Source organism: Shewanella alkalitolerans (genome assembly GCF_019457575.1).
GTDB lineage: Bacteria > Pseudomonadota > Gammaproteobacteria > Enterobacterales > Shewanellaceae > Shewanella > Shewanella loihica.
Window position 1 is genome coordinate 3,914,429 of the sequence record NZ_CP080422.1, and the last position, 57,066, is coordinate 3,971,494.

Genomic DNA, 57,066 nt, shown 5'->3' on the forward strand with positions numbered 1-57,066 from the left:
CCACCCTGGAACAGGAAGGCAGCCAGGTCACGGGTTCGCAGATCCGCTACAACATAGAGCAGCAACAGCTGATCGCCGAGAGCACAGGCAAAGACAGAGTGATCACCATCATTCAGCCTGAGAACTATCAGGAACAGATCCAGCCAGAGCAGAAGCCCGAGAAGAAACCAGAACAGGAAAAACAATGACAGACCTGATCTTGAAGGCGGAGAACCTCGCCAAGAGCTATAAGAGTCGTGCCGTTGTCCAAGACGTGAGCCTCACGGTAAAGACCGGGCAGATCGTCGGCCTGCTGGGGCCAAACGGCGCCGGCAAGACCACCACCTTTTACATGGTCGTCGGCCTGGTACAGAGCGACAAGGGCCGCATCTTTATCGACGATGACGACCTGACGCTAGACCCAATGCACCTACGCGCCCGCAAAGGCATAGGCTACCTGCCGCAGGAAGCCAGTATCTTCCGTAAGCTCTCGGTGCGGGACAACATCATGGCCGTGCTCCAGACCCGCAGCGATCTTAATAACGATGGCCGCGAAGAGGAGCTGGAACACCTGCTGGAAGAGTTTCACATCACCCATATCCGTGACAGCCACGGCATGGCGCTCTCGGGCGGTGAACGTCGCCGGGTGGAGATCGCCAGGGCGCTTGCCGCCAACCCTAAGTTTATTCTTCTCGACGAGCCGTTCGCCGGGGTCGATCCCATCTCGGTTATCGACATCAAGAAGATCATCGAGCAGCTTAAGAATCGCGGCCTGGGGGTGTTGATCACCGACCACAACGTGCGCGAAACATTAGACGTCTGCGAGAAAGCCTATATCGTCAGCCATGGTAATCTGATCGCCGAGGGCACACCCGCCGAAATCTTAGACAACCAGCAAGTACGAGCAGTGTACTTAGGTGAACAATTCAAGCTATAGTTAATCTTATAATGGGGCCACAGAGGAAAAACCATGCGTTAATTGTGGCTTTAGGCACTATCCGATATATTTGTCCGGCACATATAGCCAGAGCTTTCTCATTTTATAATTAGAAACAAGGGAATAGCAGTACGATGAAAGCGTCACTTCAGCTCAAAATGGGTCAGCATCTCACCATGACGCCCCAGCTACAACAGGCCATACGTCTGTTGCAGTTGTCGTCATTAGAGTTGCAGCAGGAGATCCAGCAGGCATTAGAATCCAACCCGCTACTGGAGTTGGATGAAGAGCAGGAGAGCGCCAGCATCGAGCTGCAAGACGATAGCGTCAGCGACAGCTTCGACAACAAGTACGACGACAAGATAGAGCTGGATTCGAGCCAGGATAATTCAGGGGTCGAGACCTCAGACGCCCTGACTCAAGACTCAATGCCAGACGAGCTGCCGGTGGATACCACCTGGGATGAGGTCTACACCGCCTCACCAAACTCAAGCTCGGGCGCCATGCGCGACGACGACATGCCTTTTCAGGGCGAGACCAGCGAAGGTCTATACGAACACCTGGAATGGCAGAAGAACCTGACCCCTTTTTCCGATAACGACCTGGCCATCGCCACCGCCATCATCGACGCCATCGACGAGCGCGGTTACCTGACCCAGACCTGCGAAGATATTCTCGAGGCCATGGGCGACCCAGAGATCGAACTCGACGAGGTCGAGGCGGTACTCAAACGGGTACAACACTTCGACCCCATTGGTGTGGCGGCCCGCGACCTCAGCGAATGTCTGACGATCCAGCTGGCCCAGTACAGCGACGATACACCGCACATAGCCAACGCCCGCATGCTGATCAAAGAACACCTGGATCTCATCGCCGGACGCGACTTCCGTCTGCTGATGCGCAAGACCAAGCTCAAGGAAGATGAACTGAGGGATGCCATCGCCCTGATCCAGACCCTGAATCCCCGTCCAGGCCTCGCCATCACCGCCAGCCGCGACGAGTACGTGATCCCGGATGTGACCGTCACCAAGAAGAAGGGACGCTGGGTAGTCGAGCTTAACCCAGACAGCATGCCCAAGATCAACGTCAACCAGCAGTATGCCGCCATGGCCCGCAGCACTAAGAGTCAAGCGGATGGCCAGTTTATTCGCGGCCACCTGCAGGAAGCCAAATGGTTCCTCAAGAGCCTTGAGAGTCGCAACGAGACCCTGCTCAAGGTGACCAACTGTATCGTCGACTTCCAGCAAGGCTTCTTCGAATTTGGCGAAGAGGCGATGAAGCCCATGGTACTGAACGACATCGCCGAGGCGGTGGAGATGCATGAATCCACCATCTCACGTGTGACCACGCAAAAATATATGCATACCCCGAGAGGGATCTTCGAGCTCAAATACTTCTTCTCCAGTCACGTCGGTACCGACGATGGCGGAGAGTGCTCTTCAACAGCAATACGTGCCTTCATTAAGAAGCTGGTTGCTGCGGAAAACCAGAAAAAGCCATTGAGCGACAGCAAGATGGCTCAACTCTTGGCCGAACAGGGGATTAAGGTGGCTAGACGCACCATTGCCAAGTATCGCGAGGCAATGCTTATACCGCCCTCGAATCAGCGCAAGAGCTTATAAAACAAACCTGGAAACTGGAGGACTATCTTTATGCAAATAAACCTGACTGGGCACCATATCGAGATCACCCAATCTCTACGAAGCTACATCGAAGAGAAATTCACAAAGCTTGAACGTCATTTCGATCAGATCAATAATGTGCACGTTGTATTAAATGTCGAAAAGTTGCAACAGAAGGTTGAGGCAAAGTTACATCTCCGTGGCGGAGAAGTGTTCGCAACATCCGAACATGCGGACATGTATGCCGCGATAGACTCCCTGATTGACAAACTCGATCGTCAGGTCATTAAACACAAAGAGAAGCTTACTAAACATTAACGATGGAACTGAGTACCATCCTGCGGCCGGAGTGCACCACCTGCGCCACTCCGGGCAGTAAGAAAAAGGTACTGGAGCTTATCAGCGACTTAGCCGCTGTCCAGTACCCCACCCTCTCCTCTCAAGAAATATTTGAAAGCCTTCTGGCTCGAGAGAAAATGGGCAGCACAGGTATAGGCAATGGTATCGCGATTCCTCACGGACGGCTGACTAACATAGATCAACCCGTGGCCGTACTGGTGAAATGTGCTGAACCAATTGCATTCGATGCCATTGACAATCAGCCCGTCGATATCCTTTTTGCGTTATTGGTGCCCGCAGATCAATGCGAGCAACATCTTAGCACCCTGGCCGCTATGGCCGAGAAGCTCAATGATAAGGCGATCATGAAGCAGCTAAGAAAGACCCAAGATGAATCCGAACTCTATCAGGTGATCACCCAATGAAATTGGTTTTGGTATCCGGACGCTCAGGATCGGGAAAATCCGTCGCACTCAGGGTCCTAGAAGATCTAGGCTACTACTGTGTCGACAATCTGCCCTTGCAGATGATGGAGTCCCTGCTGGAGCAGCTCAAGGGGCGCAGCGATCTCGTGGCCATCAGCGTCGATGTGCGCAACATGCCCAGCGAAGAGATCCAGCTGGAAAAGCAGCTGGCCAAGCTCCCCAAAGATACCGAAATCTTAAGTTTCTTCCTGAACTCAAGCGACAATGTACTGCTCAAGCGCTACAGCGAGACCCGCAGGCTACATCCGCTGTCGCGCTCTAAGGTCTCCCTCAAGGAGGCAATTCAGCTCGAGGGCAAGCTGCTCGACCCCATAGCTAAACTGGTGGATCACTATATCGACACCTCTAACCTCAACATCTATGAGTTGAGCGACAAGGTGCGCGAGATCCTGCTGGGCACGGTCGACAAGGAGCTGGTGATCAACTTCGAGTCCTTCGGCTTTAAATATGGCATGCCGACCGAAGCCGACTTCATGTTTGACGTGCGCTTCCTACCCAATCCCCACTGGGAAACTGAGCTGAGGCCACTGACTGGCCTGGATGAGCCAGTGCAGCAGTTTCTGAGCCAGCAACCCCTGGTCAACAAGTTCATCTGGCAGATCGAAAACCTGCTGGAAACCTGGTTGCCTCACCTGGAGCGCAACAACCGCAGCTACCTCACCATAGCCATCGGCTGCACCGGCGGCCAGCACAGATCTGTCTATGTGACCGACCAGCTCGCCAAGCTGTTCAACAAGGGCAAGCATAAGGTTCAGGCGCGCCACCGAGAGCTAAAGCATGACTAAGTTGGCTCGCGAGCTGACCATCTGCAACAAGTTGGGCCTGCACGCCAGAGCGGCGACCAAGCTGGCGGTGCTCGCCGCTAAGTTCGACGCCGAGGTCACTCTGATCCAGGGCGATAAACAGGCCTCCGCCGCCAGCGTACTCGGCCTCCTGATGCTCGAAACCGGCATGGGTAAAACCATCACCATCACCAGCGAAGGCAAAGATGCCCTGGCGGCCCTGGATGCCATCAGCGCCCTTATTGACGCCAAATTCGATGAGGCCGTATAATCGGCTCGCTTTGCGGTGCCCGCTTAATTTCGTCCTATACTTATCATAGACTTACAAGCCTACCACCCAAGCCGTTCAATCAACTGCCAAAGGAGGAGCTATGCCGATCGAAGTGTTAGATAGTGAAACCACAGATCAACGCCTTAATCAGCTCACTCAAGCCTTAGGCAGCGGCATGTTTGTCCATGTGCGCAGCATGCTGCACGACATGGCCGCCTCTGATATCGCCTTCATCCTGGAATCCTCTCCGCCGCGCACCCGTCAGGTGCTCTGGCAGCTAATCGATCAGCAGCACACGGGGGAGATCCTCGACGAACTGGGCGAAGAGCTCAAAGATACCCTGATCACCCAGATGAGCCCCGAGCGCGTCGCCAAGGCGGCCGAAGGCATGGACACGGACGATCTGGCCTACATACTGCGTAGTCTGCCCGACAGCGTCTTCAATCAGGTGTTGCAGTCGATGACGGCGCAAGACAGAGCCAGGGTGGAGCAAGCCCTTTCCTACCCGGAAGACACTGCCGGCAGTATCATGAACACGGATACTGTCACCGTGCGCCCCGATGTCACCATAGACGTGATCCTGCGTTACCTGAGGATCCGCGGCGAGCTGCCCGATGCCACCGATACCCTCTATGTGGTGGATAAGCGCGACAGCCTGCTGGGCGGTGTGCGCATTACCGACCTGCTGACCTGCGACCCCAATGCCTCGGTGCGGGAGATCATGAACGACGATCTCGAAGGGATCCCCGTGGGTATGGATGACGGCGAAGTCGCCCAGCTGTTCGAGCGTCACGACTGGGTCTCGGCCCCCGTGGTCGAAGAGGAGACCAACCGTCTGCTGGGGCGTATCACCATCGATGATATCGTCGACGTGATCCGTGAAGATGCCGAACACTCCATGATGGGGATGGCGGGGATGGACGACGACACAGATACCTTCGGCCCAGTGGTCAAGAGTACCCTGAGGCGCTCCCTCTGGCTGACCATCAACCTGTTTGCCGCCCTGCTGGCCGCCTCGGTCAGCAACATGTTCGAGAACACCCTGGAGCAGTTTGCCACCATCGCCATCTTGATGACCATAGTCCCCAGCATGGGTGGCGTCGCCGGCAACCAGACCCTGGCGCTGGTGATCCGCGGTATCGCCCTGGGGCAGATAGGCCAGAGTAACTCCCGCTGGCTGATCGGTAAGGAACTGGCCATCGGCTTTCTCAACGGCCTGCTCTGGTCCATGCTGGTATTTGCCGCCGTCTGGCTGTGGAAGGGCGACATTGCCCTGGGCGGACTGATCGGCGGCGCCATGCTGATCAACATGACGGTGGCCGGTCTGGCCGGCGCCTGTATCCCACTGCTGCTGAAGAAATTCAATGTCGATCCCGCACTGGCCGGTGGCATGGTGCTGACCACGGTCACTGATGTGATCGGCCTGTTCGCCTTCCTCGGCCTGGCGACCCTGTTCCTGCTGCATTGACACCTAGGCGCATCTCAAAGCTCAATCGGATGCGCTTGAATTTCAATGTTATCGACATCTTTTTCACGCTAGGATAGGTAGAGTCATCCGGCCAGAGAACTGTCATGCAAAATACTCAAATACTCATCATAGAAGATAATGCCGATGTCGCCGGTGTCCTGGGGGACTATCTCGAATCCCAAGGAGCTCAGGTGGATTATGCCAGCAATGGCGAGCTCGGCCTGCGCCTCGCCACCGAAGGGCACTTCGACGCCATAGTGCTGGATCTCATGCTGCCCAAGATGGACGGCTACGCCGTGGCCAAGGCCCTACGTCAGCAGGGCTCCAGCGTGCCCATATTGATGCTGACGGCGCTGGACGACAAACAAGATCTGCTGCAAGGCTTTCATAGTGGCGCCGACGACTATCTGACCAAACCCTTCGATCTCGATGAGCTACATGTACGCCTGCTGGCGTTGATTAAGCGTCAGCTCGGGCGCGTCGCCCAGGGCTGTCAGCAGTGCGGGCCGCTCACCCTCAACATCGCCGAGCACACCGCCTATCGTGATGGCAAGAAGCTACAGCTGACCCCAAGCTGCTATCAGATCCTCCACCTGCTGATCTCCCGCGCGCCTAACGTGGTAAAACGTGAGGAGATAGTGCAGCACCTGTGGGGGGAAGAACCGCCCAACAGCGACATCTTGCGCAGCCATATGTACCAGCTGAGAAATCAGGTGGATAAACCCTTCGACACCCCCATCATACTCACCGTGCCTAAGATAGGCTTTCGGTTAGACGTGAATCAATAGAGGCCCCACAGGTGCAAAAAACCGCCAAGAGTCTGACTCGCAAGCTAAGTTTCTACTTCGGGGGGATCGCCCTCTTGGTGGCCGCCATCCTCTACCTGCTCAGTATATTTATCCTCTACTGGGTCGAAGATGAGCTCAACCGCCGCAGTCTGGAGCAGATAGCGCCTAGTGCTAAGGCGGCATTCGAGCAGGGCGCCGAGTCGCCGCTGGTGTTGAGCACCACTATCGTCGCCTATAACGATGCAGCCAGCTTACCCGATGAATATCAAGGCATTGTCGATCTGCCCGTCGGTTTTCTCGATGAACTGCACGATACCTTCAAGGAGGATATCTTCATCTTTCGCGGCCAATATGGCGAAGGCGAGGCGACACATCCCCTGATTCTGGTGATGAATGCCGAGCAGGTAGAGCTGAGCCGTAACGAATGGAACAATATCAGCCTGGTGATCCTGGCCGTCACCCTGATGTTGTTTGCCCTGTTCGGCTTTGCCATCACATTGCTCACCCGCAGGCTTATCGCGCCCATTCGCGCCATCAGCGAGCAGCTCGAGGACTCGGAGGGCGACCAGAGTTTTCGCGTCTCCAAGGATGCCACCCAGGAATTTCATGCCCTCACCGCCAGCCTCAACCATTATCAGCAGCAGATCGCCCAGCTGATCCGCCGGGAACAAGCCTTCTCCCGCTACGCCAGCCATGAACTGAGAACTCCGCTGACCATTATTCAAGGCGCCAGCCGTCTGCTGGAACAGGAGGGCAAGCCAGAGTTTATGCAACGACAGCGAAGCCGTATCGCCAAGGCCGCAAGCAATATGCAGCACATCATAGACGCGCTGCTGAGCCTGGTGAAACAGGAGAAGGGGCTGAGTTCACCCGACCTCAGGCCGCTACAGGAGAAAGAGCTAAAGCAGATCCTTGCCGAGGTCGAACCGCTGGCGAGCCAGAAACAGATCCAATTAGGCCTCACCCTAGATGCCACGCCGCAGATAGCCCCCAGCGAGGCGGTACTGCGCATGTTACTGATCAACTTGCTCAATAACGCCATCAACGCCAGCGACAGCGGCTGTATCGCCATCAGCGTCGACGATGAGGGGATCTCGGTGAAAGATCAGGGCCGCGGCATGAGCAGCAGCGACACTCGCCCCCAGGGCCATGGCTTAGGGCTGGAGATAGTCGAGGCCCTGTGTCAGCGTTATCAGTGGCGTTTTAGCCTCAGCAATTGCGACAAGGGCTGCATCGCCAGGTTGCACTTTCCTGCATCAACCCATGCCTCCTGATGGTGCAAGATAGGCGCTGAGCCGAGTAATCGCTCACTCAAGACCCAGTTTTTCGCCTGTCATCTAATTGGCATAAGTTTCGCTTATCCTAGCGCGGTCACGCACTAGGAGGCTTTCCCTTGTTTTCACTCAAGACACAATGGCACACCAATGACACTGACGCCTTTTGGCAACCTCAATTCGACGGAGAACCAAGCCATGAAGAAGTGCCTTACCCGCACCCTCTAGGCGGTCATCCACAGCGGGGCGCGATAGATGCGCGGCTAAATGCGCTAGGTCGGGAAGAGATAGGCCAGAGCCAGCAGCTCAGCCTAAATCGGGAAATCATGACACTGGTCGCCGAACAGGCCAGGTTATCGCTCAACTAGGCTATCAAGCTCAACAAAATTGTTAAGCTCGGCCACCGGCGAATCAATAGCGCGGCGAAAAGGCGCTAGGATAGTAAGCCGCTAACGAGAACGCGGCGTAATATTGGAGAGACTATCGAAGAATCTCTGCCTCTGCTTCTCGGCATCGAAGCGGCGCACCATCTGCCACTCCTGATACAGGGCAATTGCAAACCCTATGACCACCACCAACAAGCATCCGGCTCCCAGGTAGGTGATGATATTTACTGCGACATCTGCTCCTGCAGAACTGCTGGCGCTGCCAAAACCTATCATACACAACCCTTACACTTAGTCTCTGAGTGACCAGGAGTCACCTTCGACCTCAGGGTAGCGATGAAAAATTAAACAAAACTTAAGCCAATTAGCCCCCTCGAGAGGGATTTGTGTTAGTGAGAGCTAACTCACTGAAGCAGAGCGGGTTATTACCATCTAATCGAGCGCGGCTTAATTGCGACAAAGTGTATCACCAGGTCCGAGCCACCTTGCCACGACCGACACAACTGGCAAAACAGCCAAGGGCTATTGGGTCATGATCACCAAAAACTGGCTCTGCAGCTCGGCCTTATCCTGCCTGCCATACTTGATAAGCAGATCCGCCTTACCGTCTAAATTAAGATCTTCGCTGCTGAGCATGTCGCCATCGATAGGCAGGGTGAGCTTGAGGCTTTCCTTACGATCGAAGGGCTTGCCCTTGGCACTACCCAGAAACAGATCAAGCTCTGTGTCGCCGTCGGACAGCAGTAGATCCTGACGCTTGTCGCCATCGATATCCGCGAGCTTTACCACCGGCGCACCGCTCTGGCCCGAGGTCAGGCTGAAACTCAGCTCCACCGACTTGCTCATGTTCGGTTTGGCGGCGAAACGCCGCTTATCGTCCATGGTAAACAGGTGCACGTCCTGATCTATACTGCCCGACACCAGGGCGCCGATGATCTGCGACAGGCCGATATCGAACCCGGACACCAACACCTCGCTGCGACCATCTAGGTCGATATCCACCAGCTCGAAGCCCGTCAGGGTACCATCGCCGCGGATCACGCTCTGGGGCTGCTTGCCAAAGCTCACACCCTTGTCACCCTTCACCCCTAGATAGATCTCATAGTCGTTAACCCTATCCAGCACCCCTGAGCTCTTGGTGTAGCGCACCACCATATCCACAAGGCCGTCGCCATCGATATCCTGCAGCGCCTCGACCTTGCGATAGACGAGATCGCTCTGATCCAGCGCCTCGCCATAGGCATCACGTCTGTCCCACCAATCCAGGCCGCTGATCGCCTGACTCACGGGCTGGAATCTGGGGTAGCTCTCGAACTTGCCATCCTGATGTTGGGCATAGATCTCAAGCTCCCCCTCGCCCACCTTGATGATGTCGTCGCGACCATCGAAATTCATATCGGCAACATAGAGCTTGGTCTCGCTGTAGCGTGCACCATCGCGATAGAGCAGCACCTTGGGCTGGATCGCCAGGGTCTGGGCCTGCCAGCCATCCTCCTGACTGAGGAAGAGCTGTGTCTGCTCAAACTGGCCCACGATAAAGTCGTCACGGCCATCGCCGTTGAGATCCCGCACAAACTCGCCGCGGGCAATAAACTCGATGCGCGGCTTCACCACCAGCGGCGCCACATCAAGCAGCTCGCGAAGCGCCAGCCCTTGGTCGCTGACCGTCAACACAGAGAGATGAGCGCGCGACATGAAGTAGACGGACTGCAGTGAATCGGCCTGCTGTGGCTTGCCCTGCTTTGGCTTAGCGCTGACATCGTATCGATAGAGATCGCCAGGCAGAGGCATCTTATGCAGCAGCCGATACTGGCTGCTTTCGCCATCTAAGCCATAGATGGCGAGCCATTTGGTCTGACGGTCATCGACGCCGATTGCCAGCAGCTCCTTGTTGGCATCGCCGACTAAGTTGAGGCTCTCCAGCGGATGGGTGAGCTTAAAACCTGTATCTATGGTTTGAGAGACGAAGGCCAGTGGCGCCTTATCGGCTAAGACCTGCATGGAGCAGAGCAGAGTCAGGCTGGCGGTGAGCCAGGGGGCGAGGGCACGAATTGCCGGTATTTTCACAGATCATTTCCCTATGTGAAGCGAGTTGGGTTCTAATCTATCGATTCCCGGCGAAAAATAAAGTTCAGTTAATGACTTGTTACAAACAAAAAAGTGCTCGAGGTAGCCCGCAAGTTTAATCGGATCTCACCTAACGATTCCGACTTACTCTTCCTGTCCCGGCTTATTCTTGATTTCCCGGCTGAGTCTTCCAGGCACGGGTCATCTCCCGGCGACCCAGGGCCCCCGGATGAGGCTTCACCTTAAAACCTGCGGCCTTCAGATTACGCTTGAACTGGCCGTTGGCACAGTAGCTCACCAGCATGCCGCCCGGCATCATCATAGGAAAGAGGCGATCGAAGTTATCCAGGGTCCAGAGCTCGGGCTGCTTACTTGGCGCAAAGCCGTCGTAGAACACCAGGTTGATGGAATTATCCGGCAATTCCAGGCTATCCCAAGTACCGTGGATCTTATGCAGCACGAAGCCGGGAAACAGGGTGACATCTTCGCCCCAGGGCGCGCTATGCAGGCGATCGAACAGCTCGTGCAGCGCAGGCTCCAGATGCTCCTTGTAGTTCAGCTGAGCGATCACCTCGCTAGGAACGGGATAGGCCTCTACCGTCACGAAACGGATCGGCCTTGTGAGCCTATCCGGCTTGCCATCGCTGCCCAGCACCCGCTTGAGTGTCAGCATGGCGTTCATGCCCGAGCCAAACCCCAACTCGAGAATATTCACCTGCTCGAAGCTGGGGTCCAGATCGGCAAGGCCCGACTGGATATAGACATGTTCAGACTCGCTAATGGCGCCGTTATGGGCATGATAACTGTCGTCAAACAGGCTGCTCATCAGGGTGTGGGAACCATCCTTGGTCATCTGTACATGGATCTTGTTCATTCTCGGCTCATCAACGATATTTGCTGGGGCCAGATTGTACCTTAGACCCAGCCCCGACATGCAAGTCTTTCCCATACCACCTGACCAGGCTCCCACTAAAAACAAAAAGCACCGCGAGTGATCAAGCTCACAGCCAAGAAGCCATAGGAATGGGAAAATCCGCCCCACTTTCAGTCATCTAGATGAAGCTGGGTATTTTACCCACGTGACTTGGCATCTCACTTGCCAATGCGTCGACAGCTAGTGCCTCACCAGCTAGCGCTTTTCGAGATCAGGCCAAGGGGCAGGCCCAAGAGCCTGAGTATCGGACGAGAGAGCGATGACAAGGCAGTGCCCAGCACACAACCCAATACAAACATAAGCAAATAATACTTACGAGCCCCTATGCCCAGCCACACCCTAGTTAGCGCCAAAGGTAACGCCCTGGCGATCGTCTCCTTTCTGCTATGGGGGCTTCTGCCCCTCTACTATCAGTTTCTGCCGGGCGCGGATATCACTGAGATGCTGGCGATTCGCCTGCTCTGCTCTGTGCCTTTCATGCTGCTGGTCTTTCTACTGCTTGGCAAACCTCTGCCCCGTTTGACACTGCTTAAGGCCAATCTTCCCTCGGTCGCCCTGTGCGCGCTAGCTTCGCTTATCATGTGCGTCTCCTGGTACAGTTTTACCTGGGCACTGACCCATGGTCAGGTGTTGGCGGCGAGCCTGGGCTTCTTCATCAACCCGCTGTTTGCTATCGGATTGGGGGTGCTGTTTCTAAAAGACAGGCTGACTGTCGCCCAGAAATGGGCTGTACTGCTCGGCACTCTGGGCATTGGCTACATGGTGATGGCCTATGGTCAGCTCCCCTGGCTGGCACTGTTGATGGGCAGCTTCTTCGCCCTCTATGGCCTGTGTAAGAAGTTTATCCGCTTCGACTCGCTTACCTCTGTCACCATAGAGGCGGCGCTGCTCACCCCGATCGCCGCCGGCTATCTGTTCTGGCTCAGCGCCACCGGCCAGAGCGAGGCACTTTCGAGCGGCACGGGCACACTACTGCTTTACATGGGGTCGGCGCCCGTAACTCTGCTACCGCTGATCTTCTTCGCCCTGGCGATTCGTCACACCAGCCTCTCCATGGTCGGCCTGCTGCAGTACATAGAACCCACCATGCACTTCTTGCTGGCGATCTTCCTGTTTAACGAGACGTTCGATAGCGTCAAGGCGGTGAGCTTCGCCCTCATCTGGGTTGGGCTACTCCTCTGCTCGCTGGAGGCCCTGCCCGGTCTGTGGCGCAGTCTCGCCACCCGGCGACAACTGCACCACCCCAGCTAGGATCTCTGCCACCACGCGGCGACTGAAGATCATCGACAGATGTAGCGGTCGCCAGATCACCCGATTGTTGGCCCCCGGCCAATGGGAGCTGCGACTCGGCACTATGGTGAAATCGATGGGCGTGCGAAACGAGTAGAGGGCAATCCCCTCCAGGCGTTCCTGGCAAGCGGCGAGCTGAGACAACAACTGACTCTTTGGCCTCAGCTCACGCATCGCCCGCGACGGATAGGGCAGCCAGGCGAGATAGCTGCCATGATGGGGAGAGGAAATAGAAAACAGCGCCTTGGTGCGTTTTTCGCCCCCCAGATGCTGTAGGTAGTAACGGGCAACTATGCCGCCCATGCTAAAACCGATGAGGCAGATGGTCTCATCCTCGGCCAGGGCTGCCTCGATATGGCTTTGCAGCTGTTTCGCCGCAAAGGCTATCCCACGCCTGCCATCGAAGGGGGCCAGGGTTGGTGTCAGGCACTCATAGCCCTGACGCTCAAACTGACGCCGCATCCATCCCATCACCTGGCCGGTGTTAAAGATCCCATGGACTAACACGAGTTTCATCCCTTCGCCCTCTCGCTAACGTCTGAGTTAATCGCCCCCAAGGGGCAAATATTTGCTATGATCCGCGCTCACTCCAGCATACCACCGATTAGGGATCATAAGATCATGTCGAACGCCGACCTGCTGCGCCAGGCGATCAGCCAAAGAACCGAGCTACTCGCCGCGGCACAAGCCGCCAACACCAACTGTTTTCGCGTGTTTCACGGCACGGTCGAGGGGATAGACGGCCTCACCATAGATCGCTATGGCGACGCCTGGCTGATCCAATCGTTTCACCAGAGTCTGACGCAAGAGGAGCTGGAATGCCTCGGCCAAGAGCTCAAGCAGACTCAAGATCTCCCCGTCATCTACAATGATAGATCCAATAAAAACTCTCGAATTCTCAACCCACTGACGCCTGAACTCGACGCCTTCGCCAGCGCCGAGCAGGAGATGACGGAAAATGGCATCCGCTTCATCAGCAAGTTACGCCACGAAGGGCAAGATCCCCTGCTGTTTCTCGACATGCGTGTCGGCCGGGAATATGTGAAGGCCAACAGCCAAGGCAAGTCCGTGCTGAACCTGTTTTCCTACACCTGCGGCATAGGCACGGCCGCCGCAGTCGGCGGTGCAAAATCTGTCACCAACGTCGACTTCTCCTCCTTTGCCTTGGCCGCTGGCCGCCGCAACGCCGAACTCAATGGGGTGAGCGGCAGGTGTGAGTTTATTCAGAGCGATGCCTTTCCCGCCATGCGCCAATTGGCGGGCATGAAGGTGGGCGGACGCCGCAACCAGAAACTCCCCAGCTACCCTAAACTGGCGCCGCGTCAGTTCGATCTGGTGTTTCTCGATCCGCCGCGTTTCGCCAAGAGCCCCTTCGGCACTGTGGATCTGATCAACGATTATCAGAGCCTATTCAAACCCGCCATGCTAGCCACCAAGGTGGGCGGCACCATAGTCTGCTGCAACAACGTCGCCAAAGTAGAGCGTCAGGTTTGGCTCGACGCCTTGATTCGCTGCGTCGAGAAGCAGGGACGGCAGGTCGCCAGCTTCGAGTGGATCCATTGCCACCAGGACTTCCCCTCCTTCGACGGCAATCATCCGCTTAAGATAGTGGCGCTCACCTTGGCAGATCAGTAACTGAATCGCTGCAAACTGGTCATGGTTAGCCTAGCCAGTTTAGAAAAGACAGGATGAAAGTGGTAAAAATTTGGCCGTTAACTTAAAAATTTACGGCCTTTAGCTACATAATGGCAACAAACAACAAGCTGGCAACATAAAAACTATCAATTAACGCCGGATATCTGCCACAAAAAGTTTCAAACCGGCCTCAAACCAGGCTTAACTGCAAGAGTCCATCAACAAGAACGGCTGTGTATTATTTATTCACATAATGGCTTTTCAGAGCAAAATTAGCACTATTAGTGCGAATTTTATATCAAAAAATCATCAGTTATCAAAATTCACTTTACTTAACGCCTCGCTGGCACTACATTTCGCTTCCCGCTAAACAGTGAATAAATGGCAGTCCAATACACACTCACTTCCAAGATGCCATTTACCCGACTTAATTTGGAGATTATTGGTGTTAGACGTCGCCGATAACTGTAAATCGAACAATCCTACGGCACCCGTAATAGGTCTCTCTTTCTTTGCCGTCGCCTCAGGTTTTCTGATGAGCCTGATCCCCCTATCATTGGGCAACTTCGGCCTGTCGCCGGATCTCGCCCCTTGGCTCGCCAGCATCTTCTACCTGGGGTTGCTCCTCGGCGCATTGAGGGTCGAGCGCCTGATCGCCAAAATGGGCCACAGACGCGGCTTTGTGCTGTTTCTCTCCCTGCTGATCGCCAGCATAGTGGCCATGTTGCTCTTGCCTGGTGCCGGCATCTGGCTCACGGCACGCCTGCTCGCGGGTTTCGCCGTCGCGGGCGTCTTCGTGGTGGTCGAATCCTGGTTACTGATGGCCGATAGCGTCAAGGCGCGCGCCAGACGACTGGGGATCTACATGGCCGCACTTTATGGCGGCAGCGCTCTCGGTCAGCTGGCCATAGGTGAACTGGGCACTCAGGGCGTCTTACCCTATCTGTTTGTCATCGTCCTGCTCCTGCTGGCAATAATGGCCCCAGTGCTGATCCGTTCTGGAGAGCCGGCCCATCAAGCTCAGCAGAGACTCTCACTCAAGGAGAGCGCCAACCTGAGTCGCCCGGCAATCATAGGCTGCCTGGTCTCGGGCCTGCTGCTCGGCCCCATCTATGGGCTGATGCCCGTCTATATCGATAATCAGGTAGACGAGCCGACCCAGACGGGACTCTTGATGGCGGCGATTATCTTAGGTGGCATGGCGGTGCAACCGTTGATTAGCTATCTCTCGCCGCGGATGGACAAGCGTCTGCTGATGGCCATGTGTACTCTGGTGGGCTTGGTCGGTGTGGTCGGCGCCATAGAAACCAGCGCCTTTATATTTAAGGGATTGAGCTACTTCATCCTGGGGGCGGCCAGTTTCGCCCTCTACCCTATTGCCATCTCGCTGGCCTGCGACAGACTGCCGAGCACCAAGATAGTGTCGGCGACCGAGGTGATGTTGCTCTGCTATAGCCTGGGCTCTGTGGCCGGGCCCCTGCTGGCCTTGACCCTGAGCGATAAACGCCACGGCATGATGATCTATCTGGCCATCTGTCTGCTGAGCACCTGCCTCTACATGCTATTCAAGAGCCTGCAGAAACTCGACGGTCAGACAGATCGCCTGCAGAGCTAAACAATACTGTCCTCGCCATCGGTATCAGCCTCAGCTGGCCGATGGCGTTTGGCATACCAGTTGGCCAATGGCTGAGCCGATAGACCATGGGCCAATATGCTCATCAAGACGGTCACAGTTACCACGGCATAGAGGGTCTCGAACCCCTTGATGCTGCCCATCTCATGGGCGACGATCAGCACATAGAGGATAGAAGCGATCCCCCTGGGGCCGAACCAGGCGATAAAGGCACGGGTCGCCAGATCTAACTTGGTGCCTATCAGAGAGATCATCACGGGCAACATACGCAGCAAGGTCAGGCTAAGCAGGGCGTAGATAATCACCTCAATAGTGACATAGGGCAGCGTGGTTGGCACAAACGCCAGGCCGAAGATGAAGAAGCTTATCAACACCAAGAGTTCCCCCTCGCTCTCGGCAAAGTCTTCGATATGCCCCCTGGCCATCTCGCTGGTATTACCGGCATAGAGACCGGCGAAGAAGGCGGCGATGAACCCATTACCCGAAAACTCCTCCGCCAGATAGAAGGCCAATATCGCCAAGGCGATGGGGATCAGGTTGAGGTAGGTCTCCACCATGCCATCACGTTTGAAACAAAAGATCTGCAACTTGGTGCCCAGATAGCCGACGGCGCCGCCCACCAAGGCGCCGAACAGGATCTGCTGCATCACATAGACCAGCCAGTGTTGATCCTGGGCGTGCTCCAGGCCGCTCATGATCAAGGCCACCACAGTAATTAACACGGGGAAGATAATGCCGTCGTTCAGCCCGCTCTCCACATTGATGGTGGAGCGTATCGTCTTGGGCACCTTAGGGTCCGAGACCACCGCCTTACCCAGGGCTGCATCCGTCGGGGTCAGCAGCAGGGCTAACATCAGCAGATAGAGAAAGGGTTGGTCGGGAAAAAAGAATCCCGCCACTAGTGTGCCAGCCGCGACCGTGATCGGCAGGCCAATAAACAGCAGGCGCGCCGGTAGCTGCCATGACTGCTTAAGCAGCCTGAGATCCAGCAGGGCGGCGTCGCTAAACAGCACCAACACCAAGGCGATTTCCACCATGATAGTGACAAATTCGGCATCCACCTTCACCTGAGTCACATCCAGGCCGAAGGGGGACAACAGCAGGCCGAAGGCGGTAAATACCATGGGACCCGAAATGTCGAAACGCGCCAACCACTTAGAGATATAGCCGTAGAGCAACACGACTAAGGCAATGATAAGTATGACGATATGTTCATCCATTGGGGCTTTCCTTGGCTGACTGATGGCTTGTAGCTTAAGCTAGCAGAAATTATTCCCCATGGCTCTAGCTGAAACGAACTAATCTCGGTCTAGCAGCCAAACCAGCTCCGGCAAGGCGGTAAGGTCTAAGGTATCGCCCCGCTCGGCGATCACCACATGGGGCGACTGGCTTCCCTCTGGCACCAACTCGGCCTTGAGCCGCTCCTGCGCCTCGCGCTCACCATGGATCAGAATCAGCGGCGGCGTGTGTTTAAAGTGTCGATACCAATGGATAAGCTCGGCCTGATCCGCGTGAGCCGACAACCCGCCGACCGTATGTATCTTGGCCTTCACCGGAATATCGCGGCCATGTATGGTGAGCGACTCGGCGCCATCCACCAGTAGGCGTCCCGGCGTACCCAGGGCCTGGAAACCACAGATGATCACATCCGACTGGGGATTGGCCAGGTTATGCTCCAGATGGCTGCGGATCCGCCCGCCGTTGCACATGCCGCTACCGGCGATGATGATCAAACCCTGATGGATCTCGTTAAGCTCCATCGACTCTTGGGTGCTGTCGATAAAATCCACATTCGAGAGCAGCGGATGTTTGCCCGGCGACAGACGGGTGAAGCGCTTAAAGTCCTCATCCATCAGCTGATAGTTGGCCACATAGATCTGAGTCGCCTTGATCGCCATGGGGCTGTCGAGACAGATACGCCAGTTGGACAGCGCCCACTCCTTGGCATACAGATGAAACAGATAGAGCAGCTCCTGGGCCCGCCCGACGGAGAATGCGGGTAGGAGAATATTGCCGCGGCTCTCCTTAATCGTCTTGGCGAAGATCGCCTTAAGCTCCTCCAGGGTATCATCCCAGCTGCGGTGTAACCTGTCGCCATAGGTGCTCTCCATCAACACCAAATCCGCGTCATCGATCAGCGTAGGATCATCCAGGATCGGCATACCCGCCCGCCCCAGATCGCCGCTAAACACCAGCTTCTTGCGCTCACTCCCCTCCCCCAGCCACAACTCGACCACGGCCGAACCTAGAATATGCCCGGCATCGCTTAAACAAGCCTTCAACTGAGGCACCACCTGTACCGACTGACCATAATCGAGGGCGACAAACTGCTTGATCACCAGCGCTACATCTTCTTCGTCGAACAGGGGCTCCAGCGGCGGCAGATCCATCTTCACCCGCTTCTTGTTGAGGCGCTCCACATCGCGTACCTGCAGCATGGCGGCATCCCTGAGCATCACCTCACACAGCTCAACCGTCGCCTTATGGGTATAGATGGGGCCGGTAAAGCCAGACTTAACCAGCAGAGGGAGACGCCCCGAGTGATCGATATGGGCATGGCTGAGCACCACGGCATGAATCTCTGTTGGCTCGAAGAGGAAGGGCTCGTGATTGCGCAGTGCATCGAGCTTCCCCCCCTGGATTAGGCCGCAGTCGAGCAGCACCTGACGACCCGAGATATCGAGAAGATGACAGGAGCCCGTCACCTCCTGGGCTGCACCGAGAAAAGAGAGCGTCATCTGCATAACAGTGTCCTTTGAATAACAAGGTCCTTTGAGCAACAAGGCCTTAGAGTGCCCGTAAGCGGCTAGGCAAAGAGAATACCTGGCCCAAACGAGCCTGAAAGAAATGATTCAGCTTATGGTTAAAAGATAGTCTTTTTAGTAGCTTCCAACCAGCGACAGCCAGGTTAAATCTTGGTGTTAGACAAAACACCTCGCGAGCCTTCCCCCACAAAGCTGATTGGAAAAACAACAGAAATGTGCACAGAGAATCAGCTTTATCGAGGGCCACTCGGCTGCCAAGAGCGGGGAACCTTAAAAAGCTCAACACAAAAACGTGACCCTTTAGGTAAAATTGGCCCTAACTCTACTTCTGATTAAAAAAACAACAAACCAGCGAAAGACAGGGATGAAATCTTTAGGTTATAGTTAGTTAAACGGATGGCACACGCGCTTTTCAGGATCCCCTATGAAGCCCTATCAAGACGCTCTCTCATTGCTGGAGCAAGACCCGCTCTTCAGCCAGACTCAGGTCAACACGGCCCAGCTTGCGGTGCCGGATGAGATGTTTAACGGCTGGCAGCAAACCTTAGATCTCCTATCGGAAATCGTCGACACCCCGGCCATCCTGATCATGCGGGTGACGGAAAGAGATATCTCTGTCTTCACCACCAGCCATCATCCAGATAATCCCTATAAACGCCATGACACCGAGAGCCTGGGCCATGGTCTCTACTGCGAGACAGTGATCAAGCGCCAAGCTGAGCTGGTCGTGCCCAACGCCCTAAAAGATAAGGAGTGGGATCGCAATCCAGATATCAAGCTGGGGATGATCGCCTACTGCGGCCTGCCGCTCACCTGGCCCAACGGCCAGCCCTTCGGCACCCTGTGTATGCTGGATAACAAGGAGAGGGACTACGGCCGCACCTTTCGCCATCTGCTGGCGCGGTTTCAAAACGCCATCAATGCCAATCTCGCCAGCCTGTATCAGAGTGCCAAGCTCTTCCATCTCAACCAAGTCTTAGAGACTAAGGTGCAGCAACGTACCCTGGAACTCACCAGGCTCAACAAGAAGCTATTGAGCGAGATAGAGCAGCGCACCGTTATCGAAAATTCACTGCAATTTCATAAAGATCACGACCCATTGACTGGTCTGGCTAATCGACTGGGGTTTGTGAATCAGCTCTCACAGCAACTCAGCCAGCCCGATGAACTGTCTACCTATGTGATCTACTTTGGCCTGCGCAACTTCAAGTCGATCAACGAGAGCTATGGCTATGTGGTCGGCGACAAAGTGTTGCAGCTCTTTAGCCAGCGCATCAAGCGCATCCTGGATAAGGATACCCTGTTTGCCCGCATCGCCGGTGCCGAGTTCGTCATCGCCCACAGGGGCAAGAATCCCCTGGAGCTTCCCCTGATCGACAGCATAATACAGACAGCCAATATTCCCTTCGCCCTGGCAGAGTTCAGCATCAATATTCCCTGCTGCATAGGGGTCGCGGTCGCACCGGCGGACGCCCAGGAGGCCTCGGAGCTGATGCAGAAAGCCGGTGCCGCCATGAGCATCAGCAAGGCCGAGGCTACGCCCTACAGCTTCTTCAACAAGCACACTCAGACCAATATCGAGCGCCGTTGCCTGCTGGAATCGCACCTGGTGGATGCCCTCAAACATCAGGAGCTGAGCCTGCATTACCAGCCGCTGTTTAGCCTGCAACACAAGCGGGTTATCGGTGCTGAGGCCCTGCTCCGCTGGCACAGCCCACAGCTGGGCGATGTACCGCCGGATCAATTTATCAGCCTGGCGGAGCACAATGGTCAGATCATCGCCATAGGTAACTTCGTGCTGCATACCGCCATCGAACAGGCCGCCAAGTGGCGCAGCCAAGATCCCAACAGGCCGTTTAGGGTGGCGATCAACATCTCGCCGCTGCAGTTTCGCGACACCGATTTTGCCGACTATATTGCCAACCTCTTGAGTATCTACCGCCTGCCGGCCTCCGCCCTGGAAATGGAGATCACCGAAGGCGTGCTGCTGCAAGATGAGCAGCTGGCGCAGCATATCATTGGCCAATTGCAGGCCCTGGGGGTGAGGATCTCCCTCGACGACTTCGGCACCGGCTACTCCTCACTGAGCTACCTGCAAAAATACTCCTTCGACACACTGAAGATAGATCGCTGCTTCATCACTAATCTGGAGAAGAACGAGCAGGACAGAGAGCTGACCCGGGCGATCATCGCCATGGGCAAGAAGCTGACACTCAACGTGATCGCCGAAGGGGTAGAGACTCAGGCGCAGGATGCCTTTATCCGCCAGGAGGAGTGCGACTTCGGTCAGGGTTATCTCTATGGCAGGCCTGTGGATGCGCAGACCTTCGAACGCGACTATCTGAGCGCTGACTAAGCTAAAGCTAAGCCCCGACAGTTCTAGAAGTTCATGGCCAGACCGAATCACCCAGCGCCGCGAAACCTGATAAGCGCTAGCCCGCTGACCGACAAGACGAACACAACAATTTAGTAACAAACAGTTTCACTCGACGCCACGGCTGCTTTATAGTGTAAAAAAATAAAAAGATCGCTTATGAATATTGACCCCATTGCCGAGCTCTTGGTGCTATTTATCTGCCTGCTCGCCAGTACCTCTACCCTTGCCTGGGGCCTGATGGCCTACCCGCTGCGCATCGCTCCCCGCGCCAGCACCTATTTCTCCCTTGCCAACCTATTGATCTTAATGGGAGTGCTCCTCACCACACTCAGAGATCAGACGCCGAGCTATCTCTACTGGTTGGGGGCAGACATGCTGCTGTTACTCGGTTTCGTGCTGCTTCGTAGCGGCACCCAACGCCTGTTTCGCCTGCCAAGCAGCATCAAAATAGATCTCGCCTTACTACTCCTGACCGGGCTCTTGATGCTAACTCAGCCAGCCAGCATAGCAGCCAGCGATACCCTGGGCATCTTCTTCTCCTTCATGGCCGCCAGCACCTTCTTGCTGATGGCCAAAGACAATCTGGTCGCCCTGGAACACACGGTCAAACGCCCCATCGCAGTGATCCTCTTGAGCCCCATCGCCCTGATGGGGGTCATTTTTGGCCTCAGGGCGCTGTTGCTGCTCATCGAGCCTGCTCTAAAATCCCACCTGGCCAGCATTCAGAGCGCCGACGCCATCCCCATGTTGTGGCTGTATGTGGTCATGACCTTGTGGATCAACGTGATCATGATGGGCAACGCCCTCACCCGTCTGGTGCAGAAGATGCGCCAACAGGCAGACAGGGACTATCTCACTGGGCTATGGAACCGGCGCGCCATGCAGCAGCAACTGGAGCAGCTGCATCAGCGTTGGCTTAGGGATGGACAGGCCTATAGCCTGATCCTGTTCGATCTGGATTTCTTCAAACAGATCAATGACAAGTTTGGTCATTCTGCCGGGGACGCCGTGCTTGTTAAGACGGCGCAGCAGATAGGTAAGGTCACCCGTGCCATGGACATCTTCTGCCGCCTCGGCGGCGAGGAGTTTCTTCTGGTGTTACCCGGCACAGATGGCGAGGTGGCGAAGATCATCGCCCAGAAATTGCAGCAGGCCCTGAGACAATCCAGCCTCAACTGGCAGGGCAGCCTGATCCCCATCAGCGCCAGCTTCGGCATAGTCACTACGGCAACAGGCGATACACCGGACAGCCTATTGGCGCTTGCCGACAAGGCGATGTACCGCGCCAAGGAGACCGGCAGGGATCGCTGCTGCACGGCAGAGCGAAGGCTAGAGCAGGCTCAGGCTACACCATCTCAATAGCGATCTGCTGACAGGGCGCCTTACCCGAGCGAATGAGCGGCTCGCTGGTCTGGATTGCCTGATTGGCAAGGGGCATGTTGGCGCTGGTATAGAGCTTAGCGAGATCTTTGATATCTATGGCGCCACGAGACTCGCCGATGATCCCTTCGGTCACCATCTTCTTCATCAGGCGGGAAAAAGTTTCTGGCTGAATCGACAGGCGCGATGCCAACACACGTTTAGGAATATCCAACTCGACCCGCCCCTGGTTGTCGCCGATCTTCTGCATGTTGCGCAGCAGAAAAAGCAGCAGACGCGACTGGGCATTCTGCACAGATAACAGTTCTACCTCATTGATATCCTTGCGTAACCTGACACTCATCTCCGCCATGATGGCGATGCAGGCATCGGGATTGCCCCTGAGCATGGCGAGGTAACCTTCGCTGTCGAAACTGACCAGGGTGCAGTGGGACACGGCCTGGGCCGACACAGGATAGGAGGCCTGCCTACTAAACATCAGCGCCTCGGCGAAGGTGCGCCCCTCGCGCACCACCTCTATCACCTTGTCCTGACCCTGCAGGCTGGTGCGATAGAGTTGCAGATGCCCCTGAATCACCAGGTAGAAACGCTTGGCCAGATCGCCCTGATAGAACAAATTTTCGTGGGCGGCCAGGGTGATCTTGGCGGCCTGCCCCAGCAGGCGACACAGCTCCTCTTCGCCCAATGCCGAAAACAGGTGGTGTTGGTGAATGCAGGCCTTAATCTGTGGATCTGTTATCATCGCGCCTTCCTTAGTCCTGTCGCTCCGTTAATCTAAATCACAACCTGATAACAAGTCGTGATCTAGATCATAATGAACAGGTATTAAAGATGAATCAAATTCAAAAAGCGCGTGAAGCTAAATCAGTGATGCATGCTGTGGTCGTGAGCCTCTCCCTGGGCCGTGACTTTTGCCGTCACCGACAGTGTCTCGCCATCCGCCAGAGTTAGGGTCAGAGCCACCTCTTCACCCAAAGCCGGCACGCCGGTCTTAAAGTCCGACATCATGCCGTGATAACCACCGGGCGCCAATTTCACCATGCCATGGGGCGGGATCTGTATCGCCTCCACTCCCTGCATCCGCATCACCTCGTTTTCCATCAGCGTCTGATGCAGCTCGACCACGCCGCGAGGACTAGTGATCGCCTTGAGCACCAAGGGCTTGTCGCTCGGGTTATGTAGGGAGAGATAGACGGGCACTACGCGAGAGGTGGGCGGCATGCCGCGGATCCAGGCGTCGTGTACCATCAGCTCGCTGGCCTGCGCGGCACCGAACCAACTACAAAGCAACACAAATAAGCAGAAACGACCTTTCATATGATTTCCTTTTTTCATGATTAGAGCAGACTCTCGATCTGTTGACGCATCTCGTCTATGGGGGTGCCAGTGTAGAAGAAACCGCGCACCCGCTGTTTGCCATCGAGCACGAAGATCTTGGCGGTGTGGGAATAGAGATAACCCTGCCGCTTAGGCGCCTTGCTATCTTCCAGGCTCAGCTTCTTATACTCAGTAGTCACCTTCTCCTCCGCCAACTTGGTGTAGTCGGCCTTAAACAGCGCGGCGACCTCATCTATCTTCTCCCGCTCATCCACCAAGCCGATAAAGCTGGGGTCGAAGTAGCTGAGGTATTTGTTCAGGTGCTTGGGCGTGTCGTAATCGCTGTCGATGCTGATGAAGAGCACCTGAATGCGATCTCGGGTCTCACTCGGCAACTGATGCATCAGCTGGCTGATGTGGGCCATGGTCGTTGGGCAGATGTCGGCGCAGTTGGTGTAGCCGAAGAACATCATCACCACCTTGTCGTGAAAGTCCGACAGACGAACCTCGCCCCCCTTGCTGCTGCGCAGGCTAAAATCGCCGCCAATCCCCTTGAGGATAGGCATGTTCGCCATGCTAGCAGCGCTCATCAGACTGCCCATAAGCAGCACACAGAGGCTCAGGGCCAGATGAAACTTACCTTGGTTAACTCGTGTCATAGTCAATTCCTTCTCTGCTAACAACGCACCTCGGCGCCGAGATCTGTCACCGGCGGCAGGTACTCGGCACGGTACAGCACTACCTTGGCACCCTCTGGGGTCACGGTGAGCAGCATGGTCACGCCGACTCGCGCCAGCTCGACCTCGCCCTCGCTGTTGGTGGCCGTCCACTGATACTCGAAACTCAAACGGTATTGCCCTGCCTCGGGCGTCAGGCTGTAGTTCTTGATCACCCGCCGGCTGTCGCTGTGATTCAGGCTGTGCAGGTAGGCGAGATACTGGCTCGGGGTCTGGCTAGCATCTTCGGGGCCGGTAAAGCTTGCATCCTTAGCTAACAGACTGAGCAGACCTGCGTCATCCAACCTATCTAGCGACTCGGTCCAGCGATAGAGCGCCGCGCGAACCAGATTGATCTCGGCGGCGGGGCGATAGCGGGAAGTAAAGTCATCATACTCGTTGACCAGAGTGACGCTGCTGCGCACCAACCCTTGATTATCCAGGCTCAGGCGCTGCACCACATATTGCCCCTTCACCTCGCTCTCGCCTTCGGTTGGCGAGGCCAGCTGAAACTCTGTCTCCACCTCGACCTCAACACCCTCCTGACTGCGGGCAATAGGGGTGATGGACATGAGATGATGGGCGCCCTGACTTGGCAGGCTGCCAGCATATTCGGCGTAGTCCACTAGATCCCTCTCTGGCGCCAAGCGCTTGTCTGCCTGACCCATATCCAGATTGGCATACCAGAGATAGACATTTGCCTCCAGGCCATAGTCCACCTCGGCGGCCGCTGCGCTGGAGGTTATAACAAACCCGCCCAGCATCATCAGCAATCCCATCAGGAGTAACCTTTGCATCCGCATCTCCCATCGTTGCGACGATAATTGGCTCGAGCCTCACCTAGACCCGAGCCCTTTTTGCCTAAACCCCTAGCGCTTAGCCCTTAGGCCGTGGCTATGCTAGATGGCTTCTTGAGCTGCACCATCAGGTTGTCATCCCACTCGCCGTCGACCTTCACGTGAGCCGCGGCGCCTTTGATGATCGCCTCGATCAAGTTGTGGTTCACGTAGGCATAGAGGCCGGGCTGGCGGAAGGTGTATAGGGCGGCGCAGGCACTGCCCCCGGCGACCATCCAGGTTTCCAGGTTGGTCTGCGGCGCATCGGTAAATGAACCCGCTGGCCAGACATAGTCACCGTGTCCGCCGATGATGTGAGGACGGGTGTCGCGGTTCGCCTGAGAGTGTACGAAGAGCACAGACTCACCCACCTTGGCGGTCATGGCGTTCTTGCCTGTCAGGGCACCCACGGCGCCGTTGAACACCACGTGAGATGGGGTAAGTGTCTTCATCACCTCAAGCACCTCACTCATGCTACCCATCACAGTGTCATAGGCCTTGTATTTGCCGTTGGCATCCTTTGGCACATAGAAGTCGGCTTCGCCTATGTAGTAGGCCTTGTCATATTTAACTGGCTTGCCTTCGGCATCTTTCAAGCCGTCACGAGGCAGCACCATGATGGCGCCGTGCATGCCCATGGCCACGTGCCAAGGGATCATCACCCCGCCCGGCGCACAGTGATACACGAAGGTACCCGCCTTGGTCGCCTTGAAGCGGAAGGTCACCTCCTGGCCGGGAGAAACCAGGGTCAGCTCGCCGCCGCCCAGGGCGCCGGTAGCCGCATGCAGGTCGATGTTGTGGGCTAGGGCGTTGCTCGCAGGGTTTACCAGAGTCAACTCGACGAAGTCATGTTGATGACAGACGATGAGGGGGCCAGGCACGCTGCCATTGAAGGCACAGACCCAGGCCTTGGTGCCGTTTTCCAGCTCCACCTGCTTCTCTTCTACCACCAGCTTCACCTGCACCACCTTAGGCTTACCCTTGGCGACCTGATCATGCTTAGGCACCATAGGTGGTGGCACCAGGTCTAAGGTGACGCGCTCAAGCTGCTCCGCCTTATAGTTGGCCATACGGTCTGACTTGGTCTGGGTGGTGGCCGAGACACTGCTTGATACCAAGCCGGCCGCCATACCCGCGCCCACCAGGCCCAGACCGACTGAACCACTCAAGAAGCTACGACGTTGCTGATCGACATTCACTGCAGGGGTAGAAGATTGCTTTTCCATAAAATACTCCGTTGTTAGCGCATTTCACCAAAGGGGTTCAAACTGCCAGAGCCACTGTGATGAAGGTGTTATTACCTTGTTGCAGTTAAGACTATGCCTTTGACGCAGATTGAAATTGACTTTGGTCAAGTCGCTCAAGAAATTTCAAATTGGCTAAATTAGCCGAGAAAAGCGGGGGATTTCAGGCGAGAAATGAGGCGAAAAAACAGGCAAAAAATCCCTGCTATCCCAGACCGGACGGCGGGGTTAAAAGGACAATAGGCGGCGAGGTTCAGGCTGTCAAAGTGACCGGGAAAGCCCCAGCAAGCCTTGCCATTTGTAATGATAAGTTTACAGAAATGAGAAAGCTAAGCGGTGAAAGAGTCGGCAGATTCAGGTTGCTCTCCACCGACACAAGAAGACGAAGTTTAAGACTCGAATGCCTGCAGCCAATGTTTAAACAGCTCATCCAGCTGCTGTTTTTCATCTAACGACAGTTGACTGGTCAGGGCCTGCTGCGCCGCCACGTGGGCCTCTATAGCCTCGTCGATCAACGCGAGCCCCGCCTCGGTCAGGCCGACACTGACGCTACGCCTGTCTTCCTGACAATGGCTGCGGGAGACCAGCCCCTTTTTCTCCAGGCCATCGACGCGATTGGTCATGGCACCCGAGGTGAGCATCATGGCCGCCAGCAGATCCGAGGGCGTGAGGCGATAGGGCTCTCCCGAGCGGCGCAGGGTCGCCAGCACATCGAACTCCCCCATGCTGATGCCAAACTGCTTATGACAAGCACTGACCTCTGTCTCCAGATGTTTATAGATACGCATCATGCGGCCGAGGATCGCCATCGGTAGGGTATCCAGTTGCGGCTTCTCCTTGGCCCATTGGGCCCTTAGGCGATCGACGCCATCGAGGTGATTTGAGTTCATCTGCTCTCCGAGAACACATAAAGTGGTGTCAGGCTCAATGGTCACGACCATAGAGGAAACGGTAACCACAGGCATTTATCTTTAGGTAAAGATAATTAATCCTTAGATACTTTACAAGCAGAATCAAAAGGTGCAGACTTATATCTTCACGTAAAGATACTTTTTGTTGAGATAAATATGAATGTACTGCTAGCCATGATCCCCGCCTTCTTCTGGGGCACCACCTACGCGGTGACCCAATATACGCTGCCGGACTGGCCTCCTCTGTTGCTTGGTGCCTTGCGAGCGCTGCCGGCCGGCCTTATCCTGCTGGCGATCAGGCCCAGCCTGCCAAAGCGTCAGGAGTGGAGCCTGCTGATTCGCTTAGGCTTTATCAATATCGCCGCCTTCTTCAGCCTGATCTTCGTCATGGCGCTCACCCTGCCCTCGGCCATCTCGGGCGTCGGCATGATCTCTGTGCCTGTATTTGCCATGCTCTACCAGTGGCTGTTTCATGGGCGGCGCCCCGGCCTGAGCCAGGGCTTCTTCGGCCTGGTGCTGATCGGCCTGGCCTGGCTACTGTTTAACCCCAACTCCATCAGCCTCAACCCCATAGGTCTGCTCGCCATGTTGGCGGCCATCAGCTGCATCATAGTCGGTAGCGGCATCACTAAGGCTCTTGGGGATCGCATGCATTGGTGGACGGTATTGACCTGGCAGCTGATCATCGGCGGCGTGCTGCTGAGCCTGGCGGCAGGCGTGCATGCCTGGCTGGCACCACAAGGCTATGGCAATGCGCTTAGCCAACTCAGCCCGAACAACTTTTTCGGCATCGGCTGGATCATCCTGCTCAATACCGTACTGGGCTATATCATGTATGTCTGGCTGTTGCAGCGCATGAGCGTGGTGGACTTTACCTTTGGCGGCATCGCAAACCCAGTGGCGGGTATCGTCTCTGGCATGGTGCTGCTGGGCGAATCTTTCACGCCGCATCAGTACCTGCTGATGTTGGCCATGATCGCCGCCTCACTAATGCCGCAAATCATAGGCCTGATCGGTGAGCGCAGGCGTGTCGCTCAGGCTAAACTCCAATAGGCTTCACAAATATCTATGTTTGAGTTTCCCCAATTTACACTAAGGGTTACCATGGCTTTTTCATTAATTAACAGGAAGATAAATGAATATGAAAATTAGCGCACGCAACAACCTTACCGGTAAGATCAAGGCAATCGAAGAAGGTTCGGTAAACAACGAAGTGGTGATCGAGCTAGCTCCGGGCGTTGAGATCACCTCTGTGGTCACCAAGAAATCATGTGAGCAGTTGGGTCTGGTGGTGGGCGGCGAAGCCTATGCCATCATCAAGGCGAGCAATGTGATGATCGCCGTCGACTAATCACTCTTTCGAGATTGATTTAGGCATAGGGCTGGAAAGTTAGAACAGATGCCCTATGCCGACACCGCTTAGTCTAAACGATAAAATCGAGACGCTTTAATCTCAGCGATTTTAATCTAGGCGCCTTTAATCCAGGTACTGCCAGGTGTCGGCACCATCGAAGTGGCGGACCTGAATATTCTCGCGCAGCGCCTGTGGCGCCATCCTGAAGTTCAGCGCTATCCTGGGCTCACTCACCTTGTCCGTCGTCATGGTATGGGTCACGCAGCCACAGCGCTTGCAGTGGTAGAAGACCAGATACTTATCCCCATGGCTATACCCCACAGACGCGCTCTCCTCCTGGCCGGACGGTGCCAGCTCGTTCAGGCTGACCTCCTTGGGATCAAAATAGCCCCACAGGGCGGCATAGCGGCTGCAGATGGAGCAGTTGCAAGAGGTGAGCGTTTCTGGAGGCGTCGCCAGGGTCAGTTGTACCTGCCCACAATGACAAGAGAGTTGCATGTCAAAATATCCTTATTTTTTAAGTCATGCCTAACCTAAAGGGTTAACTCTCTTATATCAAGACAAGGACTATTGGCCCCGGTTATCGCTGGCGATGATGGCGATCAGTTATACCCCAGGATATAGCAATCTGGCTCTTCATCTTTAAGATCTGTCTCGTTACCCGCCAACATCTCCTGCAGCCATTGACGACGTGTCATGGCGCCATGATCAGATTCAGTCTCGGTAACTCTGTGCGCTGTGTTTGTTTCGTGTTCCATAATCAATACCCAATTCATCTTCACCCGTCGGTAATTCATCCGACCCTAATTAAGTATTTGAGAGCACAACAAAACGCCCGCCGCGTTTAATTTATCAAACACTTAAATTTGATTAAATGACTGAAAACTATTGATGTCAATAAATTTTATTGGTCATACAAATAAACCAACAAAAGCTGCGCTCAGAAACCAGTAAATCGCAAAGCATTAATTATAAAGAATTTTACAAACTGAATTCTGTATTCAATCTTTTAAAAACCATAAACCAAGCTACTCGTATCCTTAAAAAAATTAATCTTCTGACCATCAAAATTAACGCCTCACACCCGATTGATAAAGCAAACACTTGTTTGAATATCAATTCCTGGCGAGCCTAAAAGCCAAGAATTGGCTGCCAAACCACTCAGGCGCGCACCGGGTGCGACACCTTGTCGCACTATCTGAGATTGCCTTTGTCAGGCCTAAGCAGGGCTGCCACAATGCCGCCACCTAACTACCTAAGAACTACAAGATTATGGCGCTGCGTCTCTCTTTCCTTACGCTCTCAATCGGCACTGCCTTGCTGACTCTACCCTTTGCTCAGGCTCAAGAAGCCGCCTTCGAGATCATCGAAGTCCATGGTGCCCACCAGGGTAGCTATACCTCGGTGACGCCCGAGGCCCAGGCACCCGTCAGTGACATCAGCGGTCTGCTCACCCAGCTCCCAGGCACGGCCGTCAACGGTAACGGCCCGCTGACCGGCATCGCCCAGTATCGCGGCCTGTTCGGCGACAGAGTCAATACCCAGGTCAATGGTGTCTCCCTCGCCGGCGCAGGCCCCAATGCCATGGACACTCCGCTGAGCTATGCCAGCCTGATCAACAGTGAGCGCATCGAGATGCACCGCGGCATAGCCCCCGTCTCGGCCGGCACTAACACGGTAGGCGGTAGCATCAAGGTGATCGAATCCCAGGCCAGCTTTAACGATACTCAGGGTCGCATCGCCGCCCAGTATCAAGGCAATGGCGGCCAGAGCCATCTGGGGGCCAAGGTCAATGTGGGTGGAAAGAACCACGCCCTGCTGGTCTATGGCGACCTCATGCATGGAGATGAGGATATGAAATCCGGCGACGATCTTCGCCTCTCTCCCACCGGCTACGACAAGCAGATCATCGGCGGCCAATACCGCTTAAACCTCAGCGACAAGGGGTTGGACGATGAGTCCATCGCCATCGGCTATCAACATCTGGAAACCACAGAGGCGGGCACCCCGGCGTTGCCTATGGATATCGACTTCATCCGTACCGACAGGGTGAAACTCGAAGGTGAGCACAGGCTCGATACCTGGGATCTCAACTGGCATCTGGCCTTTAGCGATGCCAGACACGGCATGGACAACTTCAGCGAACGTCAGAAGCCAGAGAGTGCCAACGCCCGTTACAACAACGCCGAGAGCCAGAGTTATGATATGGCGCTGACACTGGGCAGAGATGCCTGGCTGTTTGGCCTCGACAGTCAGCTGAGTGAACACAACTCGCTGATCACAGATCCCACCAAACCCATGTTCAGGGTCGACAACTTCAACAAGGTGCAAGACGACACCTACAGCGCCTTCGCCCAATGGCAACAGGAGATCGACCAGTGGCATTGGCAGCTCGGCGCCAGGGTGAAACACTACCGCACCGATGCCGATGAGGTCAGCCACTCAATGGCTGGCGCCATGCCGGCCATCAAGGTGTTGATGGACAGATATAACCAGGCGGATCGCACCCAGGCGCAGACGGGGCTGGATCTGGTGATCAACGGCCGTTATCGGGTCAATGAGGAGTTAACCTGGATACTCGGGCTGGCCCGCAAACAGGACAGCGCCAGCTATCAGCAGAGATACCTGTGGATCCCGATGCAATCGACCGGTGGACTCGCCGACGGGCGCACCTATGTGGGCAAGATGGATCTGGATCTGGAAACCGCCTATCAGCTGGAGCTGGGCGCCGACTTCAACCGCCAGGGACTAAGCATCAGCCCACGAGTCTTCCTGCATCGCATCGACGACTATATCCAGGGTGTGAAGTCGACCGATCCCGCGGTGATCATGGCCGCCAACATGATGGGCAGCCAAGATCCGATGGAATTTGCCAATGTCGATGCCCAGCTACTGGGGATGGATATTAACGCCAGCTATGAGATAACAGATCAGTGGCAGCTGGATCTCCTAGCCAGCTATGTCAGCGGCGAGCGCCGCGACATCGACGACAACCTCTACCGCATAGCACCGCCAAAGGTAAATTTGGGGCTCAACTTCAGAGAAGGCAACTGGTCTGCCCGCATCGAAGGGGTGATGGTGGCGGCTCAGGACAAGGTATCAGAGAGTCAATCCGAGCAGGCGAGCGCCGGCTACGGCCTGGTCAACCTGGTACTGGCCTACGACAGACAAAACTGGCTGGTTAAGGCTGGCGTCAACAACCTGTTCGATATCGACTATGAAGATCATCTCGGCGGCTACAACCGGGTATTCAATGCCGACCTGGCACCGGGGCAACGCATGCCGGGCACTGGCATGAATGCCTGGCTCACCGGGGAGTATCGCTTCTAACAGTTAACTCGTTTTTGGGAACCCTCCACTGCGCTCCCGGCCCCGAGCACCCTGCACGCTCGGGGCTTTTTTTATCTACAACGCCTGTTTGTCACGTTTACGGCGCAGCATATCTTCGTCGGCCTGCGCCAGCAGGGTATCCAGTCGCGCATCCTGATCCACTATCTTATGGCCTATGGTCACAGTCACCTCGGGTAGATGGCTGTCGAGCATGGCATTATCCAGCCCCTGCATGATGCGTGTCTCGGTGGCAATCACATCCTCGTCGCTCTGACACATGAGCAGCACCACAAACTCGTCGCCGCCTATGCGCCCCACCACATCTGACCCTCTGACGCTCTGCTTGATGATCCCCGCCAGCAGCTTGAGTACCTCGTCGCCCACCGAGTGGCCGTGGCCGTCATTGATCCCCTTAAAGTTATCGACATCGATATAGAGCATCGCCAGACGGCTGTCGTTGCGCTGAGCCAGCTTCATTCGCTGTCTGGCTAACCCATTAAATCCACGACGATTATTGATATGACACAGGTCATCCAGATGCGCCAGCTGCTTGAGCTCACCGTAGATATCCAGCAGGGCAAGATCCGCCTCGAGGATCTCCTTGAGTTCGTGGATCAGCTCGATATAGCTGTCTTGATACTCTGTCTTGGCATAGTCCATCACACAGAAGGTGCCGAAACAGCGGCCATCGGGCCAAAATACCGGCACCCCGAGATAGGAGGAGAAGCCATCGTTTTGTACCTCGGGATTGGTGTCCCAGCAGGGATCTATCTTGGCGTCGGGCACATAGAGCGCCGCCTGAGTTTCGACGATACGCCGGCAAAAAATATTGGTATCGGGCGGGATCACCACCCCAGACGGATAGGGGTTGCTGACCTGCTTGCTGGCGATGGTCACCTGAAATCCCTTCGGGGTGTATTGCACCAAGAAGCTGGCCGGCGCGTTAAACACATGGGCCAGCAGGTTAACGGTCTTCTGCCATTTATCGAGCGAGATGAGATCGATAGGATTATCGAGAAGAAAGCGTTCACTGCTGTACAAAGATTCTGTCGACATCGCATTTCCTTTCTTGAGGATAACGAAATCGCCTTCCTAGCGTCTTGACCTCAGGTCAAACACACCTGCCTGTGAACTAGCCATGCCTTAGAGCATAGAGGTCAACGGAGAGCAATTCAAACCCAAATAATAAACATTATAAATACATCTTTTATTAAATTATGGGATGAATTACTCACTAGAGCAATGCTCTAGCAAGCTTATTGACTGATATCTTGAGGCTTCTTAAGCAGCTTGCGCTGCAGGGTTCGCCTGTGCATTCCCAGTTGCCGCGCCGTCGCCGACACATTGCCCTTGTTGGCGGTCAGCACCTGCTGCAGATGTTCCCACTCCACCCGCTTAGGGCTCAGTGGCGCCTCATCCACCTCGGGGGCGATCGCCTTGGGCGCCTTATCGTCCAGCACCTTCAGCAGGGTCGCGGTATCGGCCGGCTTAGTCAGATAGTTATCGGCCCCCAGACGCATCGCCTCGACGGCGGTGGCTATGCTGGCATAGCCGGTCAGCAGCACCAACACGGCCTGGGGCACGGCCCCCTTGAGCGGCGCAATCAGAGCCAGGCCATTGTCCTCGGCCAGCTTCATGTCCAGCAGAATATGGCTGGGTTTAAACTGACGCGCCTTGAGCAGCGCCTGGGTGGCATCGTGGGCCATCTCACATTCAAAGCCGTGCTTGCCCATGCGCCGCGCCAGGATCCCGGCGAAACTCTGCTCATCTTCGATGATCAATAAGCGCTTCATGCTGCCCCCTGTATCGGCAGGTAGACCTGGGCCACGGCGCCTCCATCCACATGACTGCCGAGGATCAAGCGCCCGCCCAGACGCTCCAGGCTCGCATGGCTGAGCAACAGGGCAACCCCCATCCCCTTGGGCTCCTCGATTATCTGATGCCCGAGCTGCTGCACCAAAGACGCCGGAATACCCGGGCCAAAGTCGCGCACACCAAGCACCAGTTCATTCCCCTGACGCAGGGCCGAGAAGCTCACCTTCTGCTCCCCCGTCGCCTCCTGGCTGGCCCTGGCACCATTCTCGATGAGCGCCAGTAAGGCGGGCTGCAGGCTTGCATCGACCCGCAACTGCAGCCTGTCGAGGCCATCATCTGGCTCCAACGACAGTTTCACCGCCGGCATCAGCAGATTGACCTGCTCACTCAAACCACTCAGCAGTTGCTCGGCGGATTCCAGCCGCTGCGCCCCCTCGCGGATCGATTCGGTGGCGCTGCGCAGCGCCGTCAGGGTGGACTCGCAAACCGTCAGTGCCGATTGCATCTCCTGCAGCGCAGGCCCATTACCATCGGCCTCCTCCTGCAACTCATCCACCAGCAACCTCATGCTAGCCAGTGGGGTCGCCAGCCGGTGAGCCATCTGCGCCGAGGCGGTGCCCAGGGCGATCAGCTTCTCCTGACGCAGCTGCGCCTCACGCATAAAGGCAAGCTGAGCATCCTGGCGCCGCATGCGTTTGGCCAGCAGGGCCACACTCGTGGTCAACACCAGGGAGGAGATGATGAAGTTGACCCACATCCCCAGATAGTGGGACTGCATATCCATGCCGTGATGACTCATGGCGCTCTCAGGCATGGTAAACAGCATCAGGCTGTAGGCCAGATTTGACAGCAGGGCCAATGACCAGGGCGCCCAGAAGGGCAGCAGCACGGCGGCGATCGCTATCGGCAGCAGAAGCAGGGAGATGAAGGCGTTGGTGGCGCCGCCGGAGAAATAGAGCCAGGAGATCCATAGCAGGGTGTCGAGCACCAGGGCGATAAACAGCCCAGACTCGCTACTGAGCAGGGGCTTTCTCAACCAGAAGGTGAAGCTTAAATAGAAGGCCTCGAGGATCAAGGTGAGGTTCAGCGCCGGGCTGTGAAGCGACAGGCCGAAGGTGTCGGCAAACAGGAAGGTGAGACAGAGTTTTAGCATCAAAGCCATGATGCGCAGCAAGGCCAGTTGGTCGGCGGCCCGGTAGCGGCCATAACTCAGAGTCGTCACATTGCTTTCCTATTTGAGATCAAAGACTAATCCTATCTTCACCAGGGCATCGCCCGAGCGGGACAGGCTGTATTTTACGCCCTGTTCGAAGTCGATTTCACTCTTTATTGCCAAAGATTTGAGGCGCGCCATACTCAGGCTGCAATCCTTGGGTCGCTTGGCCAGGTCGCTCGGGCTCGACTGAGGCGAGATTTGCTGACTGCTCAGCCCCAGGATCTCGGCCATCTTAAGCAGCATCTGGTACTTGGTCATGCGCTCTTCGCCGGTGAAATGATAGATGCCCGCCACATCGCCCACCTCTTGTTGGCGCGCCACCAGCTTAACCAGGGCGTTGGCGATATCCTGTGTCGAGGTGGGGCTGCGCACCGCCCAATCGTCCTGCTGGGTAGGTGCCTGATTGACTAATTGTTTTAGCATCACCAACACCGCCGACTCCTCCAGCGACTCGACCCGGCCATAGAGGATGGGCAGGCGTAGCACGGCGAACTCTCTGGACACCCCAAGCAAGGCTAGCTCCCCCTCACGCTTGGTCTCACCATAGAAATTGAGCGGATGGGTCTGGTCCTCTTCGTCATAATCGGGCGAGGTGCCATCGAACACATAATCTGTGGAGATGTAACAAAGCCAGGCGCCATTGGCCTTAGCCGCCTGGGCCAGCCGTCGGGTTGCGGCCAGATTCAGGGCCTTTGCCGCCTCGGGGTCGCGCTCGGATACATCCGGTCGCCGCTCGGCCGCGCAGTGTAGAATCACCTCGGGTTTGTGGGTCTCAATAAATCGCTTCACCGCCCCCTCGTCGGTCAAATCCAGTCTATGGGTATCGGCTTCCGCGCGCGAATAGCCGCAGGCCAAAAGCGTCACCGGCTCCTTTGCAAATTGCTCAACTAAAGCGCGTCCCAGCAGGCCGGTGGCGCCAGTTATCATTATCTTCAGCATTAATGGGATTCTCTGTTAATCGGCTCGCTGCCCGGTTGCAGCATGGGGCATTTTTCGGGTAATACCATGGCGATCGCGCCGGCCTTAAGCTCGAACTCCACATGAGACTCGGCGATAGGCTCGCCGTCTAGATTGATGGGCATAGGCGGATTGGAGCGCCAGCCGGCCTGGGTATCGCGGTGATATTTCACATACTCATTGTCGGCCTTAGGCGACTGCAACTCGGCGATCACCTGGGCCAGGGCCTCGATGGGAAACTGATGTAGGGCCACCAGGTCCATCAGACCGTCGTTAATATAGGCGTCCGGCGCCAGCACCTGGCCGCCACCGGCCTGACGACCATTACACACTGCGCCCACCAACAACTGCTGCTGGCTGGCCTCGCCATGTATGGTAAATTCGCCGTCATAGGGTTTGAAATTGAGCGCCTGCACCAGCCCGGACAGGGTATAGGCGCCGCCACCGAGAAAGTGTTTCAGCGCCAGCGGCGTATTGGCGGTGACCTGGGCGCCGAAACCACCACTGGCAATATTCACCACATACCTGTCGTTGGCGCGGATCACATCCACATCATAGGCAGAAGCTTCGGCCGCCAGCCTCAGCGCCGCCTCCAGATCAGCTGGCACCCGGGCCGCTGTGGCAAAGTCGTTGGCGGTACCCAGCGGCAAGATTGCCAGCTCGCAGCGCTTATCCTTTTCATGGTCCATCAAGGCGCTAACCAGCTCGTTGAGCGTTCCATCACCGCCCGCCGCCACCACACGCTGACAGCCCTCGGCGATAGCCTCATCCACCAACCGGGCCACATCCCCGCCCTCGAAGGTGACTCGCACCTGAATCTCATGATCGGCGCGCATGCTGGCAATCGCCTGGCGTAGCAGCTCATCACCGGCCTTCTTACCATTGAGTATGATGCGAAGCTTCATATTTACTCTCCAACTGAATTGCCTTTGACAAGGCGCCAAGCGCTCGACCCATGATAGCAGCAAGCCGCGACGGGCTAAACCTGATTGGCAGCCAAACCACACCATTAAACGAGTTTAATCCAAGGGAATTTGCCGCGCTCGGCGCAACAGGATATCCTCTTAAATCATCAAGGATATCAGGCCTTAGCTCGGAGCTTAACCATGAACAGATTAGCCATACTCGCCATTGCCGGCATACTGCTGCCAGCCTGCAGCCAACAGGCCACACAAGCCAATAGTGAGCCCTCTTCACAAGCGTCCTCTGCAGCGCAAAGCGCGCCGCAAACCGAGAGCCAGGCGCCTAACAAGCCAGAGAATCAGACGGCCAACCAGCCCAGCTTCGACTGTAACGGCGACAGACTCTCCAGCATAGAGGTCCTGGTCTGCCAGGACAGCGAACTTGCCGCGCTGGACCGCCAGTTGGCCGAGGTCTACCAGGCCGCCAGCGCCAAGGCCATCAACGAGCAGCCGCCACTCTTGAAAGCCGAACAGAGAGGCTGGATAAAGGGGCGCGACGAGTGTTGGAAGAGTGACGACAAACATAGCTGCGCGTTTGACAACTACCGGATGCGTATCGCCGAGCTACAGGCCAGGTATCGCCTCATCGCCCCCAGCGCCGAGGTCAGCTACCAGTGCGACGGCATAGCCGCCAAAGAGGTGGTGGTGAGCTATTTTGCCACCGAGCCTGCAACCCTGATCGCCGAGTTCGGCGACAGCGTCTCGCTCATGTACAGCCAGCCCAGTGGCAGCGGTAGCCGCTATCAGGGGCGCAACGAATCGCTATGGGAGCACCAAGGTGAGGCGCGCATCACCTGGGGCTATGGCGCCGAGCCGATGATCTGTAAGCTCGCCGACTGATCATGACCCTGCCTCTGCTGCTGACAGGCCCCATGCTGCGTCACTGCGACGCAGACCATTTCACCCTGACGTTGGTGACCAGTGAGCCGCTGTCGCAGTTAACCCTCACCCTGGGTGAGACTCAACACCTGCTTGCTGATGACGCAATCGAGTGTCTGGAGCTAGGCACTCACGCCTTCTTCTACCTCATCTATCTGAGCAAGTCCGGGCTCAACCCTGTCGGCACCAGCATTCCCTATGGCCTTAGCGACAGTCGCCACGGCGACCTGCTCACGCCGCTGGCGAAGCTGACCTATGGCGAGAATCAGACGCCGAACCTGGTAATCAAGCCAGAGATCGACACCCTGCTGCACGGTTCCTGCCGCAACGCCCATCATCACAGCAGCGATGCCATGGTGGCCGCCGATACCCGGCTCGAGAATGGACCGGATGCGGCCGAGCGGCCGGCGATGATGATGTTGAGCGGCGATCAGATCTATGTCGATGATGTCGCCGGCCCCATGCTCTACGCCATCGGCAGGGTTATAGAGATGTTGGGCCTGTATGAGGAAGAGTTTCAACAGGCGCCGCTCACCCATAGCAAGCAGATAAGCTACCACCCGGCGGCCATGTACCAGAGGCACAAGAAGCTGTTGCCGCGCACCGAATACCCGGCCGGCAGCGCCCTGGTGCGTTGGTATATCAACCACCCCATCTTCACCTCCTCCATCGCCGAGAATCACTTGGTGAGTCTGGCCGAAATCGTCGCCCTCTATCTACTCTCCTGGTCGCCGGAGCTGTGGCAGCTCATCGATATTCCCAAGGAGGTAACAGGCCTGTCGCCCGCCAATCAGCAGAGATGGCAGAGGGAGTGGGTTCACTTACTCGAGTTTAAGGCGGGACTGACCAAGGTGAGACGCCTGCTGGCGCATCTGCCGACCTATATGATCTTCGACGATCACGATATCACGGACGACTGGAACCTCACGGCAAAATGGGAACAGGCGGCCTATGGCCATGCTTTTTCTAAACGCATCATAGGTAATGCGCTGATCGGCTATCTGGTGTTTCAGGGGCTGGGCAATCAGAAGGACAAATTTAGCGCCGCGATTCTGCCTAAGCTCAAGCAGTTTCTCACCAATCGTGAGGAGGCGCAGCATGACGAGCTGATCGACGCCCTGCTCGGCTTCGACGAGTGGCACTACAGTCTCAATACCTCGCCCAAGTTGGTGGTGCTCGACACCCGCACCCAGAGATGGCGCAGCGAATCCAACCTCGCCAAGCCCTCAGGCCTGATGGACTGGGAAGCCCTGATGGAATTTCAGCAGCAGTTGGTGGGACAGGAGAAGGTGATTATCGTCTCGGCGGCGCCCATGTTCGGCGTCAAGTTGATCGAGGCGGTGCAGCGCGCGGCCACCTTTATCGGCGCCTCTCTCTTGGTGGACGCCGAAAACTGGATGGCGCACCCTGGCACGGCCAACACCCTGCTGAGCATCTTCCTGCACCGCAAGACGCCGCAGCAGTTTGTGATCCTCTCCGGCGATGTGCACTACTCCTTCGCTTACGACATAGGCATTCGCTTTCGCACTCAGGGGCCGCAGATCTATCAGATCACCTCGAGCGGCATCAAGAATCAGTTTCCCGAGAAGCTGTTACCCGTGTTCGACAAGTTTAACGGCTGGCTCTATGGCCATTTCTCGCCGCTGAACTGGTTCACCAAACGCAAACGCATGTCGATTCGCGGCCGCCGCCCCAATGGCATGCGCAGTCAGCGGCTGATCAACGCCAGCGGCATAGGCCTGGTCAGCTTCGCTAAAGATGGCGCGCCGTCCAAGATAGCCGTACTCCATGGCGACATGAGCACCACAGAGTTTTTGCCGCCGCGCCAGTCCCGCAAAGGCTAAGTCTCGCAAGGGCAAGGCCCGGTCAGCAACAGAGCTAAACAGACAGTTCGGGCAGGCAGATATCCAGCATTCGACCGGTGACTGGGTCAGTGAAGGCGAGACGACGCGCCAGCAGCTTCATCGGCTGGGCAACATCCTCGGCGCTTCTGGGTAATAAAGTCGGATAGAAATTATCGTTAAGGATCGGCATCCCCAGGCTGTTCATGTGCAGGCGCAGCTGATGTGTCTTGCCGGTGATCGGCATCAGCTCGAAACGACCAATCTCTCCTTCGACGCTCACCAGAGCGATCTCCGAGTGGCTGTTGGCCTCGCCGTCGACGATGTGCATGGTAAAGCTGGGGGTGCCCTTATCGATGCGATTCTTCACCGTCCAGCGTCTGGGTAGGCTAAGCTGACCGGCGCCATGCTCAGCCAGTAGCTCTGGGGTAAGGCGCGCCAAGGCCTGATACTCCTTGGTGATCTGTCCATGGCGAAACAGGCCATGGTAGGCGTCGCGGCTATCACTCTGCTTGACCAGCAGGACTATGCCCGCGGTGGCGCGATCCAGGCGGTGGGCGGCGATCAGCGTCTCACAGCCCGTGCGCTCCCTTAGCCGGTTGATCAAACACTGATTGATCACCTCACCACCCGGATGCAAAGCCATGAAATGGGGCTTGTTAGCCAGTACTATCTGCTCATCTTGATACAGAATCGACTCGCTAAAGGGAGGCGTCTCCTCATGGGCGACCTCGCGGTAGTAGTACACCTTCTGCTGAGGCCGATAGGCTGTTGTAAGTTCCAGCGGCTGACCATCTTGCCAATGCACCTTGCCCTGGATGAAGCGCTCGCGCCAAATACCTGCGGAAATATTATCGAACCGCTGACAGAAATAGTCGTAAACACTCGCCGGGGGATTTTTGGTTTGAGGTAAGACGATGAAGGAGGCTTGAGCCGCGCGAACCATGACAGAAAGGCCTAAAGATGAAGGAGCGGCCATGTTAACAAAAATTGCGGCCCGGATGAGAGCAAATTATTGCCCCGCGTGGGACTTGATCAGTTCGAGTACAAAATCCATCGTCTTGTGACAGTCGGGCTGATTGACCAACACCTGCTTGTCACGATTATATAGGGGCAGCACCTCGAGCCAGCGCTGGCTGACCCAGGTGGCATCTTCCAAGTGCAGATCCGCATATAGCTCCTGCAAGGCGGGATTGACCAGATAGAACTGCTCTAGTGCTGCACTGATCAGCTCAAATTCGCCCTTGATGGGCTCTTCACGCCAATTGTTACAGCTCAGCGTCCTGGCGATCCAGTTACCGTCGCGCCGCTTGGCCGCCGAGAAGATCTTCACCCTCTGCTTGCCTTCCAGCACCAGGCCTAAACAATCGTCTTCGAGCTGATTAAAATCTATGATCTCGCACTGAGTCGCCAGCGGATAACAGGGGGGATTGGCCTGAGGCCGTGACATGGCAAAGGCCAGGGGGAAGTGCCCCTTGAGCACCTCGGCAATCAGTTTCAAGCTGCTAGGCCCCGCCACTCGTATCTCTATTCTGCCGTCGGGCAAAAGTAGTTCGTCGCGGGTGATCAACGCCATCTCTTGAGTCAACATAGCAACCTCCTCCCCCTTGGTCGGTGATCGCCGTGAGTGTCGATTCAGTGCGACTAAAAATTAACCAAAGAGCAATAATGATAAAGTGTAGCAGTTGTCAAAATTACTGCTCGAAACGCCATTATTGGATCGGCGATGCCATGCCAATCAAAATACCCGGTCCTTCGCTTATTAGACCCAGAAAAACTCCCTTTTGTTGCAGCCACTTCATTAGAAAGTGTTAATGTGACGCATAATATCGCCACTATTTAATACCTTATCTAAGTCCTCTGCCAGCACCTCACTCATCTGCGCCGCCTGTCGCCAATAGCGTATCCGTTCTTCGGTATTGAGGCGACTGAAGTCATTTCGGTCCGGCAGTTTGCCATAGGGAAGTTGGCTCAAATACTCCTGGCTGGGGGCCAAGATCAGGGCATTAGCATAGTTATGTTTGGCCCGTCGCCAGGGCAAGGATTTGTCGAACCAGCCGGGCAGAATCTTGCTGTAGAAGTGGGGATACAGGGTCAATCCAGGCGCATGCGCTAGAGGCAGATCGAAGTGATAATCTGTGATGCCACCGTCGTAATAATGGCCGGCGGGAGCCCCTTCGATGCGCTCAACAGGCGCCAGCACCCAAGGGATAGAGCCGGTGGCCAGCAGAACCTGGGCAATATTCTCCCCAGTCAGGGCCAGGTGACGACCCGGTAGATCCTTTAACTCATTAAAAGGCGAGGCGACGCCGCCGCTACCAAACAGGTAACGCTCGAAGTGCCATCCCAGGGTGCGACGACTCAGCAGATTAGTGACCGCCGTGGTGGCAAGACCGGCGCCAAGTGCGGCTCTATGGGACAGACGGTTGAGATGACGGCCACGACAAGCGATGAAATGGCTCTTGATCACAGGATTACTGACGATATCCGCTCCCTGCTGCGCCCCCAATATGCCAGAAACGATACCCGCTACCTTACGCGACACCTCACTCGCCGTGGGCTTGGTCTCGTAACGCTGGCCAATATATTCCCGCTCCAACCGCTCGTAGGCCGCCAGGGGATCCTGCTGTGCCAGACAGGCCAGGCGCCAGGCGCCAGATGAGGCTCCCAGGGTGTAGAGAGGCGTCTGTCTCGCCTTGAAGTAGGTGCCAAACAGATACTTATCCAGCGCGGCTATGCCTAGCCATTTTGGCCCACCCGACGCCGCCAACACCTGGGTGAAAATCTCGGGTTTCAGCCCCTGCTCGGCGATCTGTTTGTAGGCTATCGGCCCGGCAAGAAAACGTAACTTAAGCACCTAACTCGGCTCCCTGAATTTATCTGTGTGCGTGGCTTAGGTCATTCTATAAGAATTGCACTAAACTTGTCAGCGCGATTAAAATAGGCCGGTGGCAGGAGGTCACTGAGGATCAAAATGGACGACACGGTAACAATTAAGCCCTATCAAACGCTCGCCTACGTCATCATCACGCTGACGGCCAGCCTGTTTATCATAAAGCAGCTTTTCCTGAGCGCCTTCGATGACCAATGGTGCCTCTTCATAGGCTACTGCCTGGCCATGCTCATATGGGCTGGCGCATTACTGAAACAAGAGATCGTTTTTACCCCGCGGGCGATCGCCTTTATCAATATCCCCCTCACAGGCAGGGCTAGCCTTGGCAAGGAGACCCAGATCGCCTATAGAGATATTACTGGCTGCCACCTAATGCTCGCCGGATTGGAGATAGTGACAGACACAGAGGCCATCAGGGTTAGCCTCAGGCTCAACGACAGACTCATCTCCTGCCTCAGCGATAGTTTCGAGCGCCACGGCCTGCAAGCGACCCGAGAGGCTGAGCAGAAAAACCTAGCCTGAATTCACCCCATTCTCGGAAGGAGTCAACTTGCCACAGACCCACATCAGACTAACGACCAAGGGCCTGCTGATGCTCTGTCTCTTGCTCTGGCTGCCTGGCTGTCAGCGCGCCAAGGATGTGGAATATCTCTGGCAGGACTACGGCCAGCGACTGGCCCATGTGATCGACCAGCCCTACTCCCCCCCGGATTTTAAGCCCATGCAGCTAGGCAAGGCCGACAGACAGGAACAGGCCTCGATCACCATCTCGATTCTCGACACCCTGTCTCTGGGCCATTGCCCCCTGGGCCGCCTCGTCGCCGACCACAACAGCACCCTGGGCAAGGTGGCACCGCCCAGCCAGCAACTCATCTATCAGATTAGGTTTATTCAGCTGGCGCCCGCCTGTATCGACACCTTGGATGAGGGGGAGCTCAAGACCAAGCTGACACAGGCACTCCAGCAGAAACAAGCTGATGTGATGGCCTACTTTAATCGGGTGCTCACCGGAGACAAGAGCATCACCAAGAGCCTGTTTATCGGCTACGACTCCCTGGTGCTCGATAAGATGCGCGCCGGTCGCTTCGAGCTCGAATCGGCCATCGGCCAGCTGCTGAGCATCAAAGGCCACATCAAGCAGCGCCAGTGGCAACAGATAGACACGGCGCAGATAGAGCCCGCCCTCGCTCTCATGGCCCACCAAACACTACTACAGAGATACCTGAGATCCCTCGCCTACAGTCAGTCGCAGCTCATTGCCCTCAACGACTATCTGCAGCTACATAGCGCATCGGTCGCCTGTCGACTCAATCATGCTAACCGCAAACAGGAGATACTGCAGAATATATTTCATAAATACTACCTGGCCCAGACTCAGGCCTATCTGTCACAGCTCAATCAACTGCATTATCGCCTGAGCGAGCCGCTACTCACCCTCTTTGCCGGCAGTAACCATCAGGCCTTCATCGAGCACTACTTCGGCGAGCAACCAGGTGCCCTGCCGGAGCAGCTAAAATCCCAGATGCTCAGACACGTCAAGTGGTGGCAGGCTTTCAGGGAGAGCTGCAATATTGCCCCGCCTAGCTCCTCCACCTAACCGCTAGATAAGCTCCAACACCTCAGGCTATCTTGCCAGCCAAAAAGCCTGCTACACTATCGGCTCTTTACAAGCCCGAGCCTCCAATCATGATCTTAGACACCTTAGATAACCTGGCACACTACACCCACCTGGGACCGCGCATAGCCAAGGCACTGCAACACCTCAAAGAGACAGATTTCGCCCAGCTGCCGGTGGGCAACTACGAGCTGGATGGCAAAGATATCTTTGTCATCGTCAACGACTATGAGACCAAACCCCGAGAGGTCGAACCCTTCGAGGTGCATCGCAAATATATCGACGTTCAGTATGTGGTGAGCGGCGAAGAGGAGTTTGGCTATCTGCCCCTGGCGGATCAGACTCCATCCAAGCCCTACTACGACAAACACGACTACGCCGAATTTGACTATGAGTCGAACAAGGCGCGCGCCGCCTTTATTCCCTTCAAGGCCGGCATGTTTGCCCTCTTCTTCCCCCAGGACATGCATATGCCGGGCGTATCGGTGACGCCGCAGAAGGTGCGCAAGGTCGTCATCAAGGTGAAAATTTAGAGCCTGTTGGCGCTTGCTGTTTGTTAACGCCCGCGCCTGTCGCGGGCGTTTTGCAACCTGGCATTTTCGCCTCATCCCCATCTGATACAAAATGTTACCTTGGCGAATCCTTGCCCGCCATAGCCGATACCGACGCTCGGCCCCACCCACATAGCTCTGGCGCCGCTTCTCTTATGCGGCTCTCTCCGAATTCTCATACCTAGCACTCGCTCAAACCCCACTAAAAAATGCCTGTTTGGCACCAAAAACATGATCTTGATCAATACTCACAAGCTGCTAATATAGCCACATCGAATTACATATACCATTTTGTTATATGGGAATTTTTTCTAATAATAAAAACAGCAAGAAGCGAGTATCCCATGCACCACACATCCCCGCTTAGCCAGATCTATCTAGACGCCAACGCGACCACTCCGGTACTGCCTCAGGCAGCCAAGGCCGCACTGGGTGCCATGGAAGATCTTTTCGGTAACCCCTCGAGCAGCCATATCACGGGCCTGAAAGCCAAGAGCCTGATGGAGCAGACCCGCCTGCGCGCCAAGCAGATCCTGGGAAGCGGCCAGGGCAATATCATCTTTACCAGCGGCGCCACCGAAGGCATACAGACCGCCATTCTATCCGCCCTCATCAAGGCCAAGGCCAGCCTGGATCCCAACAAGCAGTACAGCCTACTCTATGGCGCGACCGAACATAAGGCGGTGCCCAACTCATTGGCCCACTGGAATCAACTATTAGAGATAGGCGCCGAGCTCAAGGCGATTCCCGTCGACGACAAGGGCGCACTGGATCTCGACTTCATCGCCGCAGAGGTGCCCAACGCCCTGATGATCTGCACCATGGCGGTCAATAACGAAACCGGCGTCTATCAAGATCTTAAGGCACTCGATACCTGCATTCGTAAGCACAATCCTGAAGTATTCTGGATGGTGGATTGCGTCCAGGCCCTGGGTAAACGCCCATTGGCCCTGGCGCAGACCAGCATAGACTATGCGCCATTCAGCGGTCATAAGCTGTATGCCCCCAAGGGGATCGGCTTCGTCTATATCCGTGATGGTGCCCCCTTCACCCCCTTCATCGCTGGCGGTGGCCAGGAGGGCGGACTGCGCTCGGGTACAGAAAACCTGCCGGGCATGGCCGCCCTGAATCAAGTGTTCGCCATGCTGCTGGCCGAGCAAGACAGCGCCTTCTACAGCCCGTCGACCCTCATAAATTATCGTGAGCAGCTGGCCAAGGCGTTGAAGCGCGCCTTCCCGACGCTGGAGTTTAACCACAGCTTCGACAACAGCGTGCCCACTACCCTAAACTTTGCCGTGCCCGGCTTTAGCAGCAAGGAGATCATGGATCTCTTCGACGCCGCCAATATCCGTGTCAGCTCAGGCTCGGCCTGTAGCTCTAAGGTTACCCGCAGCTTCGTGCTCGATGCCATGGGCCTCCCGGCCTGGCAGAGCGAGTCGGCCATTCGTCTCTCCTTCGGTCCGGCCATGACCCAGTCTGAGGTGGATCTAGCCTGCGAGCGCATTCAATCTGCCGCCAACGCCCTAGGCAACAGCTGTCTCACCCTGAGCAGTGGTGAGGCATCAGCAGATAAGCAGCCGCTGAACGGCCTGGTACAGCTAAAGTCTGGCTCAAGCTGCAGCTGGATCTATGCCGACCAAGAGAGTAAACAGGCGGTGGTTATCGATCCCCTGCCGGAGCTCGATCAGCGTATCGACACCCTGTTGCAGTGCCAGCAGCTCGAGCCTATCGCCTTCATCGACACCCATGGTCACGCCGATCATGTCTCGGGCCGCGTGGCATTAGCCGCCCGTTATCTGCCACAGCAGTCAAGCGATCATCTGGGCTGGCCTGAGGATCACCAGATCACCGAGATAGGCGCCAGACCGGCGCAGGCAATCTCCCTAGGTCAGTACTCTCTGGTGAAGCTGGCTACTCCGGGCCACACTAATGACAGCATCAGCCTGCTGCTATGCTCGCCCCAAGGCGAGGTGATCTACGGCTTCTGTGGCGACCTCGTCTTGATGGGCAGCCTGGGCCGCACCAACTTCGACAGCAGCTGCGCCAAACAGATGTACAACAGCCTCAAGCTGCTACACAGCCTGATTGGTGACGATACCCTGCTCTGCCCGAGCCATGACTACAACAACGAGTTCACCACCAGCTTCGCCGCCGAGTTCAGGGGCAATCCGCTGCTGAACGAGGTGATCAACGGCACCATCTCTATGGCGCAGTTCGAGCAGCAAAAAGCGAGACTGGATACCCATCTCAAAGATGAAGCCGGCAGCGAGATCATCTGCGGCGCCTACACCGGCGGTTGCAGCAAGGCCAAGGTGAAAGAGTATGACAGCCAGTCGCTCCAGCTACAGCTGGGTCAGTCGCCGCAGCTTAAGTTACTGGATATTCGCGAGCCCCACGAATACGCTCTGCAACACGAGCTGGGCACCCTTGGAGAGCAGACGATCAACGTGCCTATGACCAGACTGGTGCAGTTCGTGCAGGAACATAAGCAGGAGAGTGATGCCGAATGGGTGCTGGTCTGCCGCAGCGGCAGCCGTTCTCTGGTGGCGGCCCAGGCACTGCATAGACTCGGCTTTAACAAGATAGCCCACCTCAAAGGCGGCTACGCGCTGAGCGACAGTTAAGGTTTTCTATTACCCATCACCTGACCGACACAAAAAACCGCATCAAGTGATGCGGTTTTTTATTGGCTCACACACTAGATCACTAGAAGTAGTAGCCGAAGTTGATGTTAAAGCGCTTATTAGTACCGCCATCACCCACCATAGAGCCGCCGATGAAGGGCTGGTTCTCGGCCACCACGAAATCGAAGTAGGTATAGAGGCCACCGGCGGTGACCGCCACCCCAGTCACGTTCATGAAGGTATCTTTCTGCCCGCTGGGCTTGTCGGTAACAAGCGAGTAGTCGTTATAGAAGGTCAGGTTTGACACCGGCCCCCAGGCCACCGGCAGGCTATAGGCTAAATCCGCCACATAGCTGGTCGCCTCGGCTGGGATCGAGTCATAAAAGGCATAGGCGGCTACCACCATGCGCTCCACATCCATGCCATCGACATCATACTTGTAATCGGTGAGCTGCAACTTGAGGTTCCAGCGATCGTAGTTGACCACGCCGTGCAGCGCCGCCGCGACCTGATCGCCATCTGTGCCGTTCTCGATCTCAAGCTGACCCAGCTGGCCCGATACTCCCAGCTCCAGACTCACCTCATCAAACACGAAATTATGACTGTAGCGGGCATTGAAGGTGTTCTTCTCACCGGCGGCATAGCCAGCCGTAGGCGCATCATAGATCCCCTCACCCGGCAGACGAACGCCGACCACGTCATAGGCGTATCTGTGGGTGCGATCCGACACATAACCGTCCAGGCCACCCTGCTCGTCATTCTTGTAGAAGGCCAGATCCAGTCGGTTAGCGTCACTCTTATAGGTGTAGTTCAGACCCAAGTCGTAGTCGTCTTCCAGGCCTAGATAGAAGTTTGAGCTAAAGAAGTAGTTGTTCGAGGCGTAGGTCAGGATACCGAAAGGCACCTGGGTCACCCCTATCTTACCCTGCTGCTCATCGTCGAAGTTGTAACCCACCCAGGCGTGATGGATCACATTCATATACTCGAACCAACGGTACTGGGCGGAGAAGATAACATCATCCAGATTACCGTTCACATCGATACGAAATAGGTCGAAGTCGAAATCACCACCGCGATCGGCGTTGGCATCGGAGTAATCCTCATAGGAATACTGGAAACGGGCCGCACCACCAAACTTGATCGACTTGTCCATCTCCTTTGCTTCGGGTGCCTGCTCCTTTTCGGCCTCCAGCTGCTCGATGCGCGCCTTGAGCGCCTTAAGCTCCTCATCTACTGTGGTGGCACCTGCGTTAGCGCTCAGCGCCAGCGCAATACAACTGGCCGCAAGGGTATAGCGAATCATCATTCATCCTCTTCGATTAACTTAGGTTTCTACTTTCACATTGCCATCTGCCCCATGGATAGTGATGGACATGTCCGCCACGGCGCCTAAGCCCATCAAGACAGAGCTCTATTAAGATTGAGCTCCATCAAGGCTTAGCAACTCCGGAAAGCCACAGGTAAAGATTTAGCCATAATCATTCTAATTCAAACAATAAAAATACTGTCGACGCCATCAGAACCAACATATTGATCTGACAAAATCCGACAACACAGGGCACAAGTGAAAGCTTATAGGCAAAAATGTAACATAAATAGCCCATAAATTACATATTAACCAAAACCATGAAACTCTTAACCATCGAGATAAAATCCAGAAAAATAATATCAACCCAAATCAAATAAGGGGTAAGCACACGAATTAATGACTCACCTAATAGTTACCTTGAACGACAGGAAGTAAGATGAGAGGGCAGAGGACAAGAAGAGGGTTAACCTAAAGATGTGTAAAAAATGATAAGACGATAACTGAGCGAAAAAGCGCGGCATCCTGCCGCGCGTGCTCACTAAAGGGCACTCCCCTTTGCAGCCTCTCCCCACAGGTTAGGAATAAGGAGAAACAGAAAAGGAGACTTCTTGTGCCCTAGAGCGTCACCAAGGAGACGCAACTGCGATGGCAAACTGAAAGCACCGCTGCCTCCGGCCGTCCCTGGCCCCATCGAATCACTTGGTCTTGGTGCAACAAACTAGTCTAGGGCTTCCAACTCCTTGTCCCCCTTAAGCGCCTTGGTCTCGTAGAGCCAGCGATACAGGGTCGGCAACACCAGCAGCGTCAGGGCGGTAGAGCTAAACAGGCCGCCTATGATCACCACCGCCAGCGGCTTTTGGATCTCGCTGCCCACACCGCTAGACAGGAGTATTGGGATCAGGCCCAGCGCCGAGGTCAGCGCCGTCATCAGCACGGGACGCAGGCGTCCCACGGTGCCTTCATACACGCTGGTGTAGAGGGCTTCTCCCGAGGCACGCCTCTGGTTGATCGAGTCCACCAACACCACACCATTGAGCACTGCCACCCCAAACAGGGTGATAAAGCCGATGGAGCTAGGCACAGACAGATAGGTACCGCTGATATAGAGGGCCACCACGCCGCCAATCAGCGCCAGCGGCACGTTGGCCATGATCAAGCCCACCTGCTTGATGGAGCCGAAAGAGAAGTAGAGCAGCAGGGCGATCAGGGCGATGGAGATGGGCACCACCAACATCAGCTTCTGCTGTGCCCGCTGCTGATTCTCATATTGACCGCCGACCACGACCGTATAACCCGGCGGCAGATCCGCCTGAGGCACTATGGCGTAGATATCCTTGACCACAGAGCCCATGTCGCGTCCCGACACGTTGGCCTGCACCACCACCCGGCGCTGCACATCGTCACGGCGAATATTGGGCGGCGCCATCTCGACCACCACATCGGCCACCTCGCCCAGGCGCACGGTCGCACCATTTACGCCGCTGAGCAGGAGATCTTCCAGCGCATCGGGCGCGCTGCGATATTGGCTGGCCAGACGCACATTGATGTCGTATCTGGCGTTGCCGTCGATCACCTGCCCGGCGCTGACCCCGCCTATTCCCTGACTCACCAGGCTCATCACCTCATCGACGCTGATGCCATAGCGGGCCAGCAGATCGCGCTTGGGACGCACCACCAGCTGGGCCTCGCCAGACACCTGCTCCAGGGAGACGTCCACCGCCCCCTCGATACTCGACACCAGCTCACTAAGTTCCTGCCCCTTGCTGGAGAGCACCTCGAGATCCGGGCCAAACAGCTTGATCGCCAGCTGGGCTTTCACCCCTGAAAGCAACTCATCGACACGGGTGGCGATGGGCTGGGAGAAGGTAAACAGCAGGCCGGGGAAGACGCTCAGCTTCTCTTCCATCTTGCGCTGCAGCTCAAGACGGGTCTCGGCGTGTTCCCACTCCTCGATCGGCTTAAGGCCGATATAGATCTCTATGTTGCTCACAGGCTCAGGGTCGCCGCCCAGTTCCGGGGCGCCGATACGGCTCAGGGCGTAGTCGACCTCGGGAAAGGTCATCAACATGGCCTCGAGCTTGGGCGCCACATCCAATGAGGTGCTCAGGCTGGCGGTTGGCGCCAGGGTCACCCTCAGGTTGATGGTGCCCTCCTCGAGCTCGGGCACAAATTCGGTACCTAGCCTCGGCAGCAGCGCCATGCTGATGCCGAACAGGGTCACCGCCGTCAGCAGCACCAATTTGGGCCTGCCCATGGTGGCACTGAGCAGGTGACGATACAGAGCCTCCACCGGCTTGAGTACTGGGCTCTCCCTCAGGGTCACACCGCGCTTAAACAGATAGACGGCAAGAGCTGGCACGCCGATCAGGGCGACAAACAGCGCCGCCACCATGGCCAGGATGATGCTCACCGCCATGGGCTGGAACAGCTTGCCCTCTACCCCTTCCAGGGCAAACAGCGGCGCAAATACCACTATGATTATGGCGGTGGCGAAGAAGATGGGGCTGCACACCTCCTTGGCCGCCAGCATTACCCTCAGGGCGATGCCGCTGCGCTCTCCTTCTCCCAGGCCATCTTCCTCGCCGTGGTAGGGGTCAGACTCACCCGAGGCGCGGGCCTTGGCCTGATCGAAATGGCGTCTGTCCGGCTGGGTCAGATGCTTGAAGATGTTCTCCACCATCACCACTGAGCCATCCACCAGCATGCCGATAGCCACCGCCAGCCCACCCAGGGACATAAGGTTGGCCGACATGCCAAAATAGGCCATCACCATCAAGGCCAGGCCGATGGAGACTGGGATAGAGAGCAGCACCAACAAAGTCGCGCGCAGGTTCACCAGGAACAGCGCCAGGATCACCACGATAAACAGGAAGGCCATCAAGAGGGCATCGCGCACCGTCTCTACCGCCTTGTTCACCAGATCCGCCTGATCGTAGAACACCTCGAAGGAGACGCCCTTGGGCAGGGCCTGCTCTATCATGGCGGTGCGGGCCGAGATATCGTCAATGGTCGCCTTAGTGTTAGCCCCCATACGCTTAAGCACCACGCCGGCGACGACTTCGCCCAGCGCCTTTGGCGTTCCGGCATCGTCGCGGCGGGTCATGGTGACCGCGCCCACACGGATCTCGGCGCCAAAGTCTACCTTGGCGATGTCGGCCACCCTCACCGGCGTGCCGCCCACCTCTGTGAGTGGAATCTGGGCGATGGCCGCCAGGCCAGCCTCACCCGCAGGCAGCAAGCCGTAGCCGCGTACCACCAGCTGCTCCTGTCCCTGATCCATAAACCAGCCACCTGCGTTGCGGTTATTGCTCTCCAGCGCCTGGGGCACCTGGGCCATGGAGAGGCCATAGCTGCGCAGCTTGTTGGGCTCAATCTGCACCTGATATTGACGCACCTCGCCCCCGAAGGAGAGCACGTCGGTCACGCCCCCCACCGGCATCATGATGAGCTTCACCAGATAGTCGTTGAGGCTCCTTAGCTCGGCGGCATCTATACCGGACTCAGGCGTGGCCCGCAAAATGTACTGATAGATCTGTCCCAAGCCAGAGGTATTGGGGCCTATCTCGGGCACCCCCACCCCGTCAGGGATCATCTCCCTGGCGGCCTGCAACTGCTCGAATACCTGCTGACGGGCAAAGTAGATATCTGTGCCCTCGGCAAACACTACTGTCACTATGGAGAGACCGGTGCGCGACAGAGAGCGCACCTCGGTCACCGATGGCAGGGCATACATGGCCGATTCCACCGGGTAGCTGATCAGCTTTTCCACCTCCTCGGCCGCCAGTCCCTCGGCGGCGGTGTTGACCGTCACCTGCACATTGGTGACATCGGGAAAGGCATCGAGATTGAGCTTAGGTAACATGGCGACACTGGCTACCACACCACACAGCAGCGCCAGGGCCACCAGAAGCCGATTGCGTATCGCGCTATCGATAAGTTTCTGAAGCATAAGGGCTACCTCTTAGTGGTTGTGAATGTCGAAGCCTGACTTGGCCTGCTCAGAGGCCAGGAAAAAGGCGCCCGAGACAACTACACGCATCTTGGGGCTCAGCCCCAGCACCAGGTTCATGCCGCGTTGGCGCTCACTCACCTCGACCTCGATGGCCTCGAAGCCATCCCCCTCTTCGACAAACACCTGCCAGTCGCCGTCACCGCCACGGGTCAGCGCCGCATCGGGCAAGATCACCCCATCCTGATTGTTGTCGGCCAGATAGATCTCGGCAAACTGACCGGCGTGCAGCACGTGGCCCGGATTGGCGAAGGCCACCAGGATCTGCTCGGTGCGGGTGACGCTGTCGATCTCATGGGAGCGGCCGATCACTTCGGCCTCCAGGCTAAAGTCGCCCACCTTCACCAGCGCCTTACTGCCTACCTTGATCTGTTGAGACTGGGTCGGCGTCACTTGGGCCTCGACCCAGAGGTGAGACTCGTCGGTGAGCTGCATCAGGGCGGTGCCACCGCTGAACACCTGGCCTTTCATGGCCACATCCTGCTGCACTCGGCCGTCGAGCGGCGCCAGCAGCTGATAGCTGCCTATGGTCTCGGGATCAGACTCCAGCGCCTTGATCTGCGCCGGCGTCATCTTGAGGGCGCCGAGTATGGCGCGCTTGAGCTCTGCATCCACCTGCGCCTGCAAACGGCGGCTGGCACTCACCGCGCTCTGGCTCATTCGCTTCACCCGGCTCCACTCGGCCGCGGCATTGATGTAATCCGCCTGGGCCTGAGCCACGGCTGCGCCCCCCAGAGTCAACAGGGGCTGGCCCTTGGCGACCTCCTGTCCCGGCACCACATGACGCGCCAACACCCGCACATCCAGCTGGGGCGCCAGGGTCACGGTACGCTCCCTGTCCACCACTAGTGTGGCTGTCGCGACCGCGGCCAGGCTGAAGCCCTGACTGCTTACCTGCTCCACGCGGATCCCCGCCAGCTGGCGCTGTTCCTCGCTGAGCACTAGCTCGCCACCATGGGCTTCTTCGCCACCCAGCGCAGCTTCATCGCCCTGCTCTCTTTCCTTGTCGTGAGCCTGCTCTTGAGACACTTGCCCCTTGGCTGACTCTGCTTTGTGATCATGCCCCTCGGCGCCGAGGGCGACGCCGCCTACGGCCGTCATACTCATTAAGACGCCGAAGCCCATGGCCCGCATCAGTGGGCTTAGCTGTAGAAAACGTGTTTTATTCGATTGATTCTTCATACTTTTCACCTAAATTCTTTATCCGTTTTGCTAAAATCCGCTCGCTAAAGCGTGCTCGCTAGCCTTAACGTGACTAAACGCCTTCGCGGCCGAGCTGACGCTGCAGATAGTTCTCGAGCTGACCGCTCTGCCCCATCCAATCGAGCCAGCTGCGGTAGAGGGCGCTCTCGAGGGAGAGGCCTGCCAGATAGCTGTTAGCCAGCTGCCTCTGTCCCTGCAGGTAGTCGCTGGTGCTGATGTCGCCCGCACGCCACTGCTGTAACAGGGCATCCTGCACACCGGCGCCAGAGGTGAGCACCAACTCACGCCACTCGCGGTAACGCTGCTGCAGCCTGGGCAGGCTTAGGTGAAAAAGTTTGGCGGCCTGGGTGAGAGTGCGCTCACGGGCCAGATAGTCTTGCTCGGCGATGGCGACCTGGGTTCCGGCCGCGGCCTTCGCCTCGCGATAATCGTTGCGGATCTGAATCGGGATCGACAGCCCCACTCCCAGCTTGTTCTCCTCGCCTTCACGCTCGGCGCTCAGGCTGATACTGGGATCGGCGCTGGTGTCTGCCGCCACCTGCTGGCTGGCCAGCTTGGCCATCATCACCTGCTGGTAGGCACCCGCCAGCGCGGGTAGATCCGGGCCGACCTCCTGACTGGTGTCGACGCTGAGGGCGCCGATGAACTCGGCGAAGGGCAGCTCCAGCTCGCCAAAGCGGCTGAGCACGCTGGCATCGGCGGCCAGCGAGGCCTGCTCGGCATTGGCGTGATCCGCGGCCTTACTGGCCAGATCCAGCTGCATTAGCTGTAACTCGGCTTGTGACAGAGCCCCCGCCTCCAGCTGTTGCTTGGCGATGGCGACCTGCTGTTTGGCGCTCTCTAGCAAACGTCCCTGAAAGGCGAGTAATTTCGCCTGCTGGGCCTGCTCCACCAGCGCCATCAGGAGTTCGCCATAAAGCTGGCTGCGGGCCAGACGATTGTCGGCCAGCAAGATCTCGGCCTCGAGCTGGGCCACACGTGTCGCCACCCCGCGCTTGTCGCCCCAGTCCAGGGTCTGACTCACCTCCAGGGTGTAGGTATCTTCGCTGGCATTTTGGTAGCTCACCCCCAGCTCAGGGTTGTAGACGGGCCTATCGGCGGCCTCCACCAACAACTGGGCCCGACGCACCTTGGCTTGCTGCGCCTGGATCTCAGGCAGTTGATTCACCTTGCTCATCAAGGGAGCGAGCCAGCCCTGAAAACCTGTCTGGTCTATCTGTGCCAGCAAGGGGGCCGGTGCCATTGCGCCGCTTCCGGCGTACTCTGGGTGGGCGAACTCTGGTCCTGTGTACAAGGGCTCGGCGAACAGGGGCGCGCCCCATATCGCGCCCAATAATGCGGTGGCGATTAAGCTTTTTCTCATCGCAATTCCTAATCTTAAGGATCAGGCTTCTTTGCTGCCTGCCAAGGCAGGTTTAACCTTAGCCAGGCAGGCCATGCACAGCATCGACCCGCGGCAAGATAATTCACCACGGCCCAAGGCTGGCAGTTAACAGAGAACGCCCGATAAAAAACGGTAACCCAACAGTGCCCGCGCCATGCACAGGGCCTGAAAAGGCATTATTTTCAGAAGATTAAGAAAGATAGATGGGTGGGCGATAGGCCGCTTGTTGCTCTGGTGGCAGGTAGTGCAATCTGGCGCTCGCGGGCTCATCGCTCACGGGCACAGAAGGGGTCAGGGCCAGCTGAGACACTAAGGTCACGTGACCACCATGACACTGGCAGTCGAGGCAGAGATCGAAGGTCTGAGTCTCTGTCTTGCTGATCTGGTGTTGATGTGGCGTCTCTAGCTCTGGCTCATCGAAGGCGCATTGGCAATCGACACACTGAGCCAGGCTCACCACTTCAGCAGTAAACTGCAGATGGGGATGGGTTTCGCTCTCCTCTTCATGGCTGCCAAGATGCAGCTGATGCGCGCCAAGATTCGCCCCTGCAAACTGCAGTGCGACCACGGCGATCATCATCAAGGCAATCTTGTGAACCAGTTGTCGAAAGAAGCGACTCAAGCAAACTCCAAAGGGGAAAAAGCGTAAAAAGGTCGAGTAATCAGACTCAAGGGGTGGCAAATAGTTCCACGGCTATCGCTAAATTAACAGGAGATTCGTCCCGTCATGCCAGCCAGATCACACTTGCCACCCGCTACGCCATTACTTGAATACGCAGTGCTTGGTGTAGTCGGCGGCTTCGTTGGCCGTCCAGTCCCCCTTAGGCTTATCTTCCATCTGCTTACACCACTTTTCGCTACCTACCTCGGGAGCACAACCAGAAAGTGACGCCATCAGAGCCAGGGCCAGTGCAGCAGACGTCAGAGAGAGTGAAGATTTTAACATGAAGATATTCCTTTAGGAGGTCAGATAATGTTGTTCCCAGTCACCGAGCCTAAGACTCGCGCACCAACGGACAACTCAACTTAGCGGTGATCCACTCGATAGCCTGGGGCTTATCCTCGAGAGCATACCACGCCACCTCCCCCTGCATAAAGGGGCCCATAAGACGCACGGCGTTACCAAACCAATCGGGGCCGCCCACCAGCACCAAGGCATCGAACCTGGGCAGTTGCAGCTCACCCACGCCAGAGAGCGACTGACTCTCCCAGCCTTCCAGCAGCACATCGGCCTCGATATAGAGACACACCTTACCCGAGGCCTGCTGATATTCCTCAATGATGGGGACTATCTTGTTGCAATAGTCCTGGGTCGACAATCGCCCGCTGGCAAATAAACTGATCACCCCATTGGTGATATCGGCGATTTGACATAACATACTCACACTCCGAGAAGGCGCCTAATTTGGCGACCATTTTGCATCATTTTGACTAGCCAATGATACAGGTCTAGATCAAATAAGCCGAACATGCCGACAAGCGAGCCCTCAGTTGATAAAGATCTCTCAGCGCGTCCAAATAGCCGATCACGAACTGGAGTGGCAATTCATCCGCTCCAGTGGCGCCGGTGGCCAGCACCTCAACAAGGTCTCCACCGCGGCTCAGCTGATCTTCGACATTCGCCAATCCTCGCTGCCGGAGTTTTACCAGCAACGCCTGCTCGCCAAGGCCGACCACCGCATCACCAA

At 56.4% G+C, this 57,066-nt stretch carries 55 protein-coding genes (2 of these 55 only partly in view); 26 read left to right on the forward strand and 29 right to left on the reverse strand.

All coding sequences use genetic code 11. The features are described 5' to 3' along the window. The 11 genes from lptA to K0J45_RS16995 all read left to right on the forward strand — a co-directional run. On the forward strand, window positions 1–188 hold the final stretch of the coding sequence (lptA, locus tag K0J45_RS16945; RefSeq protein WP_144202702.1) for a lipopolysaccharide transport periplasmic protein LptA. Its footprint begins 358 nt before the window's first position; 188 of the gene's 546 nt are visible here — the last part of the coding sequence; its start codon lies beyond the left edge, outside the window; it ends in the stop codon at window positions 186–188. Further along, complete coding sequence (gene lptB, locus K0J45_RS16950) at window positions 185–916, forward strand: LPS export ABC transporter ATP-binding protein (protein WP_011867106.1); 732 nt, start codon at window positions 185–187, stop codon at window positions 914–916. The genes lptA and lptB overlap by 4 nt, the downstream gene beginning before the upstream one ends. Window positions 917–1,050: 134 nt before the next feature. After that, window positions 1,051–2,538, forward strand: a complete 1,488-nt coding sequence (locus K0J45_RS16955) for an RNA polymerase factor sigma-54 (RefSeq protein WP_220043409.1) — start codon at window positions 1,051–1,053, stop codon at window positions 2,536–2,538. A 30-nt stretch (window positions 2,539–2,568) separates the two neighbouring features. Then, window positions 2,569–2,856, forward strand: a complete 288-nt coding sequence (gene hpf / locus K0J45_RS16960) for a ribosome hibernation promoting factor (RefSeq protein ID WP_011867108.1) — start codon at window positions 2,569–2,571, stop codon at window positions 2,854–2,856. Between the two features lie 2 nt (window positions 2,857–2,858). Further along, window positions 2,859–3,302 carry a PTS IIA-like nitrogen regulatory protein PtsN gene (gene ptsN, locus K0J45_RS16965; protein WP_011867109.1) on the forward strand — a complete coding sequence of 148 codons (444 nt, stop codon included), beginning with the start codon at window positions 2,859–2,861 and terminating at the stop codon, window positions 3,300–3,302. Further along, window positions 3,299–4,147: an RNase adapter RapZ gene (gene rapZ / locus K0J45_RS16970; RefSeq protein WP_011867110.1), complete on the forward strand. Its 849-nt coding sequence runs from the start codon at window positions 3,299–3,301 to the stop codon at window positions 4,145–4,147. Before ptsN ends, rapZ begins: the two co-directional genes overlap by 4 nt. Continuing rightward, on the forward strand, window positions 4,140–4,415 hold the full coding sequence (locus K0J45_RS16975; protein WP_220043410.1) for an HPr family phosphocarrier protein: 276 nt from the start codon (window positions 4,140–4,142) through the stop codon (window positions 4,413–4,415). The genes rapZ and K0J45_RS16975 overlap by 8 nt, the downstream gene beginning before the upstream one ends. Window positions 4,416–4,515: 100 nt before the next feature. Continuing rightward, window positions 4,516–5,883, forward strand: coding sequence for a magnesium transporter (gene mgtE / locus K0J45_RS16980; RefSeq protein ID WP_220043411.1), 1,368 nt, complete (start codon window positions 4,516–4,518; stop codon window positions 5,881–5,883). Between the two features lie 104 nt (window positions 5,884–5,987). Further along, entirely contained in the window at window positions 5,988–6,671 is a 684-nt protein-coding gene (locus K0J45_RS16985) for a response regulator transcription factor (RefSeq protein ID WP_011867113.1), read from the forward strand. 11 nt (window positions 6,672–6,682) lie between these two features. Next, window positions 6,683–7,945: a sensor histidine kinase gene (locus tag K0J45_RS16990; protein WP_220043412.1), complete on the forward strand. Its 1,263-nt coding sequence runs from the start codon at window positions 6,683–6,685 to the stop codon at window positions 7,943–7,945. A 119-nt stretch (window positions 7,946–8,064) separates the two neighbouring features. Next, window positions 8,065–8,313, forward strand: a complete 249-nt coding sequence (locus K0J45_RS16995) for a hypothetical protein (RefSeq protein ID WP_220043413.1) — start codon at window positions 8,065–8,067, stop codon at window positions 8,311–8,313. Window positions 8,314–8,394: 81 nt separating this feature from the next. On the opposite strand, the gene K0J45_RS17000 is transcribed toward K0J45_RS16995, so the two are convergent. From K0J45_RS17000 to mnmC2, 3 genes are all read right to left on the reverse strand, one after another. Next, on the reverse strand, window positions 8,395–8,607 hold the full coding sequence (locus K0J45_RS17000) for a hypothetical protein (RefSeq protein WP_041406740.1): 213 nt from the start codon (window positions 8,605–8,607) through the stop codon (window positions 8,395–8,397). A 246-nt stretch (window positions 8,608–8,853) separates the two neighbouring features. Then, window positions 8,854–10,398 (reverse strand): FG-GAP repeat domain-containing protein, encoded by a 1,545-nt coding sequence (locus K0J45_RS17005; RefSeq protein WP_220043414.1) that lies wholly within the window; start codon window positions 10,396–10,398, stop codon window positions 8,854–8,856. Between the two features lie 163 nt (window positions 10,399–10,561). After that, on the reverse strand, window positions 10,562–11,272 hold the full coding sequence (gene mnmC2, locus K0J45_RS17010) for a tRNA (5-methylaminomethyl-2-thiouridine)(34)-methyltransferase MnmC2 (RefSeq protein ID WP_220043415.1): 711 nt from the start codon (window positions 11,270–11,272) through the stop codon (window positions 10,562–10,564). 384 nt (window positions 11,273–11,656) lie between these two features. On the opposite strand from mnmC2, the gene rarD reads away from it, so the two are divergent. Beyond that, window positions 11,657–12,583, forward strand: coding sequence for an EamA family transporter RarD (gene rarD, locus K0J45_RS17015; RefSeq protein WP_220043416.1), 927 nt, complete (start codon window positions 11,657–11,659; stop codon window positions 12,581–12,583). On the opposite strand, the gene K0J45_RS17020 is transcribed toward rarD, so the two are convergent. Beyond that, window positions 12,503–13,138, reverse strand: coding sequence for an esterase/lipase family protein (locus K0J45_RS17020; RefSeq protein ID WP_220043417.1), 636 nt, complete (start codon window positions 13,136–13,138; stop codon window positions 12,503–12,505). The genes rarD and K0J45_RS17020 overlap by 81 nt on opposite strands. A gap of 105 nt (window positions 13,139–13,243) precedes the next feature. Here K0J45_RS17020 and K0J45_RS17025 point away from each other — a divergent pair, with 105 nt between their 5' ends. After that, complete coding sequence (locus tag K0J45_RS17025; RefSeq protein ID WP_220043418.1) at window positions 13,244–14,257, forward strand: class I SAM-dependent rRNA methyltransferase; 1,014 nt, start codon at window positions 13,244–13,246, stop codon at window positions 14,255–14,257. Between the two features lie 445 nt (window positions 14,258–14,702). Next, window positions 14,703–15,872: an MFS transporter gene (locus K0J45_RS17030; protein WP_220043419.1), complete on the forward strand. Its 1,170-nt coding sequence runs from the start codon at window positions 14,703–14,705 to the stop codon at window positions 15,870–15,872. On the opposite strand, the gene K0J45_RS17035 is transcribed toward K0J45_RS17030, so the two are convergent. Then, a complete protein-coding gene (locus K0J45_RS17035) occupies window positions 15,869–17,110 on the reverse strand; it encodes a cation:proton antiporter (RefSeq protein WP_220043420.1) in 1,242 nt (413 codons plus the stop codon). The genes K0J45_RS17030 and K0J45_RS17035 overlap by 4 nt on opposite strands. A gap of 78 nt (window positions 17,111–17,188) precedes the next feature. After that, complete coding sequence (locus K0J45_RS17040) at window positions 17,189–18,634, reverse strand: MBL fold metallo-hydrolase RNA specificity domain-containing protein (protein WP_220043421.1); 1,446 nt, start codon at window positions 18,632–18,634, stop codon at window positions 17,189–17,191. A gap of 445 nt (window positions 18,635–19,079) precedes the next feature. Here K0J45_RS17040 and K0J45_RS17045 point away from each other — a divergent pair, with 445 nt between their 5' ends. Next, window positions 19,080–21,011, forward strand: coding sequence for a bifunctional diguanylate cyclase/phosphodiesterase (locus K0J45_RS17045; protein WP_220043422.1), 1,932 nt, complete (start codon window positions 19,080–19,082; stop codon window positions 21,009–21,011). Window positions 21,012–21,188: 177 nt separating this feature from the next. Further along, entirely contained in the window at window positions 21,189–22,394 is a 1,206-nt protein-coding gene (locus tag K0J45_RS17050; protein WP_220043423.1) for a GGDEF domain-containing protein, read from the forward strand. Here K0J45_RS17050 and K0J45_RS17055 read toward each other — a convergent pair. The 6 genes from K0J45_RS17055 to K0J45_RS17080 all read right to left on the reverse strand — a co-directional run bounded on the left by K0J45_RS17055 (window position 22,378) and on the right by K0J45_RS17080 (window position 27,415). Next, a complete protein-coding gene (locus K0J45_RS17055) occupies window positions 22,378–23,154 on the reverse strand; it encodes a Crp/Fnr family transcriptional regulator (RefSeq protein ID WP_011867127.1) in 777 nt (258 codons plus the stop codon). The two genes, K0J45_RS17050 and K0J45_RS17055, sit on opposite strands and share 17 nt — an antisense overlap. A 122-nt stretch (window positions 23,155–23,276) precedes the next feature. Then, complete coding sequence (locus K0J45_RS17060; protein ID WP_220043424.1) at window positions 23,277–23,729, reverse strand: copper chaperone PCu(A)C; 453 nt, start codon at window positions 23,727–23,729, stop codon at window positions 23,277–23,279. A gap of 20 nt (window positions 23,730–23,749) precedes the next feature. Next, window positions 23,750–24,388, reverse strand: coding sequence for an SCO family protein (locus K0J45_RS17065; RefSeq protein ID WP_220043425.1), 639 nt, complete (start codon window positions 24,386–24,388; stop codon window positions 23,750–23,752). A gap of 17 nt (window positions 24,389–24,405) precedes the next feature. Then, window positions 24,406–25,242, reverse strand: coding sequence for a hypothetical protein (locus K0J45_RS17070; protein WP_220043426.1), 837 nt, complete (start codon window positions 25,240–25,242; stop codon window positions 24,406–24,408). Between the two features lie 86 nt (window positions 25,243–25,328). After that, a complete protein-coding gene (gene nirK / locus K0J45_RS17075; protein ID WP_220043427.1) occupies window positions 25,329–26,507 on the reverse strand; it encodes a copper-containing nitrite reductase in 1,179 nt (392 codons plus the stop codon). A 407-nt stretch (window positions 26,508–26,914) separates the two neighbouring features. After that, window positions 26,915–27,415, reverse strand: a complete 501-nt coding sequence (locus K0J45_RS17080) for a MarR family winged helix-turn-helix transcriptional regulator (RefSeq protein ID WP_220043428.1) — start codon at window positions 27,413–27,415, stop codon at window positions 26,915–26,917. A gap of 177 nt (window positions 27,416–27,592) precedes the next feature. Between K0J45_RS17080 and K0J45_RS17085 the strand changes: the two genes are divergently transcribed. Continuing rightward, a complete protein-coding gene (locus K0J45_RS17085) occupies window positions 27,593–28,489 on the forward strand; it encodes a DMT family transporter (protein WP_220043429.1) in 897 nt (298 codons plus the stop codon). A gap of 88 nt (window positions 28,490–28,577) precedes the next feature. Then, a complete protein-coding gene (locus tag K0J45_RS17090; protein ID WP_144202655.1) occupies window positions 28,578–28,787 on the forward strand; it encodes a TOBE domain-containing protein in 210 nt (69 codons plus the stop codon). Window positions 28,788–28,913: 126 nt separating this feature from the next. On the opposite strand, the gene K0J45_RS17095 is transcribed toward K0J45_RS17090, so the two are convergent. Continuing rightward, the gene (locus K0J45_RS17095; protein ID WP_220043430.1) at window positions 28,914–29,288 is read right to left on the reverse strand and encodes a GFA family protein; all 375 of its coding nucleotides are present in this window, start codon (window positions 29,286–29,288) and stop codon (window positions 28,914–28,916) included. A gap of 104 nt (window positions 29,289–29,392) precedes the next feature. Continuing rightward, window positions 29,393–29,548, reverse strand: a complete 156-nt coding sequence (locus tag K0J45_RS17100; RefSeq protein WP_190272400.1) for a hypothetical protein — start codon at window positions 29,546–29,548, stop codon at window positions 29,393–29,395. A gap of 514 nt (window positions 29,549–30,062) precedes the next feature. On the opposite strand from K0J45_RS17100, the gene K0J45_RS17105 reads away from it, so the two are divergent. Further along, a complete protein-coding gene (locus K0J45_RS17105) occupies window positions 30,063–32,120 on the forward strand; it encodes a TonB-dependent receptor (RefSeq protein ID WP_220043431.1) in 2,058 nt (685 codons plus the stop codon). Window positions 32,121–32,195: 75 nt separating this feature from the next. Here the strand turns inward: K0J45_RS17105 and K0J45_RS17110 are convergent, their stop codons facing one another. The 5 genes from K0J45_RS17110 to yegS all read right to left on the reverse strand — a co-directional run bounded on the left by K0J45_RS17110 (window position 32,196) and on the right by yegS (window position 37,013). After that, complete coding sequence (locus K0J45_RS17110) at window positions 32,196–33,176, reverse strand: sensor domain-containing diguanylate cyclase (protein WP_220043432.1); 981 nt, start codon at window positions 33,174–33,176, stop codon at window positions 32,196–32,198. 200 nt (window positions 33,177–33,376) lie between these two features. After that, window positions 33,377–33,913 carry a response regulator transcription factor gene (locus K0J45_RS17115; RefSeq protein ID WP_220043433.1) on the reverse strand — a complete coding sequence of 179 codons (537 nt, stop codon included), beginning with the start codon at window positions 33,911–33,913 and terminating at the stop codon, window positions 33,377–33,379. Further along, window positions 33,910–35,097, reverse strand: coding sequence for a sensor histidine kinase (locus K0J45_RS17120; RefSeq protein WP_258406846.1), 1,188 nt, complete (start codon window positions 35,095–35,097; stop codon window positions 33,910–33,912). The genes K0J45_RS17115 and K0J45_RS17120 overlap by 4 nt, the downstream gene beginning before the upstream one ends. Before the next feature lie 69 nt (window positions 35,098–35,166). Further along, window positions 35,167–36,090: a dTDP-4-dehydrorhamnose reductase family protein gene (locus K0J45_RS17125; RefSeq protein ID WP_220043435.1), complete on the reverse strand. Its 924-nt coding sequence runs from the start codon at window positions 36,088–36,090 to the stop codon at window positions 35,167–35,169. Then, on the reverse strand, window positions 36,090–37,013 hold the full coding sequence (yegS, locus tag K0J45_RS17130) for a lipid kinase YegS (RefSeq protein ID WP_220043436.1): 924 nt from the start codon (window positions 37,011–37,013) through the stop codon (window positions 36,090–36,092). The genes K0J45_RS17125 and yegS overlap by 1 nt, the downstream gene beginning before the upstream one ends. 201 nt (window positions 37,014–37,214) lie before the next feature. On the opposite strand from yegS, the gene K0J45_RS17135 reads away from it, so the two are divergent. Together K0J45_RS17135 and K0J45_RS17140 are read left to right on the forward strand one after the other, a co-directional pair. After that, the gene (locus K0J45_RS17135) at window positions 37,215–37,910 is read left to right on the forward strand and encodes an MliC family protein (RefSeq protein ID WP_220043437.1); all 696 of its coding nucleotides are present in this window, start codon (window positions 37,215–37,217) and stop codon (window positions 37,908–37,910) included. Between the two features lie 32 nt (window positions 37,911–37,942). Then, a complete protein-coding gene (locus tag K0J45_RS17140; RefSeq protein ID WP_220045345.1) occupies window positions 37,943–39,793 on the forward strand; it encodes an alkaline phosphatase D family protein in 1,851 nt (616 codons plus the stop codon). A gap of 34 nt (window positions 39,794–39,827) precedes the next feature. Here the strand turns inward: K0J45_RS17140 and K0J45_RS17145 are convergent, their stop codons facing one another. The 3 genes from K0J45_RS17145 to K0J45_RS17155 form a co-directional block, all read right to left on the reverse strand. Beyond that, window positions 39,828–40,736, reverse strand: coding sequence for a pseudouridine synthase (locus K0J45_RS17145; RefSeq protein WP_258406720.1), 909 nt, complete (start codon window positions 40,734–40,736; stop codon window positions 39,828–39,830). Window positions 40,737–40,802: 66 nt separating this feature from the next. Then, on the reverse strand, window positions 40,803–41,381 hold the full coding sequence (locus K0J45_RS17150; protein ID WP_011867145.1) for an LON peptidase substrate-binding domain-containing protein: 579 nt from the start codon (window positions 41,379–41,381) through the stop codon (window positions 40,803–40,805). Window positions 41,382–41,591: 210 nt separating this feature from the next. After that, window positions 41,592–42,647, reverse strand: coding sequence for an alpha/beta hydrolase (locus tag K0J45_RS17155; protein WP_220043439.1), 1,056 nt, complete (start codon window positions 42,645–42,647; stop codon window positions 41,592–41,594). A gap of 117 nt (window positions 42,648–42,764) precedes the next feature. Between K0J45_RS17155 and K0J45_RS17160 the strand changes: the two genes are divergently transcribed. The 4 genes from K0J45_RS17160 (at window position 42,765) to K0J45_RS17175 (ending at window position 47,473) form a co-directional block, all read left to right on the forward strand. Then, window positions 42,765–43,205, forward strand: a complete 441-nt coding sequence (locus K0J45_RS17160) for a hypothetical protein (RefSeq protein WP_220043440.1) — start codon at window positions 42,765–42,767, stop codon at window positions 43,203–43,205. Window positions 43,206–43,233: 28 nt separating this feature from the next. Then, window positions 43,234–44,280 (forward strand): DUF3080 family protein, encoded by a 1,047-nt coding sequence (locus K0J45_RS17165; RefSeq protein WP_220043441.1) that lies wholly within the window; start codon window positions 43,234–43,236, stop codon window positions 44,278–44,280. 89 nt (window positions 44,281–44,369) lie between these two features. Further along, window positions 44,370–44,831: a NanQ anomerase/TabA/YiaL family protein gene (locus K0J45_RS17170; protein WP_220043442.1), complete on the forward strand. Its 462-nt coding sequence runs from the start codon at window positions 44,370–44,372 to the stop codon at window positions 44,829–44,831. Between the two features lie 362 nt (window positions 44,832–45,193). Next, window positions 45,194–47,473, forward strand: coding sequence for an aminotransferase class V-fold PLP-dependent enzyme (locus tag K0J45_RS17175; protein WP_220043443.1), 2,280 nt, complete (start codon window positions 45,194–45,196; stop codon window positions 47,471–47,473). A gap of 82 nt (window positions 47,474–47,555) precedes the next feature. Here the strand turns inward: K0J45_RS17175 and K0J45_RS17180 are convergent, their stop codons facing one another. The 7 genes from K0J45_RS17180 to K0J45_RS17210 form a co-directional block, all read right to left on the reverse strand. After that, a complete protein-coding gene (locus K0J45_RS17180) occupies window positions 47,556–48,776 on the reverse strand; it encodes an OprO/OprP family phosphate-selective porin (RefSeq protein WP_220045346.1) in 1,221 nt (406 codons plus the stop codon). Between the two features lie 724 nt (window positions 48,777–49,500). Next, complete coding sequence (locus K0J45_RS17185) at window positions 49,501–52,731, reverse strand: efflux RND transporter permease subunit (RefSeq protein ID WP_220043444.1); 3,231 nt, start codon at window positions 52,729–52,731, stop codon at window positions 49,501–49,503. Between the two features lie 12 nt (window positions 52,732–52,743). After that, window positions 52,744–53,973: an efflux RND transporter periplasmic adaptor subunit gene (locus tag K0J45_RS17190; RefSeq protein ID WP_220043445.1), complete on the reverse strand. Its 1,230-nt coding sequence runs from the start codon at window positions 53,971–53,973 to the stop codon at window positions 52,744–52,746. A gap of 73 nt (window positions 53,974–54,046) precedes the next feature. After that, entirely contained in the window at window positions 54,047–55,357 is a 1,311-nt protein-coding gene (locus K0J45_RS17195) for a TolC family protein (protein ID WP_220043446.1), read from the reverse strand. A 211-nt stretch (window positions 55,358–55,568) separates the two neighbouring features. Further along, complete coding sequence (locus tag K0J45_RS17200; RefSeq protein WP_160793813.1) at window positions 55,569–56,000, reverse strand: hypothetical protein; 432 nt, start codon at window positions 55,998–56,000, stop codon at window positions 55,569–55,571. 141 nt (window positions 56,001–56,141) lie between these two features. After that, the gene (locus K0J45_RS17205) at window positions 56,142–56,324 is read right to left on the reverse strand and encodes a DUF3012 domain-containing protein (RefSeq protein WP_011867156.1); all 183 of its coding nucleotides are present in this window, start codon (window positions 56,322–56,324) and stop codon (window positions 56,142–56,144) included. A 49-nt stretch (window positions 56,325–56,373) separates the two neighbouring features. Next, the gene (locus K0J45_RS17210) at window positions 56,374–56,757 is read right to left on the reverse strand and encodes a SpoIIAA family protein (protein ID WP_011867157.1); all 384 of its coding nucleotides are present in this window, start codon (window positions 56,755–56,757) and stop codon (window positions 56,374–56,376) included. 112 nt (window positions 56,758–56,869) lie between these two features. Between K0J45_RS17210 and arfB the strand changes: the two genes are divergently transcribed. After that, a protein-coding gene (arfB, locus tag K0J45_RS17215) for an alternative ribosome rescue aminoacyl-tRNA hydrolase ArfB (RefSeq protein ID WP_220043447.1) crosses the window boundary here: on the forward strand, window positions 56,870–57,066 show its start. The gene runs 214 nt beyond the window's last position; 197 of the gene's 411 nt are visible here — the first part of the coding sequence; the start codon lies at window positions 56,870–56,872; its stop codon lies beyond the right edge, outside the window.

What these genes read in the sequence shown, in the direction of transcription:
- K0J45_RS17110 (WP_220043432.1), bottom strand. Translation starts at nt 33,176, where the DNA reads ATGTCGACAGAATCTTTGTACAGCAGTGAACGCTTTCTTCTCGATAAT.
- K0J45_RS17190 (WP_220043445.1), bottom strand. Translation starts at nt 53,973, where the DNA reads ATGAAGAATCAATCGAATAAAACACGTTTTCTACAGCTAAGCCCACTG.
- K0J45_RS17040 (WP_220043421.1), bottom strand. Translation starts at nt 18,634, where the DNA reads ATGCAGATGACGCTCTCTTTTCTCGGTGCAGCCCAGGAGGTGACGGGC.
- K0J45_RS17175 (WP_220043443.1), top strand. Translation starts at nt 45,194, where the DNA reads ATGCACCACACATCCCCGCTTAGCCAGATCTATCTAGACGCCAACGCG.
- yegS (WP_220043436.1), bottom strand. Translation starts at nt 37,013, where the DNA reads ATGAAGCTTCGCATCATACTCAATGGTAAGAAGGCCGGTGATGAGCTG.
- rapZ (WP_011867110.1), top strand. Translation starts at nt 3,299, where the DNA reads ATGAAATTGGTTTTGGTATCCGGACGCTCAGGATCGGGAAAATCCGTC.
- K0J45_RS16955 (WP_220043409.1), top strand. Translation starts at nt 1,051, where the DNA reads ATGAAAGCGTCACTTCAGCTCAAAATGGGTCAGCATCTCACCATGACG.
- K0J45_RS17170 (WP_220043442.1), top strand. Translation starts at nt 44,370, where the DNA reads ATGATCTTAGACACCTTAGATAACCTGGCACACTACACCCACCTGGGA.
- K0J45_RS17160 (WP_220043440.1), top strand. Translation starts at nt 42,765, where the DNA reads ATGGACGACACGGTAACAATTAAGCCCTATCAAACGCTCGCCTACGTC.
- K0J45_RS17210 (WP_011867157.1), bottom strand. Translation starts at nt 56,757, where the DNA reads ATGTTATGTCAAATCGCCGATATCACCAATGGGGTGATCAGTTTATTT.
- K0J45_RS17135 (WP_220043437.1), top strand. Translation starts at nt 37,215, where the DNA reads ATGAACAGATTAGCCATACTCGCCATTGCCGGCATACTGCTGCCAGCC.
- K0J45_RS17050 (WP_220043423.1), top strand. Translation starts at nt 21,189, where the DNA reads ATGAATATTGACCCCATTGCCGAGCTCTTGGTGCTATTTATCTGCCTG.
- mgtE (WP_220043411.1), top strand. Translation starts at nt 4,516, where the DNA reads ATGCCGATCGAAGTGTTAGATAGTGAAACCACAGATCAACGCCTTAAT.
- K0J45_RS17150 (WP_011867145.1), bottom strand. Translation starts at nt 41,381, where the DNA reads ATGTTGACTCAAGAGATGGCGTTGATCACCCGCGACGAACTACTTTTG.
- K0J45_RS17205 (WP_011867156.1), bottom strand. Translation starts at nt 56,324, where the DNA reads ATGTTAAAATCTTCACTCTCTCTGACGTCTGCTGCACTGGCCCTGGCT.
- K0J45_RS17085 (WP_220043429.1), top strand. Translation starts at nt 27,593, where the DNA reads ATGAATGTACTGCTAGCCATGATCCCCGCCTTCTTCTGGGGCACCACC.
- K0J45_RS17035 (WP_220043420.1), bottom strand. Translation starts at nt 17,110, where the DNA reads ATGGATGAACATATCGTCATACTTATCATTGCCTTAGTCGTGTTGCTC.
- K0J45_RS17125 (WP_220043435.1), bottom strand. Translation starts at nt 36,090, where the DNA reads ATGCTGAAGATAATGATAACTGGCGCCACCGGCCTGCTGGGACGCGCT.
- K0J45_RS17195 (WP_220043446.1), bottom strand. Translation starts at nt 55,357, where the DNA reads ATGAGAAAAAGCTTAATCGCCACCGCATTATTGGGCGCGATATGGGGC.
- K0J45_RS17120 (WP_258406846.1), bottom strand. Translation starts at nt 35,097, where the DNA reads ATGGCTTTGATGCTAAAACTCTGTCTCACCTTCCTGTTTGCCGACACC.
- K0J45_RS17025 (WP_220043418.1), top strand. Translation starts at nt 13,244, where the DNA reads ATGTCGAACGCCGACCTGCTGCGCCAGGCGATCAGCCAAAGAACCGAG.
- K0J45_RS17000 (WP_041406740.1), bottom strand. Translation starts at nt 8,607, where the DNA reads ATGATAGGTTTTGGCAGCGCCAGCAGTTCTGCAGGAGCAGATGTCGCA.
- K0J45_RS17070 (WP_220043426.1), bottom strand. Translation starts at nt 25,242, where the DNA reads ATGCAAAGGTTACTCCTGATGGGATTGCTGATGATGCTGGGCGGGTTT.
- K0J45_RS16985 (WP_011867113.1), top strand. Translation starts at nt 5,988, where the DNA reads ATGCAAAATACTCAAATACTCATCATAGAAGATAATGCCGATGTCGCC.
- nirK (WP_220043427.1), bottom strand. Translation starts at nt 26,507, where the DNA reads ATGGAAAAGCAATCTTCTACCCCTGCAGTGAATGTCGATCAGCAACGT.
- K0J45_RS17055 (WP_011867127.1), bottom strand. Translation starts at nt 23,154, where the DNA reads ATGATAACAGATCCACAGATTAAGGCCTGCATTCACCAACACCACCTG.
- K0J45_RS17180 (WP_220045346.1), bottom strand. Translation starts at nt 48,776, where the DNA reads ATGATTCGCTATACCCTTGCGGCCAGTTGTATTGCGCTGGCGCTGAGC.
- K0J45_RS17100 (WP_190272400.1), bottom strand. Translation starts at nt 29,548, where the DNA reads ATGGAACACGAAACAAACACAGCGCACAGAGTTACCGAGACTGAATCT.
- mnmC2 (WP_220043415.1), bottom strand. Translation starts at nt 11,272, where the DNA reads ATGAACAAGATCCATGTACAGATGACCAAGGATGGTTCCCACACCCTG.
- K0J45_RS17090 (WP_144202655.1), top strand. Translation starts at nt 28,578, where the DNA reads ATGAAAATTAGCGCACGCAACAACCTTACCGGTAAGATCAAGGCAATC.
- K0J45_RS17060 (WP_220043424.1), bottom strand. Translation starts at nt 23,729, where the DNA reads ATGAAAGGTCGTTTCTGCTTATTTGTGTTGCTTTGTAGTTGGTTCGGT.
- K0J45_RS17065 (WP_220043425.1), bottom strand. Translation starts at nt 24,388, where the DNA reads ATGACACGAGTTAACCAAGGTAAGTTTCATCTGGCCCTGAGCCTCTGT.
- lptB (WP_011867106.1), top strand. Translation starts at nt 185, where the DNA reads ATGACAGACCTGATCTTGAAGGCGGAGAACCTCGCCAAGAGCTATAAG.
- K0J45_RS17140 (WP_220045345.1), top strand. Translation starts at nt 37,943, where the DNA reads ATGCTGCGTCACTGCGACGCAGACCATTTCACCCTGACGTTGGTGACC.
- rarD (WP_220043416.1), top strand. Translation starts at nt 11,657, where the DNA reads ATGCCCAGCCACACCCTAGTTAGCGCCAAAGGTAACGCCCTGGCGATC.
- K0J45_RS16975 (WP_220043410.1), top strand. Translation starts at nt 4,140, where the DNA reads ATGACTAAGTTGGCTCGCGAGCTGACCATCTGCAACAAGTTGGGCCTG.
- K0J45_RS17045 (WP_220043422.1), top strand. Translation starts at nt 19,080, where the DNA reads ATGAAGCCCTATCAAGACGCTCTCTCATTGCTGGAGCAAGACCCGCTC.
- K0J45_RS17145 (WP_258406720.1), bottom strand. Translation starts at nt 40,736, where the DNA reads ATGGTTCGCGCGGCTCAAGCCTCCTTCATCGTCTTACCTCAAACCAAA.
- K0J45_RS17185 (WP_220043444.1), bottom strand. Translation starts at nt 52,731, where the DNA reads ATGCTTCAGAAACTTATCGATAGCGCGATACGCAATCGGCTTCTGGTG.
- K0J45_RS17115 (WP_220043433.1), bottom strand. Translation starts at nt 33,913, where the DNA reads ATGAAGCGCTTATTGATCATCGAAGATGAGCAGAGTTTCGCCGGGATC.
- K0J45_RS17020 (WP_220043417.1), bottom strand. Translation starts at nt 13,138, where the DNA reads ATGAAACTCGTGTTAGTCCATGGGATCTTTAACACCGGCCAGGTGATG.
- K0J45_RS17095 (WP_220043430.1), bottom strand. Translation starts at nt 29,288, where the DNA reads ATGCAACTCTCTTGTCATTGTGGGCAGGTACAACTGACCCTGGCGACG.
- ptsN (WP_011867109.1), top strand. Translation starts at nt 2,859, where the DNA reads ATGGAACTGAGTACCATCCTGCGGCCGGAGTGCACCACCTGCGCCACT.
- hpf (WP_011867108.1), top strand. Translation starts at nt 2,569, where the DNA reads ATGCAAATAAACCTGACTGGGCACCATATCGAGATCACCCAATCTCTA.
- K0J45_RS17080 (WP_220043428.1), bottom strand. Translation starts at nt 27,415, where the DNA reads ATGAACTCAAATCACCTCGATGGCGTCGATCGCCTAAGGGCCCAATGG.
- K0J45_RS17105 (WP_220043431.1), top strand. Translation starts at nt 30,063, where the DNA reads ATGGCGCTGCGTCTCTCTTTCCTTACGCTCTCAATCGGCACTGCCTTG.